Annotated in this window: 47 protein-coding genes, 3 tRNA genes and 3 pseudogenes (1 of these 53 only partly in view); 20 read left to right on the top strand and 33 right to left on the bottom strand. The window is 71.6% G+C overall.

Going from position 1 to position 56,376, the window contains the following annotated elements; genetic code table 11:
* Positions 1 to 1,221 carry the 5' portion of an adenylosuccinate synthase gene (locus ACUJ8O_RS06820; protein WP_036315830.1) on the bottom strand. The gene continues 69 nt to the left of window position 1, outside the view, so the window shows 1,221 of its 1,290 coding nt (coding positions 1-1,221); its start codon is at positions 1,219 to 1,221; its stop codon lies off the left edge, out of view.
* 136 nt (positions 1,222 to 1,357) lie between these two features.
* Here ACUJ8O_RS06820 and ACUJ8O_RS06815 point away from each other — a divergent pair, with 136 nt between their 5' ends.
* Positions 1,358 to 1,909: a hypothetical protein gene (locus ACUJ8O_RS06815; protein WP_060973529.1), complete on the top strand. Its 552-nt coding sequence runs from the start codon at positions 1,358 to 1,360 to the stop codon at positions 1,907 to 1,909.
* Positions 1,910 to 1,930: 21 nt separating this feature from the next.
* On the opposite strand, the gene bioD is transcribed toward ACUJ8O_RS06815, so the two are convergent.
* The 7 genes and pseudogenes from bioD to ACUJ8O_RS06780 form a co-directional block, all read right to left on the bottom strand.
* A complete protein-coding gene (gene bioD, locus ACUJ8O_RS06810; RefSeq protein ID WP_135039948.1) occupies positions 1,931 to 2,638 on the bottom strand; it encodes an ATP-dependent dethiobiotin synthetase BioD in 708 nt (235 codons plus the stop codon).
* Positions 2,620 to 5,091 carry an aminotransferase class I/II-fold pyridoxal phosphate-dependent enzyme gene (locus ACUJ8O_RS06805; protein WP_223247495.1) on the bottom strand — a complete coding sequence of 824 codons (2,472 nt, stop codon included), beginning with the start codon at positions 5,089 to 5,091 and terminating at the stop codon, positions 2,620 to 2,622. The genes bioD and ACUJ8O_RS06805 overlap by 19 nt, the downstream gene beginning before the upstream one ends.
* The gene (bioA, locus tag ACUJ8O_RS06800) at positions 5,088 to 6,476 is read right to left on the bottom strand and encodes an adenosylmethionine--8-amino-7-oxononanoate transaminase (protein ID WP_063189659.1); all 1,389 of its coding nucleotides are present in this window, start codon (positions 6,474 to 6,476) and stop codon (positions 5,088 to 5,090) included. Before bioA ends, ACUJ8O_RS06805 begins: the two co-directional genes overlap by 4 nt.
* 7 nt (positions 6,477 to 6,483) lie before the next feature.
* Positions 6,484 to 7,719 carry a biotin synthase BioB gene (gene bioB, locus ACUJ8O_RS06795; protein WP_170748079.1) on the bottom strand — a complete coding sequence of 412 codons (1,236 nt, stop codon included), beginning with the start codon at positions 7,717 to 7,719 and terminating at the stop codon, positions 6,484 to 6,486.
* A gap of 107 nt (positions 7,720 to 7,826) precedes the next feature.
* Positions 7,827 to 8,219 (bottom strand): hypothetical protein, encoded by a 393-nt coding sequence (locus ACUJ8O_RS06790; protein ID WP_371506776.1) that lies wholly within the window; start codon positions 8,217 to 8,219, stop codon positions 7,827 to 7,829.
* Positions 8,220 to 8,329: 110 nt separating this feature from the next.
* Positions 8,330 to 8,923, bottom strand: coding sequence for a GNAT family N-acetyltransferase (locus tag ACUJ8O_RS06785; RefSeq protein ID WP_235188205.1), 594 nt, complete (start codon positions 8,921 to 8,923; stop codon positions 8,330 to 8,332).
* A gap of 93 nt (positions 8,924 to 9,016) precedes the next feature.
* Positions 9,017 to 9,192: pseudogene (locus ACUJ8O_RS06780) on the bottom strand (transposase); the annotation flags it as partial.
* A 97-nt stretch (positions 9,193 to 9,289) separates the two neighbouring features.
* Here ACUJ8O_RS06780 and ACUJ8O_RS06775 point away from each other — a divergent pair.
* A pseudogene (locus ACUJ8O_RS06775) lies at positions 9,290 to 10,519 on the top strand (short-chain fatty acid transporter); the annotation flags it as partial.
* A gap of 178 nt (positions 10,520 to 10,697) precedes the next feature.
* Here the strand turns inward: ACUJ8O_RS06775 and ACUJ8O_RS06770 are convergent.
* Entirely contained in the window at positions 10,698 to 11,339 is a 642-nt protein-coding gene (locus ACUJ8O_RS06770) for a thymidine kinase (protein ID WP_010079593.1), read from the bottom strand.
* Positions 11,340 to 11,347: 8 nt separating this feature from the next.
* Positions 11,348 to 11,791: a DUF3151 domain-containing protein gene (locus ACUJ8O_RS06765; protein ID WP_036341078.1), complete on the bottom strand. Its 444-nt coding sequence runs from the start codon at positions 11,789 to 11,791 to the stop codon at positions 11,348 to 11,350.
* 174 nt (positions 11,792 to 11,965) lie between these two features.
* On the opposite strand from ACUJ8O_RS06765, the gene ACUJ8O_RS06760 reads away from it, so the two are divergent.
* Positions 11,966 to 13,186 carry a hypothetical protein gene (locus ACUJ8O_RS06760; protein ID WP_036317305.1) on the top strand — a complete coding sequence of 407 codons (1,221 nt, stop codon included), beginning with the start codon at positions 11,966 to 11,968 and terminating at the stop codon, positions 13,184 to 13,186.
* Positions 13,187 to 13,252: 66 nt separating this feature from the next.
* Here ACUJ8O_RS06760 and aceB read toward each other — a convergent pair whose 3' ends face one another.
* Positions 13,253 to 15,016: a malate synthase A gene (gene aceB / locus ACUJ8O_RS06755; RefSeq protein WP_078025968.1), complete on the bottom strand. Its 1,764-nt coding sequence runs from the start codon at positions 15,014 to 15,016 to the stop codon at positions 13,253 to 13,255.
* A gap of 33 nt (positions 15,017 to 15,049) precedes the next feature.
* On the bottom strand, positions 15,050 to 16,357 hold the full coding sequence (aceA, locus tag ACUJ8O_RS06750) for an isocitrate lyase (protein ID WP_012750705.1): 1,308 nt from the start codon (positions 16,355 to 16,357) through the stop codon (positions 15,050 to 15,052).
* A 268-nt stretch (positions 16,358 to 16,625) separates the two neighbouring features.
* On the opposite strand from aceA, the gene ACUJ8O_RS06745 reads away from it, so the two are divergent.
* Positions 16,626 to 18,092 (top strand): helix-turn-helix domain-containing protein, encoded by a 1,467-nt coding sequence (locus ACUJ8O_RS06745; RefSeq protein WP_078025969.1) that lies wholly within the window; start codon positions 16,626 to 16,628, stop codon positions 18,090 to 18,092.
* Positions 18,093 to 18,151: 59 nt separating this feature from the next.
* Here ACUJ8O_RS06745 and fbaA read toward each other — a convergent pair whose 3' ends face one another.
* Complete coding sequence (gene fbaA, locus ACUJ8O_RS06740) at positions 18,152 to 19,174, bottom strand: class II fructose-bisphosphate aldolase (RefSeq protein WP_036341084.1); 1,023 nt, start codon at positions 19,172 to 19,174, stop codon at positions 18,152 to 18,154.
* A gap of 196 nt (positions 19,175 to 19,370) precedes the next feature.
* On the opposite strand from fbaA, the gene ACUJ8O_RS06735 reads away from it, so the two are divergent.
* Positions 19,371 to 20,726: a lipase family protein gene (locus ACUJ8O_RS06735; protein ID WP_445373257.1), complete on the top strand. Its 1,356-nt coding sequence runs from the start codon at positions 19,371 to 19,373 to the stop codon at positions 20,724 to 20,726.
* Positions 20,727 to 20,777: 51 nt separating this feature from the next.
* Complete coding sequence (locus tag ACUJ8O_RS06730) at positions 20,778 to 21,674, top strand: SMP-30/gluconolactonase/LRE family protein (RefSeq protein ID WP_020626752.1); 897 nt, start codon at positions 20,778 to 20,780, stop codon at positions 21,672 to 21,674.
* Positions 21,675 to 21,798: 124 nt separating this feature from the next.
* Here ACUJ8O_RS06730 and ACUJ8O_RS06725 read toward each other — a convergent pair whose 3' ends face one another.
* Together ACUJ8O_RS06725 and ACUJ8O_RS06720 are read right to left on the bottom strand one after the other, a co-directional pair.
* Complete coding sequence (locus tag ACUJ8O_RS06725) at positions 21,799 to 22,440, bottom strand: TrmH family RNA methyltransferase (protein ID WP_170748090.1); 642 nt, start codon at positions 22,438 to 22,440, stop codon at positions 21,799 to 21,801.
* Positions 22,437 to 22,805 carry a hypothetical protein gene (locus ACUJ8O_RS06720; RefSeq protein WP_127445861.1) on the bottom strand — a complete coding sequence of 123 codons (369 nt, stop codon included), beginning with the start codon at positions 22,803 to 22,805 and terminating at the stop codon, positions 22,437 to 22,439. The genes ACUJ8O_RS06725 and ACUJ8O_RS06720 overlap by 4 nt, the downstream gene beginning before the upstream one ends.
* A gap of 69 nt (positions 22,806 to 22,874) precedes the next feature.
* Here ACUJ8O_RS06720 and ACUJ8O_RS06715 point away from each other — a divergent pair, with 69 nt between their 5' ends.
* Entirely contained in the window at positions 22,875 to 23,960 is a 1,086-nt protein-coding gene (locus tag ACUJ8O_RS06715) for a magnesium and cobalt transport protein CorA (RefSeq protein ID WP_036340280.1), read from the top strand.
* Between the two features lie 28 nt (positions 23,961 to 23,988).
* Here the strand turns inward: ACUJ8O_RS06715 and pyrE are convergent, their stop codons facing one another.
* Positions 23,989 to 24,585, bottom strand: coding sequence for an orotate phosphoribosyltransferase (gene pyrE / locus ACUJ8O_RS06710; RefSeq protein ID WP_036340244.1), 597 nt, complete (start codon positions 24,583 to 24,585; stop codon positions 23,989 to 23,991).
* A 58-nt stretch (positions 24,586 to 24,643) separates the two neighbouring features.
* Between pyrE and ACUJ8O_RS06705 the strand changes: the two genes are divergently transcribed.
* The 6 genes from ACUJ8O_RS06705 to ACUJ8O_RS06680 all read left to right on the top strand — a co-directional run bounded on the left by ACUJ8O_RS06705 (position 24,644) and on the right by ACUJ8O_RS06680 (position 31,450).
* Complete coding sequence (locus ACUJ8O_RS06705) at positions 24,644 to 25,087, top strand: MarR family winged helix-turn-helix transcriptional regulator (RefSeq protein WP_036340247.1); 444 nt, start codon at positions 24,644 to 24,646, stop codon at positions 25,085 to 25,087.
* 58 nt (positions 25,088 to 25,145) lie between these two features.
* Positions 25,146 to 26,054 (top strand): ammonia-dependent NAD(+) synthetase, encoded by a 909-nt coding sequence (nadE, locus tag ACUJ8O_RS06700; protein WP_036340250.1) that lies wholly within the window; start codon positions 25,146 to 25,148, stop codon positions 26,052 to 26,054.
* A 44-nt stretch (positions 26,055 to 26,098) separates the two neighbouring features.
* Positions 26,099 to 26,926, top strand: coding sequence for an exodeoxyribonuclease III (locus ACUJ8O_RS06695; protein WP_036340253.1), 828 nt, complete (start codon positions 26,099 to 26,101; stop codon positions 26,924 to 26,926).
* An 18-nt stretch (positions 26,927 to 26,944) separates the two neighbouring features.
* Entirely contained in the window at positions 26,945 to 27,847 is a 903-nt protein-coding gene (locus ACUJ8O_RS06690; protein WP_060973769.1) for a hypothetical protein, read from the top strand.
* A 105-nt stretch (positions 27,848 to 27,952) separates the two neighbouring features.
* A complete protein-coding gene (locus ACUJ8O_RS06685) occupies positions 27,953 to 29,776 on the top strand; it encodes a glycoside hydrolase family 13 protein (RefSeq protein WP_445373256.1) in 1,824 nt (607 codons plus the stop codon).
* A gap of 207 nt (positions 29,777 to 29,983) precedes the next feature.
* Positions 29,984 to 31,450 carry an amino acid permease gene (locus ACUJ8O_RS06680; RefSeq protein ID WP_445373255.1) on the top strand — a complete coding sequence of 489 codons (1,467 nt, stop codon included), beginning with the start codon at positions 29,984 to 29,986 and terminating at the stop codon, positions 31,448 to 31,450.
* 82 nt (positions 31,451 to 31,532) lie between these two features.
* On the opposite strand, the gene ACUJ8O_RS06675 is transcribed toward ACUJ8O_RS06680, so the two are convergent.
* Positions 31,533 to 33,392, bottom strand: coding sequence for a BCCT family transporter (locus ACUJ8O_RS06675; RefSeq protein ID WP_069941068.1), 1,860 nt, complete (start codon positions 33,390 to 33,392; stop codon positions 31,533 to 31,535).
* A gap of 202 nt (positions 33,393 to 33,594) precedes the next feature.
* Between ACUJ8O_RS06675 and ACUJ8O_RS06670 the strand changes: the two genes are divergently transcribed.
* Positions 33,595 to 33,861: a hypothetical protein gene (locus tag ACUJ8O_RS06670; RefSeq protein WP_041103606.1), complete on the top strand. Its 267-nt coding sequence runs from the start codon at positions 33,595 to 33,597 to the stop codon at positions 33,859 to 33,861.
* A gap of 7 nt (positions 33,862 to 33,868) precedes the next feature.
* Here ACUJ8O_RS06670 and ACUJ8O_RS06665 read toward each other — a convergent pair whose 3' ends face one another.
* Positions 33,869 to 34,483, bottom strand: coding sequence for a cysteine hydrolase family protein (locus ACUJ8O_RS06665; RefSeq protein WP_069941069.1), 615 nt, complete (start codon positions 34,481 to 34,483; stop codon positions 33,869 to 33,871).
* Positions 34,484 to 34,947: 464 nt separating this feature from the next.
* Here ACUJ8O_RS06665 and ACUJ8O_RS06660 point away from each other — a divergent pair, with 464 nt between their 5' ends.
* Positions 34,948 to 35,841: an Abi family protein gene (locus ACUJ8O_RS06660; RefSeq protein WP_158184154.1), complete on the top strand. Its 894-nt coding sequence runs from the start codon at positions 34,948 to 34,950 to the stop codon at positions 35,839 to 35,841.
* A 62-nt stretch (positions 35,842 to 35,903) separates the two neighbouring features.
* Here the strand turns inward: ACUJ8O_RS06660 and ACUJ8O_RS06655 are convergent, their stop codons facing one another.
* Genes ACUJ8O_RS06655 through ACUJ8O_RS06645 form a run of 3 tightly spaced genes read right to left on the bottom strand, consistent with a single transcriptional unit; the run spans position 35,904 to position 41,772 of the window.
* Complete coding sequence (locus tag ACUJ8O_RS06655; protein ID WP_230259978.1) at positions 35,904 to 37,097, bottom strand: GIY-YIG nuclease family protein; 1,194 nt, start codon at positions 37,095 to 37,097, stop codon at positions 35,904 to 35,906.
* Positions 37,094 to 39,067 carry a DEAD/DEAH box helicase gene (locus tag ACUJ8O_RS06650; RefSeq protein WP_230259977.1) on the bottom strand — a complete coding sequence of 658 codons (1,974 nt, stop codon included), beginning with the start codon at positions 39,065 to 39,067 and terminating at the stop codon, positions 37,094 to 37,096. Before ACUJ8O_RS06650 ends, ACUJ8O_RS06655 begins: the two co-directional genes overlap by 4 nt.
* Positions 39,064 to 41,772, bottom strand: coding sequence for a DNA methyltransferase (locus ACUJ8O_RS06645; protein ID WP_230259976.1), 2,709 nt, complete (start codon positions 41,770 to 41,772; stop codon positions 39,064 to 39,066). Before ACUJ8O_RS06645 ends, ACUJ8O_RS06650 begins: the two co-directional genes overlap by 4 nt.
* 645 nt (positions 41,773 to 42,417) lie before the next feature.
* On the opposite strand from ACUJ8O_RS06645, the gene ACUJ8O_RS06640 reads away from it, so the two are divergent.
* A complete protein-coding gene (locus ACUJ8O_RS06640) occupies positions 42,418 to 42,684 on the top strand; it encodes a hypothetical protein (RefSeq protein WP_158184150.1) in 267 nt (88 codons plus the stop codon).
* A gap of 58 nt (positions 42,685 to 42,742) precedes the next feature.
* Here the strand turns inward: ACUJ8O_RS06640 and ACUJ8O_RS06635 are convergent.
* The 3 genes from ACUJ8O_RS06635 to ACUJ8O_RS06625 form a co-directional block, all read right to left on the bottom strand.
* A tRNA-Phe gene (locus ACUJ8O_RS06635) sits at positions 42,743 to 42,815 on the bottom strand.
* Between the two features lie 72 nt (positions 42,816 to 42,887).
* Positions 42,888 to 42,961, bottom strand: a tRNA-Asp gene (locus ACUJ8O_RS06630).
* A 116-nt stretch (positions 42,962 to 43,077) separates the two neighbouring features.
* Positions 43,078 to 43,150 (bottom strand) — tRNA-Glu (locus ACUJ8O_RS06625).
* Positions 43,151 to 43,275: 125 nt separating this feature from the next.
* On the opposite strand from ACUJ8O_RS06625, the gene ACUJ8O_RS06620 reads away from it, so the two are divergent.
* Positions 43,276 to 43,671, top strand: a complete 396-nt coding sequence (locus tag ACUJ8O_RS06620; RefSeq protein ID WP_095353590.1) for a metallopeptidase family protein — start codon at positions 43,276 to 43,278, stop codon at positions 43,669 to 43,671.
* A gap of 7 nt (positions 43,672 to 43,678) precedes the next feature.
* On the opposite strand, the gene ACUJ8O_RS06615 is transcribed toward ACUJ8O_RS06620, so the two are convergent.
* The 5 genes from ACUJ8O_RS06615 to ACUJ8O_RS06595 all read right to left on the bottom strand — a co-directional run bounded on the left by ACUJ8O_RS06615 (position 43,679) and on the right by ACUJ8O_RS06595 (position 48,062).
* Positions 43,679 to 44,653 (bottom strand): universal stress protein, encoded by a 975-nt coding sequence (locus ACUJ8O_RS06615; protein WP_041103604.1) that lies wholly within the window; start codon positions 44,651 to 44,653, stop codon positions 43,679 to 43,681.
* 60 nt (positions 44,654 to 44,713) lie between these two features.
* Positions 44,714 to 45,643 carry a spermidine synthase gene (locus ACUJ8O_RS06610; protein ID WP_044658645.1) on the bottom strand — a complete coding sequence of 310 codons (930 nt, stop codon included), beginning with the start codon at positions 45,641 to 45,643 and terminating at the stop codon, positions 44,714 to 44,716.
* Positions 45,640 to 46,203: a GNAT family N-acetyltransferase gene (locus ACUJ8O_RS06605; protein ID WP_044658644.1), complete on the bottom strand. Its 564-nt coding sequence runs from the start codon at positions 46,201 to 46,203 to the stop codon at positions 45,640 to 45,642. The genes ACUJ8O_RS06610 and ACUJ8O_RS06605 overlap by 4 nt, the downstream gene beginning before the upstream one ends.
* A 109-nt stretch (positions 46,204 to 46,312) precedes the next feature.
* A complete protein-coding gene (locus tag ACUJ8O_RS06600) occupies positions 46,313 to 46,690 on the bottom strand; it encodes a thiamine-binding protein (RefSeq protein WP_101967668.1) in 378 nt (125 codons plus the stop codon).
* A 31-nt stretch (positions 46,691 to 46,721) separates the two neighbouring features.
* A complete protein-coding gene (locus ACUJ8O_RS06595) occupies positions 46,722 to 48,062 on the bottom strand; it encodes an Nramp family divalent metal transporter (protein ID WP_445373254.1) in 1,341 nt (446 codons plus the stop codon).
* A gap of 161 nt (positions 48,063 to 48,223) precedes the next feature.
* On the opposite strand from ACUJ8O_RS06595, the gene pta reads away from it, so the two are divergent.
* Together pta and ACUJ8O_RS06585 are read left to right on the top strand one after the other, a co-directional pair.
* Positions 48,224 to 50,299 (top strand): phosphate acetyltransferase, encoded by a 2,076-nt coding sequence (gene pta / locus ACUJ8O_RS06590; RefSeq protein WP_020625363.1) that lies wholly within the window; start codon positions 48,224 to 48,226, stop codon positions 50,297 to 50,299.
* Between the two features lie 20 nt (positions 50,300 to 50,319).
* On the top strand, positions 50,320 to 51,468 hold the full coding sequence (locus tag ACUJ8O_RS06585; RefSeq protein ID WP_020625362.1) for an acetate/propionate family kinase: 1,149 nt from the start codon (positions 50,320 to 50,322) through the stop codon (positions 51,466 to 51,468).
* 128 nt (positions 51,469 to 51,596) lie between these two features.
* Here ACUJ8O_RS06585 and ACUJ8O_RS06580 read toward each other — a convergent pair.
* Positions 51,597 to 52,256: pseudogene (locus ACUJ8O_RS06580) on the bottom strand (ATP-binding cassette domain-containing protein); the annotation flags it as partial.
* A gap of 8 nt (positions 52,257 to 52,264) precedes the next feature.
* Positions 52,265 to 53,188 (bottom strand): glycerophosphodiester phosphodiesterase family protein, encoded by a 924-nt coding sequence (locus ACUJ8O_RS06575; protein ID WP_036383537.1) that lies wholly within the window; start codon positions 53,186 to 53,188, stop codon positions 52,265 to 52,267.
* A gap of 100 nt (positions 53,189 to 53,288) precedes the next feature.
* Between ACUJ8O_RS06575 and ACUJ8O_RS06570 the strand changes: the two genes are divergently transcribed.
* Positions 53,289 to 54,566 carry a DUF445 domain-containing protein gene (locus ACUJ8O_RS06570; protein WP_065572808.1) on the top strand — a complete coding sequence of 426 codons (1,278 nt, stop codon included), beginning with the start codon at positions 53,289 to 53,291 and terminating at the stop codon, positions 54,564 to 54,566.
* 105 nt (positions 54,567 to 54,671) lie between these two features.
* Here ACUJ8O_RS06570 and ACUJ8O_RS06565 read toward each other — a convergent pair whose 3' ends face one another.
* Together ACUJ8O_RS06565 and ACUJ8O_RS06560 are read right to left on the bottom strand one after the other, a co-directional pair.
* Positions 54,672 to 55,571 (bottom strand): hypothetical protein, encoded by a 900-nt coding sequence (locus tag ACUJ8O_RS06565; RefSeq protein WP_101962627.1) that lies wholly within the window; start codon positions 55,569 to 55,571, stop codon positions 54,672 to 54,674.
* A gap of 33 nt (positions 55,572 to 55,604) precedes the next feature.
* Entirely contained in the window at positions 55,605 to 56,330 is a 726-nt protein-coding gene (locus ACUJ8O_RS06560) for an alpha/beta hydrolase (protein WP_158184141.1), read from the bottom strand.
* Positions 56,331 to 56,376 lie beyond the last annotated feature (46 nt).

Here is a 56,376-nt window from a genome sequence, read left to right as displayed (position 1 = left end):
CCGGCAGCCCGAGAGCTTCTCGAGGGCCTCCACGTAGCGCTGGGCGTTCAGCGGCAGATCCGTGAACGCGCGGGCGCCCGAGATGTCCTCGGTCCACCCGTCGAAGAGCTCGTACACCGGCTTCGCGTGATGGAACTCGGTCTGGGTCATGGGCATGCGGTCGTGGCGCACGCCGTCCACCTCGTAGGCCACGCACACCGGGATCTTCTCGATGCCGGTGAGCACGTCCAGCTTGGTGAGGAAGTAGTCCGTGAAGCCGTTGATCCGCGCGGCGTAGTGGGCCATGACGGCGTCGTACCAGCCGGTGCGCCGCGGGCGGCCGGTGTTCACGCCGAACTCGCCGCCGGTGGTGCGCAGCTGCTCGCCCATCTCGTCGAAGAGCTCCGTGGGGAACGGACCGGCGCCGACGCGCGTGGTGTAGGCCTTCACGATGCCGATGGTGCGGGAGAAGCGGGTGGGGCCGATGCCCGCGCCCACGGCCGCGCCGCCGGCGGTCGGGTTGGACGAGGTCACGAACGGGTAGGTGCCGTGGTCCACGTCCAGGTAGGTGGCCTGGCCGCCCTCCATGAGCACCACCTTGCCCTCGTCCAGGGCGTCGTTGAGCAGGTTCACGGAGTCCACGACCATGGGGCGCAGGCGGTCCGCGTAGCCCAGGAAGTACTCGGCGATCTCGTCCACGGTCACGGCGCGGCGGTTGTAGAGCTTCACCAGCAGCTCGTTCTTCTGCCGCAGGGCGCCCTCGATCTTCTGGCGCAGGATCGACTCGTCGAAGATGTCCTGCACGCGGATGCCCAGGCGGGCCACCTTGTCCATGTAGGTGGGGCCGATGCCGCGGCCGGTGGTGCCGATCGCGCGCTTGCCCAGGAACCGCTCGGTCACCTTGTCCATGGTCTGGTGGTACGGCGCCACGAGGTGGGCGTTGGCGGAGATCTTCAGGTGCTCGCACGGGTGGCCGCGGGACTCGAGCCCGTCGATCTCCTCGAACAGCGCCTCCAGGTTCACCACCACGCCGTTGCCGATCACCGGCACCGCGTTGGGCGAGAGGATGCCGGCGGGCAGCAGCTTGAGCTCGAACTTCTCCCCGTTGACGACGACGGTGTGCCCGGCGTTGTTGCCGCCGTTCGGCTTGACGACGTAGTCCACTCGCCCGCCCAGCAGGTCGGTGGCCTTGCCCTTGCCCTCGTCGCCCCACTGGGCTCCGACGATCGCGATCGCTGGCATCTGCATCTCTCCTCAGGGCCGCGGGTCGCCCCGGACCGGCCCGTACATGGAAAACGCCCCCTTGCGGTGCACGCGGAGGCCGTACCCCCGAATCCTACCAGCGTGACGGATGCCACCCTCTGGCTACGCTGGCGCCATGAGCACCGCAGCGCCCGGCACCCAGCACTCGGAGTTCGCCTCCCCGACCCCCACCCGCAAGGGCCCGAGCGTGGGCACGTGGCGCCCCTGGGCCGTGCTGCCGTGGGCGCTGGCCCTCCTCGCCCTGCCCCTGATCGCGCTCGCCCTGCGCTCCAACTTCGGCGCGAACGGCTGGATGACGGTCATCTACATGGTCTTCGGCGCCCTGCCCCACGAACTCGTCCTCGTGCTCATGGTGGGGAGCCTGTTCCTCCTGCCCCGCGTGAACCCGCAGGATGAGCAGCGGGGCGGCATCCGGCTGGGGCGCCTGCTGCACACGCTGCTGGGCATCTCCTGGGGGTCCTTCGCGCTGGCCGCGATCATCTTCCCCGACGGCGGCGACCACCCGGACTCCGGCGCCACGACCCCGGTGCTCATGGACCTGCTCGGCAAGAGCACCGCGATGGACGTCGGCATCGTGGGCGGCCTCGCCCTCGTGGCCGTCAGCGCCCTCACCGGTCTCGCGGTGATCGTGGTGTGCGTGGTGCGGCGGATCCGCGCCGTTCGCTGAGCACGCTCCCGACGACGGCGGTCAGCGCGCCGACATGACGCGCGGCGGGGTGCCCCGCGGCACCGTCTCCAGCACCGCCCCGTGGGCGCCGGCCAGGCGGGCCAGGAACACGAGGTTGGCCCGCTCGACGGGGTCTGGGTCCGCGGCCACGCCGCTGACGAGGATCCGCTCCGGCGCCACGCCATGGGCGGCGGCGTGCTCCACCGTGAGGCGCGCGTGGTTCTGCGTGCCCAGCCCGGGGCGCGCCACGACCGTCAACCCCGCGTCGAGCCCGGCCGCCCGCAGCGCGCGCACGGCGTCCACAGGCCCCTCGTCGGCCTCGGTCCACGCCACGGTGATCCCGCCGGCGCCCTCGATGAGCAGGTGGTCGACGCCCGCGGCGAGGCCACGCCACCGGCCCAGCTGCTCACCCAGAGGCGGCAGAGGGGGCGTCCCCTCCCCCGCGTGGGCGACCGCGTCCACGGGGGCCATCGCGGGGCCGATCCGCGCCCCCTCGGACACGGTCAGGCGGGCCGGAGCGGCGGCGTCGAGCGCGCCGGATGCGGCGGCCGCGGCCACCAGGTCCCGGACGGTCTCGACGTCGCCGGCCTCCCCCGGTGCGACGCCCGTCTGCACCGGCTTGTCCACGTGCACGCGGAGCCCGGCCACCAGGGCACGGGCCGCGAGCGCGGCGGTGCCCCACGTCTTGCCGACGTCCGTGTCCGTGCCGGTCACGACCTCGATGCGCATGTGTCCACTCCACTCTGCTCGATTCGGATGTCCTCGCCGCCGTGCCACGGTCCGGGCGTCACGAGCACGTGCTGCGGCGCCTGGAAGGAGAGCAGGCGCAGCCACGTCGCCGGCGGCCCGGTGAGCCGGGCGTCCGGCAGCAGGCGGGCGACCTCGCGGACCACGAGGGCGGTCTCGAGCTCCGCGAGCCCGGCCCCGAGGCAGCGATGCAGGCCGAAGCCGAAGGCGAGCCGGGCGTCGTCGTGCTGTTCGCCGCTGAGGTGCAGCAGGAGCTCGTCGCCGGCGCGGACCTCGTGCTCGCCGACGCGGACGTCCGCCGTGGCGAGGCGCCGCCAGGTGGGCACCGAGGAGCTCGTCCGGAGGCACTCGGCCACGAGCTCGGCCGCGGCCGCCTCCGCCGCATCGGCTCCGGCGCCCCCGTCCGCCCCGGCGCCGAGCGCGGCCCAGCGGGCGGGGTCGGCCAGGGCGCGGGTGAGCGCGGTGGAGATGAGCAGCCGGGTGGTCTCCTGCCCGGCGATCACCAGGAAGTAGCCGAGGGAGACGATCCGCTCGTCGTCGACGCCGGCCTCGTGCAGCGCCGCGAACAGGTTGCCGGGCTGTGCGTCGTCCCCGCGCGCCTCGACGACGGCCCCGCGCAGCCACCGGTGGAAGTCGGCGGCGGAGCGGGCGAGCCGCAGCTGGCGGTCCTCGTCCGGCCAGCCCCAGAACAGTTCGAGGGAGTCGGCGCTCCAGCGGTGCAGCTGCGCCTCGGGCGGGTTGGGCACGCCGGTCAGGGCGGACATCACGCGCGCCGGGACCGCTGCCGCCACGGTGGTCGCCAGGTCCACGGCCCCGCCTGCGCGGCCGGTGTCTGCGAGGGCGGCCGTGAGGGCCGTCCGGGTGGTCGCGAGGATCCGGCCGCGGGCTTCGCGCACCTTCGCCGGGGAGAAGAACGGCGCCACGACGCGACGCACCGCCCGGTGCTCCTCCCCGCCGGCGGAGGCGAGCACGGGCGGCAGCCGGAAGCGGGCGGCGGCGAGGATGCGGCGGGCCGGGCCGCTCAGCGGGACGACCGCCGTGAGGGCGTTGTCCGAGGCGAACGTCCCGGGGTCGGTGAGCACGCGCCGCAGGTCGGCGGGATCGGAGATCCGCAGGTGGTCGCCGCGCACGGCCTCCGGCCGCGGGTCGCCGTGGGCGAACGGGCAGCCCGTGGACGCGCCCCACGCCCGGGCGGCCACGCTCGCCACCGCCTCCAGCGCCGCCCGCAGCCGGGGCTCGGGGACGGCGGTGGTCACGCTCACGCGGAGGCGGGCGATGCCGTCGGGCACGCTGGGCGGGCGGAAGCATCCCACGAGGACGCCGTGCGCGCGCAGCTCCGCGGCCGCGGCGACGGCCTGCTCCGGTCCGGGCATGCGGATCGAGTGGACGGCGCCCGCCCCGACCTCCACGTGCCCGGCCAGCTCGGTCCGGCGGGTGAAGACGTCCACGGCCGTCTCCCGGGCCCGCGCGAGCCGTGCCGCGGGCTCCCCCGTGGCGGCGATCCGGCAGGCGGCCGCCGCGGAGGCGGCGAGCACGGGGGCCAGGGCCGTGTCGAAGACGAAGGTGCGGGCGGTGTTGAGCACGTGGTCGCGCCAGGACCGCGCGGCGGGCCCGCCGAACAGGGCCAGACCGCCCTGGCCGCCGAGGGCCTTCGAGCAGGTGGCGGTGACCACGACGGGCGCCTGCCCCGCCCACAGTCCCAGGGCGCCCGTGCGGCTGCCGCCGGGGACCACGCCGAGCGAGTGGGCCTCGTCCACCACGAGCAGGGCGCCGTGTTCGGCGGCCAGGGCGGCCAGGGCAGGCAGGTCGGCCTCGTCCCCCAGCACGGAGTACAGGGACTCGACCACCAGCACGATCCGTCGCGCCCGCCCTTCGGCGCGCAGCCGGCCGAGGGCGGCCCGGAAGGCGGGCACGCTGTTGTGCTCCACCGTGGTGACCGACGCGCCCGGCAGGGGGGCGAACGCCCCTGAGCGGGCGGTGGCGGCGAGGGCGGTGCCGTCGCGCAGGCTCGCGTGGGCGTGCTCGTCCAGGAGGAAGGCAGTGCCCGGCCCGGCCAGGGCGCCGAGGACGCCGAGGTTCGCGGTGTAGCCGGAGGAGAAGGCGAGGGCGGCATCCGCGCCGGCCAGCGCGGCGGCGGCGGACTCGAGGTCGGCGTGCGCGGGATGCGTCCCCGTGACGACGCGGGAGGCCCGCGCCCCGACCGGTCCCTCGGTGGCGACGCGCGCGGCGGCGGCCCGCACGTCCGGGTGGGCGGCCAGGCCCAGGTAGTCGTTGGCGGCCAGGTCCACGACGTCCGACGACGGCGCGCCCGGCTCCGGCGGTTCGGCGCGGCGCTCCAGGCCGCGGCGCGCGCGGACGGCGGCCCGGGAGCCCAGCCACGAGGACCAGGGGTCGGCGGGCGTGCTCGTGGCCGCGCCGGCCTCGGCGGTGCTCATGCGCAGACCTCCTCGACGGCCCCGGTGACGGCCGCGCAGATCGTGGCGACGTCGTCGTCGGTGCTCACGTAGGGCGGCATCACGTACACCAGCCGCCGGAAGGGGCGCACCCACGCACCGCGGGCGACGGCGGCCCGAGTGACGGGCTCGACGTCCACGGTCCGGTCCAGCTCCACGACGCCGACCGCACCCAGGACCCGTACGTCGGTGACCGCGGGCAGGTCGGCGGCCGCCGCCAGCCCGGCGCGCAGCCCGGCCTCGACGCGGGGCACCTGGGCGGCCCAGCCGTCGCGCGGGTCGGTGAGCAGGTCGAGGGACGCGGAGGCGACCGCGCACATCAGCGGGTTGCCCATGAACGTGGGCCCGTGCAGGAGAGCCCCGGGCATGCCCCGTTCCCGCCGGGAGACCGTCTCGGCGACCTCGGCGGTGCACAGCATGGCCGCGCCCGTCATGGTGCCGCCGGTGAGCGCCTTGCCGAGGCACAGCACGTCCGGGGCGACGCCGGCCCCTTCGCACGCGAGCCAGCGGCCGGTGCGGCCGAAGCCAGTGGCGATCTCGTCGGCGATGAGCAGGAGCCCGTGCTCGTCGCACAGCTCGCGCAGCACGGTGAGGCAGCGCGGGTCGTAGACGCGCATGCCCCCCGCCCCCTGGAGCACGGGTTCAAGGATCACGCCGGCGATCTCGTCCGCATGCGCGGCGGTGAAGGCGCGGGCCTCGTCCTCCCACGCGGCGAGGGCGGCGTCGTCGGCCTCCCAGTGGCCGGCCGGAGCGGCGTCGGGTGCCGTGGGTGCCGCGGCGACGCCCTCGGGCACCCAGCGTGCCGCCGGCGGGCGGGGCAGGAACAGATGCCGAGCCACGAGCGAGGTGAAGGCCGCGTGCATGCCGTCCACGGGATCGCACACGCCCATGGGCGCGGCGGTGTCCCCGTGGTAGCCGCCGCGGACCGTGAGGAATCGGCGGCGGCTGGGCCGGCCGCGCGTCGCCTGGTACTGGAGGGCGAGCTTGAGCGCGACCTCCACCGAGACCGAGCCGGAGTCGGCGAGGAACACGTGCTCGAGCGCGGCGGGGGTGTGCGCGACGAGCCGTTCCGCCAGGTCGACGGCGGGCGCGTGCGTGAGCCCGCCGAACATGACGTGCGGGAAGGCCGCGGCCTGCCGGGTCAGGGCCTCGACGAGCGCGGGGTGCCCGTGCCCGTGCACCACGGACCACCAGGACGCCATCGCGTCGATGGCGCGGTGACGCTCCCCGCCCGGCCCCTCGAGGTCGAGGTGGACGCCCCGGGCACCGCGCACGGCGTAGAGCTGGCGGGCGCCGGCGGTCCCGTAGGGGTGCCAGAGGTGGGCGGCGTCGCGGTCGAGGAGGCCGGCTTCAGCGGGGGCGGTCACGGTGCGCTCAGGCGTTGGCGGGCTCGGCCGTGCCCGCGCCCCGACGGCGCAGCTCGGGCTTCACGGCGCCCTCGGCGCCCGTGTCGGGTCGGGCGTCCTCCGCGGCCCCGGCCTCCGAGGCGACGGCCGCACCGGAGCCGCACGGGCCGGCGTCGTCCGTGCCGGCGCAGCAGCCGCCGGCCGGGGCGCCGTCGTCGGCCGCGGCCTGCTGTGCACGCTCCTCGGCGCCGAGCACGCTGAAGCCGGCGTCGGCGATCATCTGCAGGTCCGCCTCGGCGTCCTGGCCCTCGGAGGTGAGGTAGTCGCCGAGGAAGATCGAGTTGGCCACCTGCAGGCCGACCGGCTGCAGGGAGCGCAGGTGCATCTCGCGGCCGCCGGCGATGCGCAGCTCCTTGTCCGGGCACGCCAGGCGGACCATGGCGAGGATCCGGAGACACTCGAGGGGCGTGAGCTGCTGGTGGCCCTGCAGCGGGGTGCCGTCGAAGGGCATGAGGAAGTTGACGGGGATGGAGTCGGAGTCCAGGTCGCGGAGCGCGAGGACGGCCTCGACGAGCTGCTCGTGCGTCTCCCCCATGCCCGCGATCAGGCCACTGCAGGAGGACAGGCCGGCGGCGCCGGCCCGCTGCACGGTGTCCACGCGCTGCTCGTAGGTGTGGGAGGTGCAGATGGACTCGTAGTGGGACTCGGCCGTGTTGAGGTTGTGGTTGTAGGCGTCGACGCCGGCGTCCTTGAGCTTCTCGGCCTGGCCGTCCTTGAGGAAGCCGAGGCACGCGCACACCTCGACGTCCGGGTGCTGGGCCTTGAGGTCGCCGACCATGCCGGCCACGCGGTCGACGTCGCGGTCCGTGGGACCGGTGCCGGAGGCCACCATGCACACGCGCGAGGCGCCGCCGGCGATGCCCAGGCCCGCCTGGCGGACGGCCTCCTCCGGCTTGAGCCACGTGTAGCGCAGGATCTCGGCCTCGGTGCCGAGCCGCTGGGAGCAGTAGGTGCAGTTCTCCGGGCAGAGGCCGGTCTTGAGGCTGACCAGGTAGTTGACCTTGACGGTGCGGCCGAAGTGCTTCTCGCGCAGGCGCGAGGCCGCCGCGACGATGCGGAACGTGTCCGCGTCCGGGGCGTCCAGCACAGCGACGGCCTCCTCAGCGGTAAGCACGTGGCCCGCCTCGATGCGGTCCACGAGGGCCTCGGGGTCGAGGGCGGCGGGGCGGGGGTCGACGGCGGGGGCGTCCTGGGTGGCGGTCATGATGGCCTCTCCGGTGGGCGGGGCTCGGCCCCGGGCGGGTCTGACCCGAGGGACTCTAACAGTGTTCATTGAACAGTGTTCAGGAGCGCGGGACCATGACCCCGACGTCAGCGCCTGCGCCGGTCCAGAGGGGCCGGCTCGGGCCGGGGCTGCTCCTCGAGCGTCGTCGTCGCCGCGAGGATGCCGTGGGCGGCGGCAGCGAGCGTCGCGCCGAGCAGACCGGCCCCGACCGCCCGAACGCCGGCGTCGTCGATCACGTTCAGCACCAGCCCCGGAACGACCGCGGCCCCCATCAGCAGCATCACCCACGCGGTGGAGCCGGAGCCGGCGTAGAACACGTTGCGGCGAGCCCGCTCCGCCTCAACCCGGTGATGCACCCCTCGCAAGGCGAGCATCGCTCCGAGGGCCGTGACGGCCACCAGCGTGAGACCCCAGCCCAGCCCCAGGTCCTGCCGCAGCCCCGCGAACACACCGGCCGAACCCACCAGGGCAGACGCCACACCGATGCGCCACCGCCACTCACACTCATTCCCCACCCTGCTCACAGCCCCATGCTGACACACGGCCCTCGGAGGCGGAGCGGCAGATTCTGCGGTCCCGGCCGGCGGGATCACTCCTGCGTAAGGGGCGGATGGAACTCCGAGGCGAGCATCGCGTAGGTGGCACCATCCACCCAGCCGCGCGTGAGATGCAGAGACTCCTCCTTGAACGTGCCCTCGTGACGCATCCCCACCTTCTCCATGATGCGCAGACTCGGAGCGTTGTCCGCGAAGGCATGAGCCTCCACGCGTCGCACACCCAGATCGTCGAACGCGAAGCCCAGCAGGGCTCGCGCAAGCTCGGTGCCATAGCCCTGCCCGGCCTGGCGCGGATCGATCGTCCAGCCGAGCTCGGCCTGGGCGTCCCGGGCTTCCTCCTGCGGGCCGTCCTGACTCCACGCGTCCTGCACCGCGACCTTCCCGACACCGACGATGACGTCTCCGGCCCGCACGGTGAGGCGGTCCCCCGCCCCGAGGTAGGACTCGCGCAGCGCGCCCTCACTCTCCGGACGGCCCGAGGTCCACGTCCACACCTGCTCGAGACGGCAGAAGCCCCACACGGCGGGTGCATCGAGACCCCGGAACGGGGTGAGGGTCAGCCGGCGGGCTCGCAGCGGGAAGCAGACGCCTCGACTCGCGGCGAGCTCCAGGAGAGGGGTGGCCATGACAGACAGGGTACGAACAAAAGTCCTCGAGTCAGCCCCCGGACAGACCAGTGCCCACACCCTGCGTCGATGTCAGATCCACGCGGCCTCTCAGGGCCCGTTGACCTCGGGCAGATCCCGCCACGGAGTCCCGCACCTGCACCGGTAGATGATCGCTTCGCCCATCGTGCGGGCATCCGAGAAGGGTCGACCCTGCCGGCCCGTGCGGTCTGGAGCAGCGGGGCGATCAGCTCCGATTTGGCGTCGGAGACGACCTGGAACCGGGACATAGCCTCCCGGGTCTCAGCGGGTCCCTGGATCCATTCTCAGACACGCCCTAGGCCATCTCCAGCGTCGAGGCCCGCCTCACAACAGAGGAGGTCCTCGCTGCTCACTCCGGCCGGGCCGGCCGACGTCGTCGTGGGCTGGGGTGAGGGCCTGTCCGGGCTGCTGGCGTTCATCACGCAGATGGCGCTCGTGCTCATGCTCGGACACATCCTGGCGAACACCGGCCCGGTGCGCCGTCTGCTCGCCAGGCTCGCCAGCATTCCCCGCACGCCCCTGGCCGCCTACATCTTCGTGTTCGTGGTGGCGGCGGCGGCCTCCCTCATCACGTGGGGCCTGGGCCTGGTGGTCGGTGCGCTGCTGGCCAAGGAGGTCGCGGCGCAGGCCCGTGAGCGCGGGCTGGTCCTGCACTTCCCGATGCTGGTGGCCGCCGGGTTCTCCGGGTTCGTGGTGTGGCACATGGGGTACTCGGGCTCCGGCCCGCTGACGGCCGCCACCCCCGGTTCGTTCCTCACGGAGAGCCTGGACGGCCGGACGGTCCCGGTCTCGGAGACCACCTTCTCCTGGTGGAACATCACCGCCGCCGTGGTGACCGTGCTCGTCGTGGCCCTGGCCCTGTTCCTCGTCGCCCCGCGCGCCGGGGACCGGATCGTGGAGCTGGAGATCGACGCGCGGGACCAGGACGCCGTGCCCGCACCGGAGATCGAGACGCCGGCGGACCGCCTCGACGCCTCCCGTGTCCCCACGCTCCTCGTGGGCGCCATGCTCGTGGTCTATCTGGTGATGCACTTCGTCGGCGGCGGCACCCTCACCCTGGACATCGTCAACTGGTCCTTCCTCGCGCTGATCCTGCTGCTGGTGCGCAGCCCGCACGAGCTGATCGGCCTCACCCAGTCGGCCGCGTCCAACGTGGGCGAGATCCTGCTGCAGTTCCCCCTCTACGCGGGCATCCTCGGCATGATGACGACCACCGGCCTGGTGGCGGTGCTCTCGGACGCCTTCGTGGCGATCTCGAACCCGGTGACGTTCGGCCTGCTGGCGTTCCTGGCCGCGGGCCTCGTGAACTTCTTCGTCCCCTCCGGCGGCGGACAGTTCGCCGTGCAGGGCCCGATCATGCTCCAGGCCGGGGAGGCGCTCGGCGTGGACCCGGCAATCACCATCATGGCCGTCTCCTACGGCGACCAGTGGACCAACATGATCCAGCCGTTCTGGGCAATCCCCCTTCTGGCGATCGCCGGGCTGAAGATGCGCGACATCCTGGGGTACACCACGGTCGTGCTGCTCGCGTCGGGGCTCGTCTTCGGCGGCACGCTCCTGCTCGTCTCGCTCTGACCCGATCGGCCGATGCCGGACGTGGCAGGACAGACGAAGGGCCCCGGGATCACCGGGGCCCATCGCCTGTCATCACTCGCACCTTCATCACTCGCACCTCGATGAAGTGGTTCCACCGTACGAACCGAGCATGGGCGCAGCCGTCACGCAGCCTGGCAGTTGCCTGGCAATGGCCGCCTCAGCCCAGGGCACCGCCGGACTCCGCCAGGTAGCACGTGCCGCACAGGGACTCGTAGGTCACCTGGACACCGTCGATCGCCACCTGGTCCCCCTCGAACACGAAGTGCTCGGCGCCCGTGGCCGGGTCAACGACCTTGCGCGTGTTGAACACCGCCTTCCGGCCGCACCGGCAGATGGTCTTCAGCTCCTCGAGGGAGTGCGCCAGCTCCAGCAGCCGCGCGGAGCCCGGGAAGGAGCGGGTGCGGAAGTCGGTGCGCAGTCCGTAGGCGATCACGGGGACGCCGTCGAGCACGGCGATGCGCAGCAGGTCGTCCACCTGCGCCGGCTCGAGGAACTGTGCCTCGTCCACGAGCAGACACGCCACGGGCGGGGCCTCCACGTGCCCCACGAGGGCGTCCGGGTCGTCACCGGTGGCGTGCCGGCGGAACAGCTCCCGCACGTCCGCGCCCGCCGGGACGAGGAAGTCCACGGCGCGGGTCACACCGAGGCGGGAGACGACGTCGCCCTCCCCCTTCACGTCCACCTCCGGCTTGGCCAGCAGCACCCGCTGGCCGCGCTCCTCGTAGTTGAAGGCGGCCTGCAGCAGGCCCGTGGACTTGCCGGAGTTCATGGCCCCGTAGCGGAAGTAGAGCTTGGCCACGGCTCCGCTCAGCCCTGGGCGCGGCCCTGGCCGGCCTCGATCTGCTCTGCGGCCGTGGGGTCCGAGTCCCGCAGGAAGGTGCGGATGCGCTCGACCTCCTCGGACTCCCCGATCCCGGCGGCCGCGCGGCCCAGCGCGTACAGGGCGCGCAGGAAGCCGCGGTTGGGCTCGTGGGCGTACGGCACCGGGCCGGCGCCGCGCCACCCCGCCCGGCGCAGCGCGTCCAGACCCCGGTGGTAGCCGACGCGGGCGTACGCATAGGAGTCCACGGTCCGGCCCTTGGCCCACGCGTCCTCCGCCATGAGCGCCCACACCAGGGAGGACTCGGGCGCCACCGGCACGATGTCCTCGGGCAGGTCACCTGCCTCGAGCCGGGCCAGCACCTCCGGCTCCTCCGGCAGGCGCGTGGCCGGCGGCTCCATCAGGTTCTTGCCGATCAGGGACTCGGACATGGGATGCCTCTTCTCCTCGCGGACGATGCGGTCGCGGCCGAGTCTATCGACGGCGCCGGACGCCGGACGGATCGCCGTCCCCGCGTCCAGGACGGTCCGGTACCGTAGGCGCAGCGTCCGTCCGCAGCCCCACGCTCCCGGGGCCGGGCCGCCGATGCCGTCGAAGGAGCCTCCATGACCCACCCCGCGCCCGCCCGCCGCCGTGCCCCGCTGGCCGTCGGCGTCGCCGCCCTCGCCCTCGCCCTGGCCGGCTGCGGCTCGGCCGGCCAGTCCGGTGAGCCCGCCTCGTCGACCGCCGCGGCACCCAGCGGATCGGCGGCCTCGGCCGCAGCCGGCTCGGCCACGGAGAGCCCCACCGACCCCGCGTCCGCCGCGGCGTCCCGCGTCCGTGAGGCCCTCGCGTCGGAGTCCGCCGAGGGCACCCCGCGCGCCGAGCCGCGTCAGGCGTTCGAGACCGTCGGCCCGGGCATCAAGGACGGCGCCGCCACCGAGGCCTGGAAGAACACGGCGGCGGTCCGCAACGACACCGTCTCCGTGATGGACTGCACGCGCGACGTCCTGGACCAGCGCACCCTGGACGCCGTCGCCACGCACATCCCGGACAGCTCGAACATCGAGATCGTGCAGCTGTTCGCCTCGCAGGACGAGACCCACGAGTTCCTCACCTGCGTCTACAACGGCTACTTCGAGTACAGCCCCGGCATGCCCCTGGCGCAGGTCCACTACCAGCACAACCTCGACGGCTCCCGCCTGGAGTGGTGCCAGGAGGAGCCCGCCGCCGTGGCGGACGAGTACACGTTCGACCCGAAGACCGGCAAGGGGCTGCTCGCCCTGCTGCGCCCCGGCATGGTCGGCGGCCAGGACGGCGCCCCCCTGCTGCCCCAGCGCACCGCGTGGGCCTGCTCCGAGGACGGCAGCGAGATGGTCTCCGTGACCATGGGCTCGATGGAGGGCTTCGGTGACGCCAACGGCGGCCTCACCCAGGTGAAGAACTCGCCGGTCGCGCAGAGCACCACCCTCGTCACCGAGACCCGCGACCACCTCGCGGACACCGTGCTGAAGGACGCCGGGGACTTCCAGGAGGTCATCAAGCTCAGCTCGCCGTTCTTCCTGAACGCGCAGATGGACGAGGAGACCCTGGCCCAGGCCCGGGAGATCCCCACCGGCCGCGTGCCCGACGAGCTGCTGAACAACCAGTCCACGATCGACCGCCCCGAGGGCGCCCCCGGCCCCGTGGCCCCCGGCCAGCCGCCGCGGCCGTTCCAGGGCGCCGCGCGGGAGGCCGCCGAATCCCAGCGGGCCGCGGAGGCGTCCGCCTCGGCGTCGGCCAGCCCGTCACCGACGAAGTCGGCCTCGGCCTCGGCCTCGCCGTCCCCCTCCACGTCCGGGGACTGACGTCCCGGCACGACGACGGCCGGTCACCTCGTGAGGTGACCGGCCGTCGTCGTGGGGCCCGGCGGATCAGGCCTTCGCCGCGGCGTCGTCCTGACTGGCGAAGTGCCGGCGGTACGCGCCCAGGGTGAGGAACGCCGGGTACTCCGGCGGCAGGGCCGACTCGCAGAACACGCGCACCGCGTCCTCGAACCGGTGGCCCTCGGGCAGCGGGCCGGCGAGGATCCGAGCGTGCTCCTCGCGGATCAGCTGCTCCATCCAGCCGCGGTTGGCGGTCCGCACGCCGCCCTCGGTCAGCTGCACACCGGTGCCGTTGTGGGCCCACTGCCAGATCTGGGACCGGGAGATCTCCGCCGTGGCGGCGTCCTCCATGAGTCCGTGGATCGCGGCGGCGCCGTTCCCCCGCAGCCAGGACTCGATGTAGCGGATCCCGACCTCGATGTTCATCCGCACGCCGGCCTCGGTCACCGAGCCCGTGGTCGCGGCGACGTCGAGCAGGGCGGCCTCGTCCGGCTCCACGTCCTCGCGACGGCGGGTGCGGATCTGGTTCGGGGCCTCGCCGAGCACGGCGTCGAACTCCTCCCGGGCGACCGGCACGAGGTCCGGGTGCGCCACCCACGAGCCGTCGAAGCCGTCGCCGGCCTCGCGGGCCTTGTCCGCGCGCACCTTCTCCAGCGCGGCGGCGTTGGCCTCCTCGTTCCGGCGGTCCGGGATCACGGCAGACATGCCGCCGATCGCCGAGGCGCCGCGCCGGTGGCAGGCCCGGACCAGCTGCTCCGTGTAGGCCCGCATCATCGGCTGGGTCATGGTCACCTCCGAGCGGTCCGGGAGGACGAACTCGGCCCCGCGGTCCCGGAAGTTCTTGATGATGGAGAAGATGTAGTCCCAGCGGCCGGCGTTGAGGCCCGCGGCGTGGTTGCGCAGCTGGTACAGGATCTCCTCCATCTGGAACGCCGCGGTGATCGTCTCGATCAGCACGGTGGCCCGGATGGTGCCCTGGGGGATGCCCAGCTCGTCCTGCGCCGCCACGAACACGCAGTTCCACAGCCGCGCCTCGAGATGGGACTCGAGCTTGGGCAGGTAGAAGTACGGGCCGTGGCCGCGGCGGATCAGCTCGTCGGCGTTGTGGAAGAAGTACAGGCCGAAGTCCACGAGGGCGCCGGCCATCGGCTCGCCGTCCACGCGGATGTGGTCCTCGAGGAGGTGCCAGCCGCGCGGGCGGACGATGATGGTCGGCCGGTCCGTGAGCTCGCGCTCGCGCAGCCGGTACTCCTTGCCCTCGGGGGAGGTGAAGTCGATCTGGTCGCGGATCGCGTCGAACAGGTTGACCTGCCCGTCCAGCATCCGGTCCCAGGACGGCGTCGAGGAGTCCTCGAAGTCGGCGAGCCAGCCCGAGGCGCCCGAGTTGAGGGCGTTGATCGTCATCTTCCGATCCACGGGGCCGGTGATCTCCACGCGGCGGTCCTGCAGGCCGGGGGCCAGCGGCGCCACACGCCAGGAGTCGTCCTCGCGGACCCGGCGGGTGGACCGCAGGTAGTGCGGGTTCCAGCCGTCGGTGATGCGGCGCCGGGTGTACTCCCGCTCCTCGAGCAGCCGCCGACGGCGGTCCTCGGCCAGCCGGTGCAGGCGGCCGAGGAACGCCAGCGCCTCGTCCGTGAGGATCTCGGCCTGCCGCCCGTCGACCGGCCCGTGGACGGTCACCACGGGGGCGGCGCCCTCGGGGATGACGACGGGGATGGCCTGGGTGCTCACGTCATGCGGCAGGGGCGTGTGCTCCCGAACGTCGTCGGCATGGATCTCGTGCAGGGTGGGGGTCGTGGTCTGCGGGCTCATGGGACTGCCTCCTCGCGGTCTCGGCTGAGCGGATCAGTGGAACTGGCCGGACTCCGTGGAGCCCGCCAGGGCCACCGTGGAGCTGTCCGGGTTGATGGCGGTGGACACGGCGTCGAAGTAGCCGGTGCCGACCTCGCGCTGGTGCTTGGTCGCGGTGTAGCCGCGGGCCTCGTCGGCGAACTCGCGCTCCTGCAGCTCGACGTACGCGGACATCTGGCGCTCGTTGTATCCCTTGGCCAGGTCGAACATCGAGTGGTTCAGGGCGTGGAAGCCGGCCAGCGTGATGAACTGGAAGGTGTAGCCCATGGCGCCCAGCTCGCGCTGGAACTTGGCGATGGTGTCGTCGTCGAGGTTCTTCTTCCAGTTGAAGGACGGCGAGCAGTTGTAGGCCAGCATCTGGTCCGGGAACTCGGCCTTGACGGCCTCGGCGAACTTCCGGGCCAGCTCGAGGTCCGGCGTGCCGGTCTCCATCCAGATCAGGTCCGCGTGGGGGGCGTAGGCCTTGGCGCGGGCGATGCAGGGCTCGACGCCGTTGCGGACCTTGTAGAAGCCCTCCGCGGTGCGCTCACCGGTGATGAACTCGGCGTCGCGCTCGTCCACGTCCGAGGTGATCAGGGTGGCCGCCTCGGCATCAGTGCGGGCGATGATCACGCTGGGCACGTCGGCGACGTCGGCGGCCAGGCGGGCGGCGTTGAGCGTGCGGATGTGCTGGCCGGTGGGGATGAGCACCTTGCCGCCGAGGTGGCCGCACTTCTTCTCGGAGGCCAGCTGGTCCTCCCAGTGCACACCGGAGGCGCCGGCGGTGATCATCGACTTCATGAGCTCGTAGGCGTTGAGCGGGCCGCCGAAGCCGGCCTCGGCGTCGGCCACGATCGGCACGAGCCAGTCCTCGACGCTGCTGACGCCCTCGGCGTGCTCGATCTGGTCCGCGCGCAGCAGGGCGTTGTTGATGCGGCGCACCACCTGCGGCACGGAGTTGGCCGGGTACAGGGACTGGTCCGGGTACGTGTGGCCAGAGAGGTTGGCGTCCGCGGCGACCTGCCAGCCGGAGAGGTAGATGGCGCGCAGCCCGGCCTTGACCTGCTGGACGGCCTGGTTGCCGGTGAGGGCGCCGAGGGCGTTGGTGAACTCACCGCGGGCGTTCTCGTCCTTCAGCTGGGTCCACAGCTTCTCGGCGCCGCGGCGGGCCAGCGTGTGCTCCTCCTGGATGCGGCCGCGGAGACGGACGACGTCCTCGGCGGTGAAGCTGCGCTCGACGCCGGCCCAGCGGGGGTTGTTGTCCCAGTCGTGCTGGAGCTGTTCGGCGGAGGCGGGAGTGGAGTGGTGGGGCTGGGTGGTCATGACGTCCTCCTGAGGATCGGTCCGGTTCGTGAAGGGTTCGGTGCGACGTGTCCGTCGCTGCCGTTGACATCCACCTTGGCCCCGGGCAAGGCCCTCTGGAGCACAAAATCGGTGGAAACTCCGGCTGTTCCTGCCACTGGGTCAGAACGTGACAGTCCTTGCGCCCCCATGTGGCATGGATCACGGCAACGGCCCCCCGCTTGTCAAGAATGTGACTTTCTTTCCGAAACACGTGATCTCCTCCCCGGTTCCGTCTACAGTTCCGCGCATGATGACCCGCCCGCTTCCCGAGGACAGCGCGACCGTGGACACCGTCGCGCTGGGCCGCCGCGTCCGGCACCTGCGCAAGCAGGCCGGCCTCACCCTGGACCAGCTCGCGGAGCGCACGGGAGTCAGCGGCTCGCACCTGTCCCTCGTGGAGAACGCCCGCCGCGAGCCGCGGCTCTCGCTGGTCCAGCGGATCGCGGAGGTCCTGGGCGTGCCGGTCGAGGACCTGCTGACCGGCCGGGCCCCCACCCGTCGGGCCGAACTGGAGATCGAGGTCGAACGGTTCGCGCGCTCGGAGCACTACGCCTCCCTCGGCCTGCCGCCGCTGCGCATCGGGCCCCGCACCCCCACCGAGGTCCTCGAGGTGATCGCGGGGCTGGAGGCCGAGCTGCGCCGTCGCCTGGAGGAGCAGGCCGCCACCCCCGAGGAGGCGCGCCGCGCCAACGCCCAGCTGCGCGCCCGGATGCGCGCGGTGGACAACCACTACCCCGACCTCGAGGCCGAGGCGCATCGGCTGCTCGACGCGATCGGCCACACGGGCGGGCCGCTGGGCCTGCACGCGGTCTCGGAGCTGGCCGAGCACCTCGGCTTCACCCTGCGCTTCGTCCCGGACCTGCCGCACTCCACGCGCTCCGTCACGGACCTCAAGCACGGGCGCATCCACATCAGCGGCTCCCGCTCGTCGGACCACGACCGCCGCACGGTGGTGCTCCAGGCCCTCGCCGCCGCCGTCCTGGGCCACGGCGAGCCGCGGGACTACGAGGACTTCCTCGCCCAGCGTGTGGCGGTGAACTACCTGGCGGGCGCGCTGCTCATGCCGCAGCGGGCGGCGTCGTCGCTGCTGCGGGCCGCCCAGAAGCGCCGGGACCTGTCCGTGGACGACCTGAAGGACGCGTTCGGCGTCTCCTATGAGGCCGCCGCGCACCGGTTCACCAACCTGGCCACCGTGGACCTGGGCATCCGCTGCCACTTCCAGAAGGTCCACGAGACCGGGGTGATCCACAAGGCCTACGAGAATGACGGGATCGTGTTCCCCGCCGACCACACCGGTGCGATCGAGGGCCAGCAGGCGTGCCGGAAGTGGGGCGCACGGCAGGCGTTCTCCCGCAACGACCGGTTCCGCGCCCACGCCCAGTACACGGACTCGCCCAACGGGACGTTCTGGTGCACCTCGATGATCGAGAACGGCCCCGACGGACTGTTCGCCCTCTCCGTGGGCACCCCGTTCGAGCATGCCCGGTACTTCCGCGGCGCGGACACCCGCCACCGGGTCACCTCCACGTGCCCGGATCCGCGCTGCTGCCGCCGCCCCGACCCCGAGCTCGAGGCCGCGTGGGGCGGGCACGTGTGGCCCGCGGCCCGCATGCACGCGCATCTGCTGGCGGCCATGCCCACGCAGACCTTCCCCGGTGTGGACGAGCGCGAGGTCTTCGAGTTCCTCCAGGCCCAGGAGGAGCGGGAGGGCTGAGGACGACGCCGGCCCGCACCCTCACGCGAGGGTGCGGGCCGGTGCGGCGGACGGCGGGGTCAGCCGATGCTCTTGCCGGCCGAGTTCAGCTCGGTGCAGGCCTGGACCACGCGGGCGGCCATGGCCTCCTCGGCCTTGGCGCCCCACACGCGGGGGTCGTACTGCTTCTTGTCGCCGACCTCGCCGTCGACCTTCAGGACGCCGTCGTAGTTCTCGAACATGTGCCCGGCCACGGGGCGGGTGAACGCGTACTGGGTGTCCGTGTCCACGTTCATCTTCACGACGCCGTACTCCACCGAGTCGGCGATCTCCTGGGCGGCGGAGCCGGAGCCGCCGTGGAACACGAGGTCGAACGGGCGCTCCCTGCCGAACTTCTCACCCACGGCCTGCTGGATCTCCTGCAGGATCTCCGGGCGCAGCTTCACGTTGCCCGGCTTGTAGACGCCGTGCACGTTGCCGAAGGTCAGCGCGGTGAGGTAGCGACCGTTCTCGCCGAGGCCGAGTGCCTCCACCGTGGCGATGCCGTCCGCCACGGTGGTGTAGAGCTTCTCGTTGATCTCGTGGGCCACGCCGTCCTCCTCGCCGCCCACGACGCCGATCTCCACCTCGAGGATCTGCTTGTTGGCGTGGGTGCGGGCGAGCAGCTCGCGGCCGATCCGCAGGTTCTCCTCGAGGGTCTCGGCGGAGCCGTCCCACATGTGGGAGTTGAAGATCGGGTCGCGCCCGGCCTTCACCTCGGCCTCGGAGGCGTCCAGCAGGGGCAGGACGAAGTCCTCGAGCTTGTCCTGGGGGCAGTGGTCCGTGTGCAGGGCGATGTTCACGGAGTGCTTCTTGGCGACCTCGCGCGCGAACGCGGCGAACGCCAGCGAGCCGGCGACCATGTCCTTCACGGAGGAGCCGGAGAAGTAGGCGGCACCGCCGGTGGAGACCTGGATGATGCCGTCCGAGCCGGCCTCGGCGAAGCCGCGGATGGCGGCGTTCAGGGTCTGGGAGCTGGTGACGTTGATCGCCGGGTAGGCGAAGGCGCCGTTCTTGGCGGCGTCGATCATCTCGGCGTACTTCTCCGGGGATGCGATGGGCATGCTGCAGCTCCTAGGCGTCGTCGACTCAGGCAGGCGGGGGAGCGCGGCGGGCGCGACACCCTCGGGCTCATCCTATCCGCGCGGCCGGACCCGCCCCAGGGCCCCGGGCCCGACGGCGACGCCGGTCTGGGCACGACCCCGCCGTTACCTTAGGATGAGCTGCGTCACATTCGCATCCGAGAGACCGGAGACCGCCATGGCCCCCGTACGCCGCCCCTCCCGCCCCCTCGCCCTGGCCGCCGCCGTGGCCGTCGTCGCCGGGTTCGGCGCGCCACACGCGGCCCTGGCCCAGGAGTCCGCCCCTGCCCCCGACGCGCCGGAGGTGAGCTCCGCCGTCGAGGACCTCTCGCAGCCGGCCACGACGGCCGAGGACGCCCGCTGGAACGCGGCCCGGGACACCCTGGCGGCCGCCTCGGCCGACGACCCCTTCTACCTGCCGCCCACCACCCTGCCCTCGACCCCCGGCGCCCTGATCCGCACCGAGCCCACCGCCTTCTACCTGGACCCGGTGCGACTGGTGCAGGTGCCGGCGCACGCCACGCGCATCATGTACGCCTCGCAGGACGCCCAGGGCCGACCCATCGCCGTGACCGGCACCGTGCTGACCCCCACCGCCCCGTGGACGGGCGCCGGCGAGCGCCCCGTGATCAGCTACGCGGTGGGGACCCAGGGGGCGGCGGACCGCTGCGCCCCGTCCCGCACCCTCTCCACCGGCGTGCAGTACGAGGGCGTCGGGATCACGTCCCTGCTGAGCCGCGGCCACGCCGTGGTCGTCACCGACTACGAGGGCCTGGGCACCCCGGGCACGCACACCTACATGGTCCGGGAGGCCCAGGCGCACGCCGTCCTCGACGCGGTGCGCGCGGCCGCCCAGGTGTCGGGGTCGGGCGTCACCGCGACCGCGCCGGTCGCGCTCGCGGGCTACTCACAGGGCGGCGGGGCGGCCGCGGCCGCCGCCGAGCTCGCGCCCGAGTACGCCCCGGAGCTGGACCTCAAGGGCGCCTACGCGGGCGCCCCGCCGGCCGACCTCGTGCAGGTCGCGGGCCGGATCGACGGCGGTCTCTACGCGGCCTTCCTGCTCTACGCGATGGCCGGGCAGCTCGCCGCGTACGACGTGGACCCGGCCACGCACCTCAACGAGACCGGCCTGACGGCCCTCGACGGCGCGGCCGAGACCTGCCTGGCAGGCAGCCTCGCCTACGCGCACCTCGACTCCGCCACACTGACCCACACGGGGCAGGACTTCCCTGAGCTCGTCCGCTCCGATGCCGAGCTGGCCGGGATCCTCGCCGAGCAGCGGATCGGCGCACCGGGCCGCCGTCCGGACGTGCCGGTGATGATCGCGCACTCCGTCACGGACGACGTCATCCCGTACCGCACCGGCCGCGACCTGGGCCGCCGCTGGTGCGCGGAGGGCGCGCGGGTGCGTTTCGACCCGCTCCTCACCCCGACCCACGTGGGCGGCCACGTGGCCTCGCTGCCGCGGATGGGGGCGTTCCTGGACGCGACCCTCGCCGACCGCTGGACCGCCGACTCGTGCGGGTGGTTCTGAGCCTCGGCTAGCGTCGGGGCCAGGACCGTCCCGCCCACCGAAGGAGCAGTCATGCGCGCCGAGCAGGTCACCGATCCCATCGCCTACCACGGCGAGGGCCCCGTCTGGGCCGCCTCGTGGGGCAGCGCCGCCGAGGGCGTGACCGCCGGCGGCGGCCTGCGCTGGGTGGACATGCTCGCCGGGGACGTCCTGTCCCTGCGCACCGACGGGACGGTGGACCGCACGCACGTCGGCGACGTGGCCGCCGCGCTGCGCCCGCGTGCGGGGGGTGGCGCCGTCGTCGCGGTGGAGCGGGGCTTCGCCCTGATCTCGCCCGAGGGCGAGCTGACGACGCTGCCCGAGCTGTGGGGCGCGGACGCCGGGATCCGGATGAACGAGGGCGGCTGTGACCCGGACGGCCGGTTCCACTGCGGCACCATGGCGTACGCCAAGACCCCCGGCGCCGCGAACCTCTACCGGCTCGCCCCCGGCCCCGACGGCGGCGCCGGCGAGGTGGACGTCGTGCTGACCGGCGCGACGACGTCCAACGGCCTCGAGTGGAGCCCGGACGGCACGCGGGCCTACTACAACGACACCCCCACACGGCAGGTGGCCGTGTTCGACTACTCCCGCGAGGAGGGCCTGACGAACCGCCGCGTGCTCGTGGACGTGCTCGACGGCGAGGGCAAGCCGGACGGGCTCACCGTGGACGCCGAGGGCGGGATCTGGGTGGCCGTGATCAGCCACGGGCAGATCCACCGGTACACGCCCGAGGGGACGCTCGACGAGGTGGTCGAGGTGCCCGTGCAGAAGACGACGGCGTGCACCTTCGGCGGCGACGACCTCGGCACCCTCTACATCACCACCTCCTGGGAGAACCTGGAGCGCGGCGAGGACCCGCTGGCCGGGGCCCTGTTCGCCGTCCGCCCGGGGGTGACGGGTCTGCCGGCCCGGCCCTTCGCGGGCTGAGGCCGTCACACCGCACGTCGTCGGCGCGGTCCTGCGCGGTCCTGCGCCGTTCTGCGCGGCGAGCCAGACGAATCTGCGGCCCAGAGTCTCCTTTCAGCACGGAATCGTCTGGCTCGCGCCGGACTCAGGGGACGGCCGCGTGCTGCCGAATCCACGCGTGCATCGCGATGCCGGCGGCCACGCCCGCGTTGATCGAGCGGGTGGAGCCGTACTGCGCGATGGACAGCACCGCGCTCGACGCCGCCCGCACCTCCGCAGAGAGCCCCGGCCCCTCCTGCCCGAAGACGAGCACGCAGGCGCGCGGGAAGTCGAAGGTCTCCACCGGCACCGACTCGGGGAACAGGTCCACGCCGAGCACGGGCAGCCCCTCCCCCGCCGCCCACTCCGTGAACGCCTCCACCGTCTCGTGGTGGCGCACGTGCAGGTAGCGGTCGGTGACCATGGCGCCGCGCCGGTTCCAGCGGCGCCGCCCGATGATGTGCACCCCGGCGGCGTTGAACGCGTTGGCGGTGCGCACGACGGTGCCGATGTTCAGGTCGTGCTGCCAGTTCTCGATGGCCACGTGGAACGGGTGGCGCCGCGCGTCGAGGTCCGCGACGATCGCCTCGAGGCTCCAATAGCGGTAGTGGTCGAGCACGTTGCGGCGGTCGCCGTGCGCGAGCAGCTCCGGGTCGTAGCGGGGGTCCTCCGGCCACGGGCCGGTCCACGGGCCCACGCCGACCTCGCGGGGCGCGGCGCCGTCCTCGGCCGGCGCGGGCTCGCTCAGCGGCCGGCCTCGGACCGGTCGACGGCGGCCCAGGCGGCCCCGGCGGACACCGCGGCCACGGAGAGCACCGCCGGCCACGCACCGATCTTCTTGGCCAGCGGGTGGGAGGCGCCGAAGCCGCCGAGGTACAGGGCGGCCAGGCCCCCGGTGACGGCCGGCCCACGCGTGGCCAACCACGTCCGGCCGGCATACAGGCCGGCGGTGGCCAGCACGACACCGCCGAGCGGCCGGATGCCGGTCTCACGGGCGGTCAGGTAGCCGCCGATCAGACCGAATGCGGTGACCGGGGCCGTGGAGACGGCGTGGGCGGGGAGCAGGGTCTTGCCGTCGCGGACGACGGGCGGGGCATGACGCGGAGTCTTCATGGCGCCACCGTAGCGCGCGCATCCTGGAATCCGCCGGGGGCCGCCGTCGGGGAGAATGTCCGGGTGAGCATGATCGACAACGCCGTGTACGTGGACGGGCGGCGCGTCCACGCCCCCTCCACCCTCGAAGACACCTGGGAGGCGTGCGAGCGCACCGGCGGCATGGCCTGGCTGGGCCTGTACCGCCCGGACATGGCCGAGCTCCAAGCGGTCGCGGAAGAGCTGCGCCTGCACCCGCTCGCCGTCGAGGACGCCCTCACCGGGGGCGAGCGCGCCAAGCTGGACCGCTACGGCGAGGACTCGTTCATGGTCCTGCACCCGGCCCGCTACATCGACCGCACCGAGACCGTGGAGTTCGGCGAGCTGAGCGTCTTCACCGGCGAGCACTACGTGGTGACGGTGCGTCACGCGGAGGAGCCTGACCTGGCCGCCGTGCGTCGGTTCCTGGAGACGGAGGGCCGCGAGCGCCTCGCGATGGGGCCGTGGCAGGTCACCCTGGAGATCCTGGACCGGGTCGTGGACGACTACTTCCCCGTGGCCGACGGCCTCGAACAGGACATCGAGGAGATCGAGGGCCAGGTCTTCGCCGGCGACGGGCACGTCTCCCGGCGCATCTACCAGCTCTCCCGCGAGGTGCTGAACTTCCAGCACGCCATCCGCGCGCTGCCGTCCATCGTGGAACAGCTCCAGGAGGAGGTGCGCACCCGCCTGCACGAGGACACCCGCCGCCTCGACGCCGACGGCCTGCCCCGGCGCGACGACGCCCACGCCTGGGAGGACGAGGAGCTCAGCGATCAGGCGCGCCTCGAGGTGGAGAACCTGCGCCGCCTGCGTGACGTCCACGACCACACCGTCCAGATCAACGAGCGCGTGACGACCATGCGCCAGATGCTCCACAGCGCCCTCGAGCTGGACTCGACGCTGGCGTCGAAGCGGCTGTCCGAGCAGTCGATCGCCCAGAACGAGCAGGTCAAGCAGATCTCGTCCTGGGCGGCGATCATCTTCGCGCCGCAGCTGGTGGGCTCGGTCTACGGCATGAACTTCGACGGCATGCCCGAGCTGCACTGGACGTTCGGCTATCCGTTCGCCCTGGGACTCATGCTGGCGGTGGCCCTCACGCTGTTCGTGCTGTTCAAGCGCGCGGACTGGCTCTAGGCGGGCGGCGCGCGGGGCAGTCCGAGGCTCAGTCGAGGCCGAGCTCGTCCTTGCCGAACGCGTACAGGTACGGCACGTCCGCCTCCTCGGCCACGCGCTCGGCGGCGCCGGTCGCACGGTCCACGATCACAGCCACGGCCTGGACGTCGCCGCCCGCGTTGCGCACGCCCTCGACGGCGGTCAGCGCGGAGCCGCCCGTCGTCGAGGTGTCCTCCAGCACGACGACGCGGCGCCCGTCCACGCCCGGGCCCTCCACCTGCCGGCCCATGCCGTACGACTTCTGCGCCTTGCGCACCACGAACGCGTCGAGCGCGCGGCCCGCGGCGCCGGCCTGGTGCATCATCGCGGTGGCCACGGGGTCGGCGCCCATGGTGAGACCGCCCACGGCGTCGAACCCGATCCCGTTCTCTTCGAGCAGGCGCAGCATCACGCGGCCGATCAGCGGGGCGGCCTCGTGGTGCAGGGTGACCCGACGCAGGTCCACGTAGTAGTCCGCCTCCTTGCCGGAGGACAGGGTCACCCGGCCGTGCACCACAGCCAGATCCTGGATGAGCTGCTTGAGCCGCTCGCGGTCCTGCTCGGGCGTGGGGACGGTGGGGGTCTGCGCGTCGGTCATGCCGCCCATGCTAGTGCGGGCCCGACCGCCCCTGCCGCTTCCGTCCCGGACTGGCTAGGCTCAGGCCATGAGCGAGATCCAGCACGACGACGCCGTCCAGCATCCCTCCGGCCTGCCCCTGGCGCACTGGCTCACCCTCACCGAGGGCCTGATCGCGGCGCGCGTGGCCGAGAGCCTCGAGGAGCACGGCCTCACCCGCGCCCAGTGGCAGTTTCTGAACACCCTCACGGTGGCCCCGCAGTCCCGCGCCGAGCTCGAGGCCGGCTTCGAGGAGGAGCAGCGCGGCGCGGTGTCCGGTCAGATCGAGGAGCTGGTCGAGTCCCGCTGGGTGACGGTCGAGGGCGACCTCTACACCCTCACCGCCACGGGCCGCACCGCGGGCGCCCGCGTCGGTGAGGCGGTCGAGGCCCTGCGTGCCGAGGCGACGGCGGACGTCCCGCGGGACCAGATCGACGACGCCGTCCGCGTCCTGCGCCGCATCGCCCGCAACCTGGGGCACCCGGACGCGTGAGCCGTCGTCGCCGACCGACCCTGTCCCCGTGCGCGGGGCCGGTCCTACGCTGACCGGCATGCGTGAACTCCAGCAGCGGATCATCGCCGAGCAGTGCGTCCTCCCTGAGATCGACCCCGCGGCCGAAGTCGAACGGCGCGTGGCCTTCCTCGCCGACTACCTCGCGGCCACGGGCGCGTCCGGCTTCGTCCTGGGCATCTCCGGCGGCGTGGACTCCACCGTGGGCGGCCGGCTGGCCCAGCTCGCCGTCGAGCGTCGCCGCGCCCAGCTCGGCGTCACGGACGCCGTCGCCCTGGGCGGCCCCGACACCACTCCGCCGGGTGAGGCGGGGGTGGGCGCCGACGTCGTGCCCTCCCGCGAGAACCCCCGGTTCACCGCCGTGCGCCTGCCCTACAAGGTGCAGCACGACGAGGCGGATGCCCGGGCGGCCATGGACTTCGTGGGTGCGGATCAGGACGTCACCCTGAACATCGCGGAGGCCGTGCAGGGTCTGGCCGCCGCCTTCGCTGAGGCCGTGGGGGAGCCGATCTCGGACTACAACCAGGGCAACGTGAAGGCCCGCATCCGCATGACGGCCCAGTACGCGGTGGCCGGCGCCCACGGGCAGCTGGTGATCGGCACGGACCACGCGGCCGAGGCCGTCACCGGGTTCTACACGAAGTTCGGCGACGGCGGCGCGGACGTCCTGCCGCTGGCCGGCCTGAACAAGCGGCAGGTGCGGGCGCTGGGCCGCGAACTCGGAGCCCCCGAGCCCCTGTGGAACAAGGTGCCCACCGCGGACCTGCTGGACGGCACGCCGGGCCAGACGGACGAGGCCGAACTCGGGATGACGTACGAGGACATCGACGACTACCTCGAGGGCAAGGACGTCCCGACCGAGGTCGCGGAGAAGCTCGAGGGCATCTGGCTCCGCAGCCGCCACAAGCGCACCACGCCGGTGACGATCCACGACGACTGGTGGCGCTGAGGCGCCGATCCCACGGTGTCCGCGCCCTTCGATAGCCTGGCCGGGTGAAGATCGCCACCTGGAACGTCAACTCCCTCCGTGCCCGCGCCGACCGCGTCGAGGCCTTCCTCGAGCGCCATGACATCGACGTCCTGGCCATCCAGGAGACCAAGTGCCGGGACGAGAACTTCCCGTGGGAGCTCTTCGAGCGCGCCGGCTACGAGGTGGTGCACAACGGCACCTCGCAGTGGAACGGCGTGGCCATCGCCTCCCGCGTCGGCCTGAGCGACGTGCAGCGCGGCTTCCCCGGCCAGCCGCACTTCGGCAAGGGCGGCGTGGACCCGCAGGAGGAGTCCCGCGCCATCGGGGCGACCGTGGGCGCCGAGGCGGCCGACGGCGTCGCCCCGGTGCGTCTGTGGAGCCTGTACGTGCCCAACGGGCGCGGCCTGGAGAACGAGCACATGGGCTACAAGCTCGAGTGGCTGCGCGTGCTCCAGGAGCACGCGGCCGCTCGCCTCGCCGAGGACCCGGACACCCGGCTCGCCCTGGCCGGCGACTGGAACATCGCTCCGCAGGACGAGGACGTGTGGGACATCGAGCTGTTCCAGCGCGAGGGCTACACGCACGTCTCCCCGGCCGAGCGCGCGGCGTTCCACGCGTTCGAGGACGCCGGGCTGGTGGACGTGGTGCGCCCGCGCCACCCCGGCCCCGGCGTGTACACGTACTGGGACTACACGGGCCTGGCCTTCCCCAAGAAGAAGGGCATGCGCATCGACTTCCAACTGTGCTCCCCCGCCCTCGCACGGACGGTCACGGACGCCTGGATCGACCGCGAGGAGCGCAAGGGCAAGGGCGCCTCGGACCACGCGCCCGTGGTCGTCGAGCTGGGCTGAACCACGGACGAGCCCGCGATGACCCACGACGACGGCGGCCCGCCCCCGGGTGTCGCGCGCGGCACCGCGCACCTGCGCGTCTTCCAGCCGCTGGCCGCGTTCCCGGACGCGGTCCAGGCGCGGCTGATCGCCGGCGGCCACCGCACCCGTGCCGAGGTCGAGGCCGAGGCGGCCGAACGGGCCCGGCGTCGCCTGGCCCGGCCCGTGGCCGACCCGTTCCCGGAACCCGGTGAGGACGACCTGGTGCGGGTCCTCCAGGACGAGCACCGCTCCGCCTTCTACTGCCCGGACGAGCGGGGCCTGCGCGCCGAGATGGCCGCGGCCATGCTCGAGGAGACGATGCTGCCGCGGCTGCACGAGGCCGCCATCCCGCCGGCGGCGCGCGCCATGAACCGCGGCCGCGCGCTCGTGGCGCTCGAGGACGAGTGGGGCCTCTCCCCCGACCCGGACGCGGCGGGCCAGGACCCGCAGGACGAGGGCGGCGCGCCGGAGCACCACCGCGTGCAGACGCGCACGGCCACGTGGGGTGTGCCGCACGGCTGGCTCACGGTGTTCGACCCCGAGGAGCCGGTGAAGCGCCTCGTGGACGGCGAGCGCACGGCGTACCGGCGCGCCCCGATCGTGGCCGCCCGGGAGCGGGCCGGGCACGCGGCGGCGGTGCTCGCGCGGCACGCCCCGGATGCGGAGCTGATCGGCGAGCTCACGGTGATGGTGGAGTGGCTCGGCGCGTTCCACCCCGACTCGTGGATCGAGCTGGACTACGGCGGCCTCACGCGGCACGTGTGGCCGGACGACTCCGTCTTCGACCTGTGGACGCTCATCGACGCGCTCGAGGAGGGCGACGAGGCGACCGCCGGCGTCGCGCAGGAACGGCTGAACCGCCGCTGGGCCGCCGTCGGGATGCTGGCCCGGCTGACCTGAGCCGGCCGTTGCGTCCGACCGCGCCGGGCGCCCGAGACGCACACCACGCCGCCGACGCCGCTCACGCGGGGCGCGCGCTCCCGCGTCGGGCCTAGGGTGGATCCCATGACCACGCAGCGCCTGAGCACCCCGCCCTCGGAAGCCCGGAACCGGCCCGTCACCCCGTGGTGGGTGGACGCCGTGATCTACCAGGTGTACCCGCGCTCCTTCGCGGACGCGGACGGGGACGGCATGGGCGACCTGCGCGGCGTCACCTCGCGCCTCGACTACCTGGCCCAGCTCGGCGTGGACGCGATCTGGCTCTCACCCTTCTACCTCTCCCCGCAGCACGACGCCGGCTACGACGTCGCGGACTACCGCGCCGTGGACCCGCGGTTCGGCACGCTCGCGGACGCGGACGAGATGATCGCCGCCGCGCACGAGGCCGGCATCCGCGTGGTCGTGGACCTCGTGCCGAACCACACCTCGTCCGAGCACGCGTGGTTCCAGGCCGCCCTGGCCGCCGCCCCCGGCTCCCCCGAGCGCGCCCGCTACCACTTCGCCGAGGGCCGCGGCGAGCACGGCGAGCTGCCCCCCAACAACTGGGAGTCCACGTTCGGCGGCGGGGCCTGGACCCGTGTGACCGAGGTGGACGGCACCCCGGGCCAGTGGTACCTGCACCTGTTCGACACCACGCAGCCGGACCTGAACTGGGAGAACGAGGAGGTGCGCGAGGAGTTCCGCTCCATCCTGCGGTTCTGGCTGGACCGCGGCGTGGACGGCTTCCGGGTGGACGTGGCCCACGGGCTCATCAAGCAGCCCGGCTACCCGGACGCCGAGCACTCCCGCATGGGCATGGTCACGGACGCGGGCGAGGACGCCGACCCCACGTTCGACCCGGACACCTTCGAGCCGCTCACCCCGTTCATGGACCAGGACCGCGTCCACGAGGTCTACCGGGACTGGCGGCGGGTCCTGGACTCCTACGACCACGAGCCGATGATGGTGGCCGAGGCGTGGGTGGCCCCGCTCTCGCGGATGTTCCGGTACGTCCGCCCCGGCGAGATGCACCAGACCTTCAACTTCACCTACCTCATGGCCGGCTGGGACGCCGCCTCGCTGACCCACGCGATCGACCGGTCCTTCGAGCAGGCCGGCCGGGTCGGCGCCCCGAACACCTGGGTGCTCTCGAACCACGACACGGTGCGCCACGCCTCCCGCTACGGCCTCGCCGACCCGAGCTCCTACCCCGCCGGCATCACGGCCGAGGACGAGCAGCCAGACGAGGCGGTCGGTCGCCGTCGGGCCCGCGCCGCCGCGATGGTGGAGCTGGGCCTGCCCGGCTCCGCGTACATCTACCAGGGCGACGAGCTGGGCCTGCCCGAGCACACCACCCTCGCCGCCGAGCATCGCCAGGACCCGTACTTCTTCCGCACGGACGGCAAGGAGCCCGGCCGCGACGGCTGCCGCATCCCTCTGCCGTGGGCCGCGGACGAGACGTCCTACGGCTTCTCGACCCCCGCGGACGACGACGGCCCCGCGTCCGCGGCCGACGGCGTCGCCGCGCCGTGGCTGCCCCAGCCCGCGTCCTTCCGGGCGCTGGCGGCGGACCGGCAGGTCGGCGTCGAGGGCTCCGTGTTCGAGCTGTACCGGCGTCTGCTGCAGATCCGCGGCGAGCTCGACCTGGGCACGGGCACGTTCGCGTGGTCCGAGCACCACGACCCCGCACGCGGGGTGCTGGCGTTCACGGTCACCTCGGGCGGTGGCCGGCACCTGGGCTCGGGCGAGCCGATCCCGGCGCGCACCGTGCTCGTGATGGCGAACCTGTCGACCGATCCCGTCGACCTGCCCGCGGGCCATTCCCGGGCCCTGTTCTCCCTCGAGGAGGCAGAGGCCGTGCAGGACGGGCAGCTCGCGCACGACGCCGCCGCGTGGCTGCTCATGGACTGAGCCGGGCGCGCCCCGGGACCCGCCGGGGCACCACAGACCTTCCGCGGGGAATCGGCGGTGGCCGAGGTCACATCATCCGGCCCGGCCGGACGAACGCGACGTAACGTCCACGATGACTCGCATCACACCGGACAAAGTGGCATGAACGCTGTGTCACGAGCCACCATGGCGTGTCCTGATCCACCCCCCTTCGAGCGGAGACTTCACGTGAGCACCTCCCCCTCCGGCTCCCGCGTCGCCGAGCCCGGCGCGGCCACCACGGACCGCGGGCAGCTGCACCGCGGCCTGAGCCAGCGGCACATCATGTTCATCGCCCTGGGCACGGCGGTGGGCACCGGCCTCTTCTACGGCTCGGCCGGCGGCATCCAGGCCGCCGGGCCGGGCGTGATCCTGTCCTTCCTCGTCGCTGGCGCCGCCGTGTTCCTCGTGATGCGCGCCCTCGGCGAGATGACGCTCCGTGAGCCCGTCTCCGGGTCCTTCGCCGCCTACGCCTCCCGTTATCTCGGCCCCTTCGCCGGCTACGTGACCGGCTGGACCTTCGTCTTCGAGCTGGCCGTCGTGATCGTCGCGGACACCGCCGCCATCACCACGTACATGGCGTTCTGGTTCCCGGGGGTCCCGGCCTGGGCCTGGGTCGCCGCCACGATCCTCGTGGTCGGCCTGATCAACTTCACGCACGTCGGCAACTTCGGTGAGGCCGAGTTCTGGCTGACGCTCGTGAAGGTCGGGGCCATCGTGGCGATGATCTTCGGCGGTGTGATCCTGCTCTTCACCGGCGCCTCCACCGCGGACGGCACCCAGGCCAGCCTGGCGAACCTCGTGGACCACGGCGGATTCCTGCCGCACGGCATCCTGGGCGTGCTGACCGCGCTCACCATCGTGACGTTCTCCTTCGGCGGCATCGAGACCCTCGGCGTGGCCGCGGGCGAGGCCAAGAACCCGGAGAAGGTGCTGCCCAAGGCCATCAACACGGTGCCGATCCGCATCCTGTTGTTCTACGTGCTGACGATGGCGGTCATCATGGCCCTCGTCCCCTGGAACCAGGTGGACGGCAAGGCCAGCCCGTTCGTGCAGATCTTCGAGGGCCTCGGCGTCCCCTTCGCCCCGCACCTGCTGAACTTCGTGGTGCTCACCGCCGCCGTCTCCGCGATCAACGCCTGCATCTACGCGTCCGGTCGCCTGCTCTACGCGATGGCCCACGACGGCCAGGCACCCCGGGCCTTCACCCACACCAACCGCGGCGGCGTGCCGTGGCTGTCCGTGGCCGTGATGCTGGGCGTGATGGTGCTCGGCGCGGTGCTGATCACCGTGGACCCGAACGCCTTCAGCCTGGTGGCCGGCGTCGCCTCGTTCGCCGTGGTGCTGACCTGGGCCATGATCTTCCTGTCCCACCGCGCCATGCGCAGGCGCGTCGCGGAGCAGGGCGCGGAGCCGTCCCCCTTCCCCATGCCGCTGGGCGGCGTCGGCACCTACCTGGGCCTGGCGTTCGTGGCCACCGTGGTGATCACCATGGCCACCATCCCGGATTCGCGCCAGGCGCTCATCATCGGTCTCGTGTGGGTCGCGGTCCTGACCCTCGCCTGGTTCGTCACGGGCACCCGCACGTCGGCCGCGGCCCACGACCGCACCGGCACCCTGCCGGTGGTCCGCACCCGCCAGTCCCACGAGGACTGACCCCCACGACGACGACGGCCCCTGTCCCGCGCGGGACAGGGGCCGTTCTCGTCGGGGCCGGGAGGGCGCCCGGGGGCGGACGTCAGTGCCCGTGGCGGCGCAGCCGGGTGCGGCGCGGCCCCTCCGAGGCCGGGACGCCGGCGGCCGCATCGGCGATCCGCTGCTGGTGGTCCCGGCTGAGCGAGGCCCACCACTGCGAGGCCGCCACGGGGCCGGCGTCGACCACCTCGTCGTCGTCGGACTCGAGGCCCAGGCGGTCCTTGATGGAGGCCAGCATGGCCTGACGGCGCACCGCCTCCACCCGCGCCACGGAGTAGCCGAGCGAGCGGAACGTGGCCAGGCAGATCAGCAGCATCAGCACGGAGAACGGCAGGCCGATGGTGATGGCCAGGACCTGGATGGCGGACAGGCCGCCGGCGGCCAGCAGGGCCGCGGCCATGAGCGAGGTGGCGATGGCGAAGAAGATCTTCACCGTGGCCTTCGGGTTCACGTCGCCGCCGGTGGCGAGCATGCCCATCACCAGCGAGCCCGAGTCGGCGGAGGTGATGAAGAAGATGCCCGAGAGGATGATGGCGCCGACCACGAGCATCATGCCCGCGGGCAGCTGCTCGAGCACCTGGAAGAGCGCGGTGTTCGAGTCGATGGCGCCGTCCGCGCCCACCACGGAGGTGTACCCGGCCGGGCGGGTGGTCTCGAGGAAGATCGCGGTGCCGCCCAGGATGCCGAACCAGACCACGCAGACCAGGGTGGGCACCAGCAGCACGCCGGCGATGAACTCGCGCACGGTGCGACCGCGCGAGATGCGGGCGATGAAGATGCCGACGAACGGCGTCCAGGACATCCACCAGCCCCAGTAGTACGCGCTCCAGCCGGCCTGCCACGCGTCGCCCTCGGCGCCGTAGAACGCGGAGACGTTGAGCGAGTTCGCGAAGAAGTACTGCATGTAGGAGCCGAGGGACTGCACCATCTCCTTGAGCAGGAACGCGGTGGGCCCCACGATCGCGATGAACAGCAGCAGTCCGGCGGCCAGGATCAGGTTGGTGTTGGACAGCCACTTCATGCCGCGCTCGACACCGGAGACCACGGTGTAGAGCACCACGCAGGTGACCGCGCCGATCATGGCGTACTCGAGCCAGGGGCTGTCCTCGGGCACGATGCCCAGCGCGCGCAGGCCCGCGGACATCTGGGTGACGCCGAGGCCCAGCGAGGTGGCCACGCCGAAGACGGTGCCGATGAGGGCGATGTTGTCGATCAGGTGGCCCCAGCCGCCGCGCACGCGGCGCTCGCCGATCAGCGGCTCGAAGGCCCAGCGCAGCGCGAGGGGACGGCCACGCCGGTGGATGGCCAGCGCGACCGCCACGCCCACCACCGCGTAGATCGCCCAGGGCTGCAGGCCCCAGTGCAGGAACGTGGTGGCCAGCGCCGACTGGGCGGCCTCCGCCTGGGTGGGGTTGGCGGCCGCCACGTCGGGCCGCGGCGAGGTGAAGTGCATGAGCGGCTCGGTCATGCCGAAGAACACGAGGCCGATGCCCATGCCCGCCGCGAAGAGCAGGGAGAACCAGGACAGCGTGGAGAACTCGGGCTTCTCATCGGGCTTGCCCAGGGTGATGTCGCCCTTGCGGGAGAACGCGAGGTAGCCGCAGAACAGCACGAAGAACAGGGCGACGAGGGCGTACCACCACGAGAAGTTCGTGATGATGGCCTGCTGGACCAGGCCGATGCCCACGGTCATCTGCTCGGGGGCGAGCAGCGTGGCCCCCACGAAGGAGAGCACGATGACCGCGGAGGGCCAGAACACCCACGGCAGCAGGACGCGGTCGCGGGCGGCCGCGGCGGAGGTGGCAGGGGCGACGGCGCCGTCGGCCGTGGGGGCGGAGGAGGGGCGGGTGTCGGCCCGCTCAGGATCCAGTGGATTCTTCAAGGGCGGTGTCGGATCGCTCATCCTCCCGACCCTACGTGGTCCCGCGCGCCGGCCCCCCGCCTGAGACGCGGCCGAGTGGACGGTCTCACCCGGCCGGGTGACCGCGCCCACGGCCCCGGCGCGGGCGCCCCCTGGTGAGGCGTGGGCGGCCTCACTAGGGTGTGGGGCACCACGACGACGGCGGCGCCGGACGGGCCCGCCCGTGAGAGGAAGGACCCGCACCATGACCGACGTCCCCTTCGAGGACCGCGAGGACGAACGAGAGCTCGAGACGGACCTGCTCGCCGATCCCAACGCCGCCGGCGACCCCGAGCCGGAGGACGGCCGCGACGGCCAGCCCGTGCGCGGCGGCTCGGACGACCCGCAGCACCGGGCCGGGGAGGGACGTGCCCCGGACTCCCTGCGCAATGCGGAGTCCGCCGCCATGCACATCGAGGAGGACGCCCAGGACCGCACGCGTGCGGACGAGGGCGACGTCGAGATCCTGTGAACGCCCCTCAGCCCCGGTCGGGGACGAGGCCGGTGCGCAGGAGGGTGAGTGCCTCGTCCTGCCCGAGGAGCGGCTGACGCATCTCGTCGCGGAGGAAGTCGAGCATCGCCGCGGCCAGCGCCGGCTCCTCGGAGGCGATCGCGTCCGTCGCGATCGCGGCGTGGAAGTCGAGGGCGAACGCGGCCGTGGCGGTCTCGGCGATGCAGCTGTGGGTGGAGACGCCGCACAGCAGGAGCCGATCCACCCCGCGGCCCCGCAGCTCGGCCGCCAGTCCTGTGCCGTGGAAGGCGGAGTCCCGGGTCTTCACGACCTCGACGGCGTCCGGGGCGGCCGCCGCGACCCCGTCGAGCAGAGCGGCCTGCCGGGTGCCCGGGAAGGCGAAGCCCTCGTCGTCGGCCAGCATGTTCAACGTCCACGTGGAGCGGTCCCGCGCGTGCTCGGTCCGCACCAGGAAGACGGGACGGCCGGCCTCGTGCGCGGCCCGGAGCAGTTCCACGACCGCCGCCGTCAGCTCGGACTGATGGGCGGCCAGCGCGGGATGCTCGAAGTAGCTGTGCTGGACGTCGATCACCACGAGCGCGGTCTCGCCGCCGGTCGCGCGGGCGGAGGGGGAATCGGGCATCGACCCAGTGTGCCCACCGCGTCGCCGCCTGTCAGCGGCCCGTCGCCCCGGACGACGAAGGCCCCCCGCGTCTGCGGGGGGCCTTCTCGAAGTGGTGGCTCCGACCGGCGTCGATCCGGTGACCTTACGAGTGAGGACCCTAGGGTTTCTGGGGTGCCTCCGGGGTGCCAGGATTATTGGTAAGCGTTGGGCGACGTTCGAATCCGCTGTCATCGGCTGTCGCGGCCTGCCTGCGAATCCATGGGATAGAACCGGGGTTGGGGGGCAGTTGATCGGTAAGCACGGCCATTCCCCCTACGGGACGCACGTGGACTCGGAGCTGCCAGGCTGCGATGGACAGACAGCTCGCCTCGCTCCTATGGACAGTGCCACCCTGTCCGGCTATACTTAAATTAATCGACCCCCTCCCAAGCCTCTCTACGATGCTCAAATGGGAGGGGCCTCTTTTTGCCCGAGGAGTGGGAGTGAAGCCGAGCCTGACCGTTGAGCAACAGGTCGAGTTGCTCGCAGAGCGCGGGCTCGTCATCGAGGATCGCGACAAATGCGCCCGGTTCCTTCGCTCCACGAACTACTACCGGTTCTCAGGCTATGCCCGGTACCTCCAGCGCGCTCCGCACCTCGGAGACAACACCTTCGAGCCATCGGCCTCGTTCGAGGCCATCCGTGCCATCTACGACGCTGACGAGGAGCTGCGGGCAACCTTGACGCGGCCACTTGCCCATGCAGAATTACTGTTGCGCACCCATGTTGCCAGGGTGATCGCGGATGTCCACGGCGCATACGGCAGCTACCTCGACCCTGGCTTCTACACGGATGTCGGTGACGCAGAGCCGACTGTGGAGTCATGTCTGCGCGATATCGAGCGCAGCCGCGAGCGCCATATCCTTCGCTACCGCGCCCCCTCCAGCGATGCCCCGCGGTACGCGGAGCTCCCGGTGTGGTCAGCGGTCGAGGCGTGGTCGTTCGGGACCTTGTCGAAGGTCGTCGAGCGCGGCGCTCAAAGCTCCTTGGCCGATTCTGTCGCGTCCAGCCTCGGCGTCGCACGAGCCGGGTTCGCCTACCGGGTGAAAGCACTCGTCTACCTTCGCAACCGCTGTGCCCACCACAATCGCCTGTGGCATCACTCGGTGATCGACGCGGGCCCGACGCCGAACAACGTCCGCGCCAAGGCGAAGCGCCTTGCTGGGCAATTCGAACCGCGCTCGGTGATCGACATCGTCGCCTCCCTCAGTGATGTCCTGGTGCGCGGCAACGCGAACCGACCGACCCTGCCCGACCTGGTAGGCCAGCACCGACAGCACGAGCAATTCTGGGAGGGCCTCGTCCGGCCGGTCTCTCCCCGCGACCACCAGGAGTAACACCTACCTGCCTCGGCAAGAGGCACGCTTCTGACCGAAGAGCCCCGGGGCGTGTGGTCCCGTTAGCTGCGCTCGATCAGGCGCTGTAAGGCGGCGTCGTACTCGTAGTCGACGACGGCGCCCGAGGTGATGAGCTCGATCGCCTGGTTGATGACAGGGAGAGGCACACTGAACCATTCGGAGGGCGCGTAGCTCCTGCCGTTCGTGCCGACCTGGCTGACCTGTAGCCGGGCGTCCGCGAAGACCCGGTGCAGGAGGTGCTCAAGGGCGGAGGTCTTGAGGTTGTAGGTGCGGTAGGTTGCGATGACCTCCACCGGGGCCATGAGGTAGGTGGGTTCTTGCTCCGCACGGGCGATGCGCTTCTCAACCGGGCCTCGTGAGAACCCAATCTTGTGGAGGTTGGGAACACTGGCGATCTGCGGGTCGTCGCTGAGCGAACGCAACACATAGATGTAACCAGTCTCCACGTCCTCGGCCAGGATCGACTCGAACGAGGTGGGGACGACGGCCAGGCCGTCGCGTTCGCCCATCCGGATGCCGAGGGACTGCCGATACATCGCGGACTCGGTGCCGTTCTCGAAGATCACCCGGAGCCGTTCCCTGCGGTTCTCACGTACAGTCGACTTCTTGTACTCCGGCTCGCCGACCTCGGCGATGAAGAGCATGACGCCGCTGAGGACGAAGAACGCGCCCTCGACGATGTGCTGCTGCCCGGGGAACGGCACGAGCTTGGCCTCGCCGGCGGCGAGCTCGGCGTGCTTGGCCTTGAACAAGTGCTCGAACTGCTCGAAGTCCTCGGCGATCCGCCGCGTCGCCTTGTCGACGTCGTCCGCAGGGCTTTTCCTGGCGGGAAGGTCGGACACGTCCATGAGTCCCGAGTCGTCGGCGAGCAGGTTGAGATCGTCGCCGTCGAGGAGGTCGTCGATCGAGGACGGTGGCTCCGGGGGATCGAGCAGTCCGAACTCATCGAGGTGGGCGAGGGCTTCGATCTTCACGTCGTCTGCGAGGATCCCGTCGAGCCGGGCCCCGAGCTTGCGCTCGGCAATCTCCCGGGTGGTCGGGCTCGGGATACGTCCGTGCTCACGCCGGAACTCGACGATCTCGAGGAAGGCTCGCTCGAGCCTGTCGCTCGAGCTCACCTTCTTTGGTTTCTCGGGTGCGTCGAGCAGGCCGTCGACGTCGGAGTCTAAGAGCGCCTGCAGTGCTGCCTCGAGGCGCGAAGGGGAACCCGTGGTCTCGTCGGTATCGCCGCTCATGAGACCTCTCCTTCCTCTTCGGCCTGCTTCTGGGCGAGGCGCTGCTGTTTGAGGCGCTGGAGGAACGCGAGCACTTCGGCGTAGCGCTTCTCGGTGGGGTCCTCGCTGCGCCGGTCGGGGCGACGGCCGTTGACCTTCGCCCACTGCTGGATCTTCGGGAAGAGTGCGAGAGCTTCTTCCTCGCTGATCTCTACACGGGTCGCGGCGATCGTGTCGGAGATGATGCGCAGCACGGACGGTGTGACCGACTTCGACATCACCTCGAAGGCCCGCTGGAATGGGTTGACCGAGTCGATGAGGTTGATGCTGATGTCATCGATGTTGACGAACTTCTCCGCCATCTTCACGAATCGCTTGTCGCCGACCTCGCGGACCTCACCGTTCTTGATCACGGAGTCCACGACGACCTGCTGACGCAGCTCCTCGACCTGCTCCTCATTCAGATCCGGGTAGCGGTCGCGAATGATCTTCGGGATAAGGACTTTGTTCGTCGTCTCTGGGTCCACATGACCGGCGGCCGCACGGGCGAAGGTGTCGTCCTGAAGGATGTTCGCCTTGAGATCGTTGAGGTCAGTTTCAACGATCTGCTTGACCCGCTCCGACGAGGGCTCCTTGAACCCGTGGATCGTGATGGTGCCGGGTGCCTGCGCGTCGTCGCCTGAGCGCTTCGTCTTGAACTCGAAGTTCTGCGCGAGAACCTGCTCCATGAGCAACGAGGCCGTGATGGCCTTGAGCATGTTGTTCACGGAGACCTTGACTTCGCCCTGCTCGGCATCCGGCTCGGCGATGAGGTTTGTGAACTGCGCGTGCGCCTTGCCCGGGCTGTCGCGGGTCACGCGGCCGATGATCTGGATGATCTCCGTGAGCGAGGCCCGGTAGCCCACGGTGAGGGCGTGCTCGGCGAAGGGCCAGTCGAAGCCCTCTTTAGCCATGCCGAGGGCGATGATGATGTCCGCGGCGTCGCGGTCCTTCGAGGCGACCGTGGCAAGGTGATGGAGCGTATCCGCGCGCTTCTTCTGATCGGTGTCATCGACGAGATCCGCCACGCGGAGCACCTGGCCGGTGTCCTGGCGGCGGATGCGGATGATGGCGGTCTCCTCCTCGGTGCCGATCACCTCGCCGATCGTATCGATGATGAGTCCGACCTCTTCGATCTTATCCTTGGTCGATTCTCCAGAGTTCACGCTGGGGATGTGGAGAATGGTCTTCTTGTCGAGGTCGAGCACCTCGCCGATCGCCTCGGTGTACCGCCCCTGGTAGAAGTGGTGCCCGATGCCCAGGGACTTCAGATGCTGGTAGCCGTTGAGCTGGTCGTAGTAGTTGAAGGTCACCGGGGTGAACTTCGCTTCGTCCTCGGCAGAGAGCACGGGCACGGAGTCGCCGCGGAAGTAGGAGCCGGTCATCGCGACGATGTGCACATCGGAGCCAGCCATGACGTCCCGCAGGAGCGCGCCGAGGCGGCTGGACTCGGTGTCGGCCGAAACATGGTGGAACTCGTCGATGGCGAGCACGGTTCCGTCGAACGTGTTCGGGGAGAGCCGTTCGAAGGCGAACCGCAGGGTGGCGTGCGTGCACACGAGCGTTGCGTCAGAGCCATTCAGGAAGTCGACGAACGCGTCGACCTTACCGGCCGAGGAGCCCGGCGTGCACAGGTTGTGCTGGTCCTTGATCTCCCAATCAGCGAAGAACCCGTTACCCGTCAAGTTCGTCGAAGCGAAGGATGCTCCGATGGAGCGCTCGGGGACGGCGACGATGACCTTTTTCCGGCCCTGGTTGTATAGCTTGTCGAGGGCGACGAACATGAGAGCCCGGGACTTGCCGGAAGCTGGCGGCGCCTTGATAAGCAGGTGTTGCGCGTCCCGCTTCTCGAAGACCCTGCGCTGCATCTCCCGCATGCCAAGCTCGTCGGTGTGGACCGAGGAGCCCGTCTGCGCGTAGGTCACATCGACGATGTTCACGTTCTTACTCACTTCCGGCTCCTCTTCGCAGGCTTCCTTGCCTCTTCCTCGGCGGCCATCTTCTCGTACAGGGCGAATAGGTCGGACAAACGCTGCTCGTCGGTCCCGTACGGCTTCTTCGAGTAGATCGAGTCCACGAGATCATCGACCGCCTTGTGCGCAGCGCACAGGTCATCGGGCATCTTGTCCGGATCGTAGAGCTCCGCGAGCGTCTTCTCGCAGTGGTACTCCCGCACATCCAGAACCCGTAGAGCAGCGAGCGCGAGCTTCTCCTTGATTTCATGGGAGAGTGGAGGGACGGGGAAATTATTGTACACAAGGGTGTTGGAGTACTGATAATTGATGCGCATCCGACCGGACACAACTCCCACCCATGCCATATGCATTGCCGATACAAGAAGCGCGAAGACCCAGGCGGGGGCGTCGGGAATTACGAATACCTTCTTGGAGAGTACTTCTCCTGCGCTTAGGTAGCCTGTTGGGATATATCTGCGGAGCCCCGAAGAGCCACTCGGAAAGACTAGGTTCAATCCTTCGGTGAACCGCGGCTCGCCGAACCTGTATGGCGCGCCTGCCTGCTTTCGCGTGCCCACCTTCGAGCTCGCCTTGCGGAAGGCTGCGACCTTCGCAAAGCGATCGGCGAGGGGCGGAATTGACGAAGCAGTTTTGCCGTCATCAGGATTAACCCACAGGCAATATCGGAGGATGTCATTTATGAATTCCTCAGACCCCACGAAGCGTCGAATGAATCGCTCGGAATCCGGCTCCCTCCTCAAAATATCATAACGTTCAAATTCATCGAGCAGAAGGTTTCCACCGTCGACTGGAGCGGCGCCCATTTCCATCAACGGGAGACCCGAAAGGGATGCCCTTCGGGGATGCAGGAACACGTCAGGACTATCGGCGAGGTATCCGTTGATGTTTGAGACGACGACGCGATGGGACTCTGTGAAGATATGTTTTGGCTGACCCGAGACTCGTCGGAAGCCAATGACGGCCACGGTTACGTCGGCAGAACTGCGAGCGTTGTTTCCCCACTGGAATGAAGGGTAGGCGAATCCGATCTCGACACCCTCGGAAAGCAAGAACGGGAATAGTAGGGAAACATGTTCCCCCTGCGCGATCGTCTTGGTTGTAACGAACGCAACGCCATCACCACCACCTTTTAGATATTCGATGCCCTTGATGAACCAAACTGATATATAATTAAGCTTCTTTGAAAGCCCCAGGGGTCGGATAACATATTCGAGGTCGTCGCGCTGTGCTTGAGTTCGTTTACTTGCGCCGACATATGGCGGATTTCCAATCAGATAGATTGTTGACCCACCATCGTTCGGGCAGACCTTGTTCCAGTCGACTCGTGCGGCGTTGCCCACGTGGATCTGCCCGGTCTCCTTCAACGGGATCAGCGGGATGGAGACGCCGAACTTATCTTTGAACTCGGCGTTCATTTGGTGTTTCGCGATCCACAGCGACAGGATCGCGACCTCGACGGCGAAGTCATCGATCTCGATGCCGTAGAAGTTCTCGATGTTGATCCGGGACTCGACGAACAGGACACTATGCTTGCTGTCGAGCTCCGAGAGTCGTTCGAGGATCGCGTGCTCGAGCCGGCGGAGCTCCTTGTAGGCGATGACCAGGAAGTTCCCGGAACCGCAGGCGGGGTCGAAGACCTTGATCGTGCTGATCCGATCGAGGAGAGCCTCGAGCTTCTTCACGTTGTCGAACCCCGCGTCCAGCTGGGCCTTGAGGTCGTCGAGGAACAGTGGCTCGATGGTCTTGAGGATGTTCGGCACCGAGGTGTAGTGCTGTCCGAGGTCAGCGCGCTTGCCGGGGGTGACGATCGCCTGGAACATCGACCCGAAGATATCGGGGTTGATCTCCTGCCAGATCAGCGTGCCAAGGTCGATGAGCAGCTGCCTGGCCTTCTTCGAGAACCGAGGCACGATGTCGGTGTCCCGGGCCGTGAACAGGCGTCCGTTCACGTACGGGAAGCTCGCCAGGTGTGCGGCCTTCGCAGCAGTGTCCGCGGTGTCGAGGGCCGCGAAGACGTCGCGGAGGAAGTTGTCGACGTCGGATCCATCGACCTGCGTGTGTGTGCCGACGGCGTTGGTGAACTGATTCTCGGCGAAGATGCCGGTGTCCTCGGCGAAGAAACAGAACAGTAGCCGAGTGAAGAAGACGTTGAGGGCATGGCGCCCGCCCGGACAGTCCAGGACGTCAGGGTTCGCGGCGAGGAGCTCGTCGAAGAGCTTGCCCATTCGCTCGGCAGCCTTGACGTCCGCATGCGCTTCGGCGACGTACTGCGCCTTCTCCATGCCCGCCCAGGGCAGGAAGAAGGTGAAGTGCTTGTCGATGGCCCGGATGGGGATAACGAGGTTTTCACTAGTCTTCGTGTCGACGGCCAGGAGCTCGGTGTAGTCGGTGACGATGACGAACCGGGGGTTGTAACGCACCACGTGGGCTGCGGTGCGCAGCTCCTCGATCTCGGCTAAGGGATCGCCGGTGGTCTCCCGAAAGTAGACGACGTTCTTCTGCGCGACCTCGTGCTCAGCATCGGCGGCGACGTTGAGCGAGCCGGTCCGGAGACGCGTGACGTTGCCTTTGGGCTTACCGTACGCCAGCAGCAGGTCGAAGATCAGCTCCCGGTCGTAGGCCTCTCGTCCACCCAGCGGTGCGACGCGCTCCTCTACCGCCTTCAGGTTGAGTCTGGCCACACCTGCTCCTTCTGACCTCGTGCATCGGTTCGACATCAGGATATCTGTGAGGACATCCCCAGCCTGCCTCAGGTCAGCAAGCAGGGCGCCGAGGCGTTATCCTTCAGCTCTTCGGCCGTGGAGCAAGCTCCACGAAACATGGGCTGTCGTCGCCCCTCATCCCGATGATGAGTGTTGTCGGCAGCGGCAGCCCCGATTCGCCTCCGGCTCGGAATTCAACAGACGCACCCGCGGGGACCGCTGTTTCTTCATCCAGCCAGTCCAGCCGTAGGAACTTGGCTCGGTTGTCCACCTACTCGATAACCATGTCTGCTGGTGTGTTGTTCCTCAGCCTGCACTTAAGGCCCTGCACGTGCTGCGCCTCCCGCGGTCGCCGCGCCGTTGATTCGGCGATCCTGGCCCGGCTGCCGGACTACATCCGCACCTCCGCCACCATCGCGTCCAGATGCGCGACGTGTTTCTCGGTGGCGTTGGCACCCTCCCTCGCCTCAAGGGCCTGCTCCCCCATCGCTTACACCTACCGGACAGCCCGGTCCGGAGCGGCCTCAGCTTCGATCGTAGCCGCCTTGGCCAGGTTCGACCGCCATCACGCGATAGCGGCGGCAAGAGCGGTTGAAGGACGCCACCACACTCTTGTTCCCGACCGTGCTCATGCGGCTGCGGGACCCCGCCAACACGCAACGAGAGCTGCGGGACATCCTCAATGAGCTGGGCTACCCGATGCTGTCGACACACGCCTTCCACAAGACAGCGGCGGCCAAGCTGGGGCAGGCCGGGATGAGTGCGGTGAAGATTCCGGCGTTCCTTGGGCATGAGAACCCGTCGGTGACCCAGGATGTCTATATGAGCTCGTTCAAGGGTGTCGCCCATGCTGGTGTAGTCATGCAGGAGCAGTTGTCCGGCCTGGTCTGAATCTACGGGGCTGCCGACTGTTAGAAAACGAAAAACCCCTGCCTGAGCAGGGGTTTCGTGGCTCCGACCGGCGTCGATCCGGTGACCTTACGATTTTCAGTCGTACGCTCTACCAACTGAGCTACAGAGCCCGGCGACCTTCGTCACCAGGACCATGCGTCACCGGACTCCGTTTCCGAATGCCGGTGATCGGACGATCCGAGCGACCCTGACGGGACTTGAACCCGCGACCTCCGCCGTGACAGGGCGGCGCGCTAACCAACTGCGCTACAGGGCCATGTTCTGTTGTTCTCGCCGCTTTCGCAACGAGTGGAGACTCTAGCAGAGCCTCCGAGCGTCGTGCAAATCCACGCTCTACGTGCCGTTCCGGCCGCCGAGGGCGGCCGTTCTGCGTACCCCCAACGGGATTCGAACCCGTGTCGCCGCCGTGAAAGGGCGGTGTCCTAGGCCTCTAGACGATAGGGGCAGGTCCGATGTCGAGATTCCCGAGGTGGACCCTGGGAGTCTATGGTGGCCGCACACCCTCCGGCAAGTCCGGCCGCCGGCCGGCCGCCCTCCGCACCGCGGAGCCCCGCACCCCCAGGAGCCGCCGTGGACCACCGCCCGTCGCCCGAGCAGCCCGCCGCCACGTGGATGAGCGAGCAGGAGTTCGACGACGCCGTCTCCGCGGCCCTCACCCGCATCCCGGACGAGCTGGCCCGGCTGCTGACGAACGTCGTCGTGGTGGTGGAGGACGAGTACGAGCCGCAGCGCTGGGAGGACCCGGCCACCGAGCTGTTCGGCCTCTACGAGGGCGTGCCGCTGACCGAGCGCGCCGAGCTCGCGTGGCAGATGCCGGACCGGATCGTGGTGTTCCGCGGCCCGCTCACCCGCCACTGCACCTCCCGCGCCGAGCTCGAGGACGAGATCACCGTCACCGTCATGCACGAGGTCGGGCATTTCTTCGGCATCTCCGAGGAGCGCCTCCACGAGCTCGGCTGGGGCTGAGCGCCGGTCAGGACTCCGGCTGGTCCTGGACCGGGCCGAACGAGGCGCGGCGGCTGAGGCGGACGTCCTCGCGGAACGGGACGACGAGCACCGGGCCCTTCGCGTGGTCCGCGACGCCGCGGCTCGTGGAGCCGACGATCGCACCGGCGAAGCCGCCCAGACCGCGCGTGCCCACCACGGTGAGGCAGGCGGTGGCGCTCTGGTCCACCAACACGTCCACGGGGGTGCCGTCCACGAGCTCGGTGAGGACCTCGAGGCCGGGGAACTCGGAGCTGATCCACGCGGCGCCGGCGTCGAGACGCTCGCGCAGCTCCCGCTCGCGGGCCTCCTCGTCCAGGCTGACGGCCAGCCACGCGGCGTTCGCGCCCAGGGGCGGGACGGCGCACACGAGCTTCAGCGGGGCCTGGCGGAGGCGGGCCTCCTCGGCGGCCTCGAGAGCGGCGGCACGACCCTGCTCGGAACCGTCGACGCCCACCACGACGGCGGTCCTGTCCCCCGCGCGGCTGGCCTCGACCCCGGCGGGGATGATGGCGACCGGGCAGTGCGCGTGGCCGGGCAGCGCGGCGGCCACCGAGCCGAGCAGGCGGCCCATGAAGCCGCCGCGGCCGCGCGCGCCCGAGACGAGCAGGGAGGCCTCGGCGGAGAGCTCCACGAGGACGCCGGCCGCGTCCCCGATCTCCACACGCAGCTCCGGACGCACCCCGTCGGCGTCGAGCTTGCCGGCGACCTCCTCCAGGAGGGCCTGCACGCCCTCGCGGAGACGGGAGTCGTCCAGGACGGCGCCGCCGGCGTCCGCGCCGTAACCCCAGTACGCGGGGATCGAGTAGGCGGTGACGAGGGTCAGCGGCTCGCCGCGCAGGCCGGCCTCGCGCTGGGCCCAGCGGGCGGCGGAGACGGACTGGTCGGAGCCGTCCACACCCACCAGGACGCCGAGCGGTGCGTCCTCACGGCGGGTGGCGGCGGGCTGGGTCTGGGCGGACATGGCGACCTCCTCGAGTCGGACTCGACGGGCCCCGGGCGGACCCGGCCGAGTGCCTCCAGTCTACGCCTCGGGGCCCGGGACGAGTCCCGTGATCCCGGGCGCGACGCCCGCGGGGAAGCCGCGTGGATCCTCCGCGAGCCGGGCCGGGAAGGCGTCCATGCGCAGGGCACGGGCCAGGCGGTCGCGGGGGTCGGAGCCGGGCGGGGCGTCCGCGGCGGGGCGGGCCACGGGGGCGTCCGAGGCCGCCACGATGACGTTGCCGCGGCGCCGCCCCTTGAGCATGGGCGGATCCGCGATCACCTCAACGTGCTCGAACGCGGCGACGACGGCAGCCACGTCCGCCCGCACCGACGTCAGGTCCGGCCCGCCGCCCACGTTGAGCACGTACAGCCCGCCCGGGGCGAGGACCCGCGCGGCGGCGCGGGCCGCGTCCAGGCCGGTGAGGCCCGGCGGGGTGATGTGGCGGGCACCGGTCAGGTCCGTGGGGTCCGGGGCGAAGACGTCGCGGATGATCAGGTCGCGGCTGGCCGGGTGGGCCGTGGCCAGGACCTCGGCGGCGTCTGCCACGCGGATGCGCAGGGCCGGGGCGCGGGGCAGGCCGAAGCGCTCGCGGGCGAGGGCGGCCAGGCCGGCGTCGATCTCCACCGCGGTCTGGTGGGAGCCCGGGTACGCGTGGTCCACCCAGCGGGCGAGCGCGCAGCCCGCGCCGCCCAGGTGCAGGGCCCGCAGCGGCGTGGGCTCCGGCCAGTGCGCCCGGACGGCCGCGGCGGCCCAGCGCATGTACTCGAAGGCCATGCGTTCGGGGCGCTCGGGGTCCAGCGGCGAGGACTCGACGCCGTTGACGTAGAGGATGAACGCGTCCGGCTCGAAGGCGTCCTCGCGGATCTCGGCGGTGCCGTGGGTGATCGCGTGGACGCCCGGCTCGATCCCGGCGGGGCCGGCGGATCCGCCCGCGGCCCGGCCCCGGCGCGCCGATGACCGGCGACTCACGCCGCACCGCCGTCGTGCGGGCGACGGCGCACCATCAGCTGCTCGTGCAGGCCGGCCCACGGGCCGGTCATCGGCTCCGGCGCCCCCACGGCCGCGAACCCGTGCTTGGCGTAGAACGCCACGGCCCGCGGATTCTCGGCGAGGACGCGCAGCATCGCGGGACGCTCCCCGACGACGGCGTCCAGCAGGCGCGCTCCCAGGCCGGTCCCGTACGCCTCGGCCAGGACGTAGAGCACCATGAGCTCCACATCGGGCAGGTCGGCGGGCGATGCGGCCGCGTCGTCCGCGCCCGTCCGGCCCGTCTCCGCCGCCGAGCGACGCGGGCCCGCGAGCGCCACGCCGAGCAGCCGGCCGCCGTCGTCGGCGACCCAGAGGTCTCGGTCCGGTCCGATCAGCGCGGTCCACGCGGGTACGTCCTCCGGGATCCGGGCCTCGATCGCGTCCAGGTACGCGGACGGCAGGAGCGCGCCGTAGGCCTCCCGCCACGACCGCGCCTTGACGCGCAGCAGCGCCTCGACGTCCCCGGGGGCGGCGGGGCGCACGGTCACAGACTCAGGCACGGGCTGCTCCTCTGGGCCGCCGGCGCGGCGGCCATTTCTCGAACGAAAGCGCCTCGACACGGCGCCGTTTCTCGAACGAAAGCGTCCGGGGGGGCAGCGGGGAGGGGGGTCACCCGGCGTCGCCGTCGTGCGGGGCCGGGGCGGCGCGCCGCCCCTCGTCCTCGGCGAGGGCCGACTCGAGGCGCTCGAGCTTGCCGTCCAGCTCGCCGGTGTGGCCGGGGCGGATGTCCGCCTTCAGCACGAGCGAGACCCGGGAGCCGTACGAGGAGACCGCGTCCACGGCGCCGCGCACGACCTCCATCACCTCGTCCCAGTCGCCCTCGATCTCCGTGAACATCGAGGAGGTGCGGTGGGGCAGGCCGGAGGCGCGGACCACGGCGACGGCGGCGGCCACCGCCCGGTGCACGGAGGCGGTGTCCGCGTCCCCGGGCAGGTGGGCGGAGTCGGCGGGCTGGCCGGAGGGAGCGACGGAGAAGGCGACGATCATGGCACCAGTGTGCCCCGCCCCCGCCGCCGGCTCACCCCCCGAGCACCGGCTGCAGGGCCTTGATCAGCTCGTTCACGCCGATCGCCACGAACACGGCCGCGGTCAGGCCCAACAGGGTGTTGCGGACCCAGCCGTTGCGGAACTGCCGCGGCACGTCCTTCGTGTTGTTGAGGAACAGCAGGGTCACGGCCAGGAACGGCATGAACAGGGCGCCGAGCGTGCCGTAGAGCAGGATCAGGAAGATCGGCCGGTCCAGGAACAGCAGCGCCATGGGCGGCAGGGTCAGCCACAGCAGGAAGAAGCGGCCGGGCTTCGAGGACAGCGACGGCGCGTCGTCCTGGTCCAGCTCCTCGGCGGGCCGGCGGAAGTTCGTCCAGAAGTCCGCGAACATCAGCGAGACGCCGTGCCACACGCCCAGCAGGGAGGAGAAGGACGCGGCGAAGAATCCGATGAGGAACACCGTGGACCACGCCGAGCCGTAGCGCTCGGCCAGCACGTCGCCGACGTCGAGCAGGCCCTTGTCGCCCGAGGAGATCGCCAGCCCCGCCGAGTGCAGCAGCTCCACGCCCATGACCATGGTGGCGATCACGAAGATGCCCGTGAGGATGTACGAGGTCGCATTGTCGAACCGCATGACCTTCAGGTACTTCGGGACGTTCCAGCCCTTCTCGCGCAGCCAGTAGCCGTAGGCCGCGAGCGTGATGGTGCCGCCGACGCCGCCGGCGAGGCCGAGCACGTAGAACATGGCCTGGGGATCGCCGGAGGGCAGGCGCGGCACGAGACCGGCCAGGATCGCGCCCAGGTTCGGAACGGTCAGTGCCGCCGAGAGCAGCACGGTCACGAACATGACGCCGATCAGCACCGTCATGAGCCACTCGATGAGCCGGTACCTGTCCAGCCAGACCAGCCCCAGGCCGATCAGGCCCGAGGCGATCGCGAACACCTTGCTGTCCACCCCGGGGAACAGCGCCGCGAGCGGCAGGGCGGTGGAGGACATCGCCGTCGCCCCGTACACGATGCCCCAGATGAGGATGTACGGGCCGAAGTACCAGGACGTCCAGGCCCCGAGGGTGCGCCAACCCTGGAAGATCGTCTTGCCGGTGGAGAGGTAGTAGCGGCCCACGCCCTCCACGAGCACGATCTTGAAGATCACGCCCAGCACCACGGCCCACAGCAGCATGTAGCCGTAGCGGGAGCCGGCGGTCAGGGTGGCCACCAGGTCCGCCGCGCCCACGCCCGTGGCCGCGGCGACGATGCCCGGGCCGAGGGAGTTCCAGCGCGGGCGGATCGGCGTCTCGTTCAGTTCGGCGTCGGTGAACCCGACGATGTCCGGGTTGTGCACGGGGCGGCCGCGGTCGGCTCTCGTTGCCATGGGAGGGTCCTTAATGCTTGACGGGGCGAGTGCAGTCATGTGTATTACGCGCGTGAGAGACACGCCTCACTCACGTCGATCCGCGTCGGCCGGGACGGGCCCCGACGCCGCGGCCTCGGTACCGTGAACGACGAGCCCCGTCCTCCACCGGAAGGTCCGCCATGCCCCAGGGAATCTTCGTCTCCACCACGTCCACCGGCGCCGGCAAGTCCCTCGTCAGCCTGGGCCTGGCCGACTCGCTGTACCGGCGCTCCGGCACGGTGGGCTACTTCCGCCCCGTGGTGCCCGGCGACGACGTGGAGACCGACCCCATGGTGCTGCTGATGCGCGAGCAGTACGGCCTCTCCCCGGAGCAGGCCCGCGGCGGCCTCACCGCGGCCGAGGCCCGCACCCTCATGGCCGAGGGCCGCGGCGACGAGGTCCAGCAGCGCTGCGTGGAGCAGTACGACGCCATGCGGGCGGCGGGCGGCGTCGTGGTGGTGGAGGGCACCGACCTGATCAGCCCGGACCCGGCCGCCGACCTCGACCTCAACGCCCAGCTCGCCCGCAACCTCGGCACCCCCGTGGTCGCCGTGGTCTCCGGCGCGGACCTGACACCCGAGCAGGCGGCCGACGTCGTGGACCTGGCCCGGCGCACCCTCGACGACGCCGGCGTCGAGCTGCTGGCCGTCATGGTCAACCGCGCGGACCCCCGTGACCTCGACGCCGTCGGCGCGGCCGTGCGCCCCGGCCGCCACGCCTGGCCCGTGTACGTGCTGCCCGAGCTGACCGAGCTCGCGCACCCCTCGGTGGCCGAGGTGGCGGACGCGCTCGGGCTCGAGCAGATGGCCGGGCAGGAGACGCTGGACCGCGACGTCGCCGAGGTCAAGGCCGTCTCCATGGAGGGCGGCAACTTCCTCGAGGTCCTGCGCGAGGGCGCGCTCGTGATCGTCTCCGGCGACCGCTCCGACGCGATCCTGGCCACCGTGGCCTCCTCGCTGACCCCGGACTTCCCCACCCCCTCCGGCATGATCCTCACCAACGGCATCCTCCCGAACCGCCAGCTCCAGCGGCTCTACCTGGGCGCGGCCTTCCCCGTGTTCGTCACCCACGACGACACGTTCACCACCGCCGCGAAGGTCTCCCGGGTGCGCTCCGAGCTCTCCAGCGCCCAGCCCCGCAAGACCGCCGCCGCCCTGGGCACCTGGCACCAGCGCGTGGACGGGGACGAGCTGCTGGCCCGCTTCGACCTGCCACGCACCGACGTCGTCACCCCTCTGCGCTTCCTGCACGAGCTGATCTCCCGCGCCCGCGCGGACCGCCGCCGGATCGTGCTGCCCGAGGGCGAGGATGCCCGCGTGCTGCGCGCCGCCGAGATCCTCCAGCGCCGCGACGTCTGCGACCTCGTGGTGCTCGGCCCGGCCGCCGCCGTGCGGGAGCTGGCCTCCCGCGAGGGCGTGGACCTGAGCGGGATCGAGCTCGTGGACCCCGCCGACTCCCCGGACCTGGAGCGCTACGCGCAGGAGTACGCCCGGCTGCGCGCCCACAAGGGCGTGGACGCCGAGCGCGCCCGCGAGGTCATGCAGGAGGGCGCCTACTTCGGCACGATGATGGTCCACCTGGGCGACGTGGACGGCATGGTCTCCGGCGCCGCCCACACCACCGCCAACACCATCCGCCCCGCGCTGGAGTTCGTGAAGACGAAGCCGGGCGTCTCGATCGTCTCATCGGTGTTCTTCATGCTGCTGCCGGACCGCGCCCTCGTGTACGGCGACTGCGCCGTGAACCCGGACCCGGACGCGCAGCAGCTCGCGGACATCGCCGTGGCGTCCGCGGCCACCGCCGCCCAGTTCGGGGTGGACCCGCGCGTCGCCATGCTCTCCTACTCCACGGGCGCCTCCGGCTCCGGGCAGTCCGTGGACAAGGTCCGCGCCGCCACGGAGCTCGTGAGGGAGCGTGCCCCCGAGCTGAAGGTGGAGGGCCCGCTGCAGTACGACGCCGCCGTCAACGCCTCCGTCGCGGCCTCGAAGATGCCCGGCTCCGAGGTGGCCGGCCAGGCCACCGTGTTCGTGTTCCCGGACCTGAACACCGGCAACAACACCTACAAGGCCGTCCAGCAGTCCTCCGGGGCGGTCGCCGTCGGGCCCGTGCTGCAAGGCCTGAACAAGCCCGTCAACGACCTCTCCCGCGGCACCACCGTGGAGGACATCGTCAACACCGTCGCCATCACCGCCATCCAGGCCCAGGCCCAGGGCTGACGCCCCGGAAGGAGTCCCCCGTGCTCGTCCTTGTCATCAACTCCGGCTCGTCGTCCCTGAAGTACCAGCTCCGTGAGCTGGCCGACGACGGCACGGACGCCCCGGTGCCCGTCCTCGCCCAGGGCCTGGTGGAGCGCATCGGCGTCCCCGGCTCCGGCGTGCCGGACCACGCCGCCGCCCTCGAGCAGGTGGAGGCCGAGCTGGCCGAGGCGACCGGCGGGCGCACCATCGACGCCGCCGGCCACCGCGTGGTCCACGGCGGCGAGCGGTTCACCGCCCCGGCCCGGGTGACCAACGAGGTGATCCGCGCGATCGAGCGCCTCGCCCCGCTGGCCCCGCTGCACAACCCCGCCGCCGCCCAGGGGCTGCGCGCCATGGCCGAACGCTGGCCGGACATGCCCCAGGTGGTCGTGTTCGACACCTCGTTCCACCAGACCATGCCCCGCGAGGCCTGGCAGTACGCCCTGCCGGACGAGGTCTACACGGAGCACGGCATCCGCCGCTACGGCTTCCACGGCACGAGCCACGACCTCGTCACCGGCCTCGCCGCGGAGCATCTGGGCATCCCGCGGGGGGAGTTCCGGGCCGTGGTGCTGCACCTGGGCAACGGCGCCTCCGCCACCGCCATCCGCGACGGCGTCTCCGTGGACACCTCCATGGGCTACACCCCGCTGGCCGGCCTGGTGATGGGCACCCGCTCCGGCGACCTGGACCCCTCCGTGGTCACCCACCTCATGCGGAACCACGGCTACGACGCCGAGGAGCTGGACACCCTCATGAACAGGCGCTCGGGCTTGCTGGGCCTGGCCGGGGAGGCGGACATGCGCCAGGTGCTGGAGAACGCCGCCTCCGGGGACGGCCGCGCCCGCAACGCCCTGGACGTGGCCTCCTACCGGCTGGCCAAGTACGTGGGCGGCTACCACGTGGCCGTGGGCGGGGCGCAGGCGATCGTGTTCACCGCCGGGATCGGCGAGAACTCGGCTCCGTTCCGGGCGCGCGTGCTCGACCGGCTCGAGGCGCTCGGGGTGGCCTACGACGCCGAGGCCAACCGCGCCCGCGTGGCCGGGCCCCACACGATCTCCGCGCCGGAGTCGGCGATCCCGGTCCTCGTGGTCCCCACGGACGAGGAGCAGGCGATCGCCCGCTTGACGTGGGAGCTCGCCCGCTGAGCACCGCGCCCGACCGTCCGACCGACGCCCAGCGACATCGCCGCCGGTCCGCCCGGCAGTGATGTCGCTGCGGCTCGGTCGACACGAACGGGGCGCTTCTGCACCCGACCGTCCGGCCCGGTCAGCGCTCAGACGTGGGTGCCGTCCGCCTCGACGGCGATGCCCAGCTCGTTGCCCGGGATCGAGGCGAGCAGGCGGCGGGTGTACGGGTGCCGGGGGTTGGTGAAGACCTCCTCCGAGCTGGCCGCCTCCACCACCCGGCCGTCCTTCATGACGCACACGTAGTCGGAGATGAGCCGCACCACCGCCAGGTCGTGCGAGATGAACAGGTAGCTCAGCCCCAGCTCGTCCTGCAGGCGGCGCAGCAGCGTGAGGATCTGGTCCTGCACGAGCACGTCCAGCGCGGAGACCGGCTCGTCGCACACGATCAGCTCGGGGTTCAGCGCGAGCGCCCGGGCGATCGCCACGCGCTGGCGCTGTCCGCCCGAGAGCTCGGCGGGGTACCGGCGGTGGAAGTGGGAGGGCAGGGCCACCTGGACCATGAGCTCGAGCACGCGCGCCCGCCGCTGCCTGGCGTTGCCCCGCCGGTACGTCTGCAGCGGCTCCTCGATGATCCGGCCCACCGTGAACGAGGGGTTGAGCGAGGAGAACGGGTCCTGGAACACGGCCTGCACGCGCTGCCGGAAGTCCTTGAGCCCCTCCCCCTTCAGCGCCAGCACGTCCTTGCCCTCGAAGCTGATCTCGCCCGAGGTCGGCTCGATCAGCTTGAGCAGCATGCGCGCCGTCGTCGGCGCCCTCAGGCCCCGGTGGGCACCCGCTCCCGACGCGCGGCGGCCCGCTCGCGGACCCAGCGCAGCACGTCCTCCGGACGGTTGGTGGTGAGCTCCTGCACCCCCTGGGCGAGGAGGAAATCGGCGTCCTCGCGCTCGTCGACGGTCCACACCCGCAGCCGCCGCCCCGCCGCCAGCCACGCCTTCACGTCCGCCAGGTGCTCCCGCACGTAGGCCACGGAGGGCCCCGCCATCCCGGCCCGGCCGCGCCAGACGAGCGCCTCGGACCCCGCCAGCGACTGACGCGCCGCCGCACGCACCGCCGCCCGGCTCAGCGGCCCCCGCGCGAGCCGGGTCGGCAGCTCCGTCGGCATGAGGTCCATCAGGGGGCAGAGGGGGTCCGTGCCGGCCAGCGGCGCCACGTGGCGCAGCGCGTCCGGATGGAAGCTCATGAGGGACACCTGCACCTGACCCAGTCGGCCGGTCTCCGGGTCCCAACCGGCCCGCAGCAGCTCCCGCAGCACCCGCTCCTCGAGCTCATGCCCGAACGGGGAGGGGTGCTTGAGCTCCACGGCCAGGCGCAGCGGCCGGTCCGCGGCCGCCGCGATCGCCAGGAGGTCGGCCAGGGTGAGCACCTGCTCCCCCGCGCCGCCGTACACGGCGGGCGGCGCCGTCGTCGTGGCGGGCTCGGCCCCCGGACGCCGGGCGTGCCACGAGACGACGTCGAGGCCGCGCAGACGATCCAGCGTGTGGTCCGCGACGGCGCCGCGCCCGTCCGAGGTGCGGTCCACGGTGGGGTCGTGCCAGCAGACGACCTCGCGGTCCCGCGTGAGCTGGACGTCGCATTCGAGACCGTCCGCGCCCACGGCGAGGGCGTGGAGCATGGCGGCGCGGGTGTGCTCGGGGAAGGCGGCGGAGGCACCGCGGTGGGCGATCACGAGAGCGGGCACGCGGCCAGGCTAGGGAGCGCGAGTGCCGGCCACGTCACCGCAGGGTGCCCGGCTGGTTAACTGGTGGGGACCATTCGGTGCGCGCGATCAGGAGCCTCCCGTGTCCCTCTCCCCCGACCCCGCCCAGCAGCTGCTCAGCGCCGGCGCCCTCGAACGCGCGGCGGGCCTGCGGCGCATGAAGGCCGTCGCCCTGGGGCTGCTCATCCTGCTGGCCGTGGTGTTCGTGGTCGCGTTCCCGTTGCAGGACACCCACCCGGTGTGGGGCTACGTGCGCGCCGCCGCGGAGGGCGGCATGGTCGGCGCACTGGCGGACTGGTTCGCGGTCACGGCGCTGTTCCGCCACCCGATGGGTGTGCCCGTGCCGCACACCGCCCTGATCCCGCGGAAGAAGGACCAGCTCGGCGCCGCGCTGACCGAGTTCGTGCAGGAGAACTTCCTGGACTCGGAGGTCGCCCACGAGAAGGTCGACGGACTGAAGGTGGCCGAGGCCGCCGGCGGCTGGCTGCGCCGTGAGGAGAACGCGGCTCGCACCGCCCGGGAGATCGCGACGGCGGCCCGGGGCGCCATGGCCGCGGCCGACGACGACGCCGTCCAGGAGCTGCTGCGCCAGCTGATGGAACGCCACATGGTGGCCCCGGACTGGTCCCCCACGCTCGCAGGCGTGCTGGAGGACGTGGTGGCCGGACGGCACCACGAGCGCGTGGTGGACCTCGTGGTCGCCCACACCGGGGACTGGGTGGCCGCCCACCCCGAGCTGTTCGTCGAGACGGTGCGCCGTCGCTCCCCCGAGTGGAGCCCGGACCTCGTGGACCGCCTCCTCGCCGAGAGACTGCACGCCGAGACCCTCAAGTATCTCGCCGGCATCCGCCGCGACCGGGAGCACGAGGCCCGCCGCGCCGTCGACGACTGGCTCGACCGCCTCGCCGACGAGATGCGGAACGAGCCCGCCACCCGCGCCTCGGTGGAACGGTTCAAGCGGAACCTTTTCGCGGACGAACGGCTGCGCGCGTGGGCCGGGCGGGCCTGGGTCTCCCTGCGGGACTCGCTCCTGGACGCGCTCGAGGACCCGTCCTCCGACCTGCATCGCGCGCTCGTGGCCGCCCTGCGCGACCTCGGCGCCCGCCTGCAGGAGGACCCCGAGCTGCGCGACCGCGTGGACGGCCACGCCCGCCGCGCCGCGGCGTATGCGCTGAGCTCCTACGGCCCGGCGCTCACCGGGGTGATCGAGGAGACGGTCGCCCGCTGGGACGGCGAGCAGACCGCGCGCACCCTCGAGCTGTTCGTGGGCAAGGACCTGCAGTTCATCCGCATCAACGGCTCGGTCGTCGGCGCGCTCGCGGGCCTGGCGATCCACGGGGTGGCCACGCTGTTCCTCTGAGCCGCGGCTCCCGCCCCGCACTTTCGAACGTGAAATGGGGCGAATGGGCGCTTTCGAACGTGAGAGAGGGCCTCTCTCACGTTCGAAAGCGCGGGGGTGGGGCCGTCAGGCGGCGGGCTTGCCCTTCTTCTGCCTGTCGTCCTTCTCGTCCTTGCCGCCGGGCAGGGCGCGACGGATCACGCCGAAGACGCCGCCGTCGTCCTTGGCGCCCGCCGACTCCCCCTCGGCGCGCCCCTGCGCGGCGCCCTCGCGGATCTCGCCGGGGATCACCATCGGCAGGGGGCCGAAGAGCTCCGCGGCGTTCTCCATCACGGCCTTGCCCATGGCGCGGTTGCCCACGCCGCCGATCACGGCGCCCACGCCGAACGGCACGGCGCGGCCCACGAAGCCGGCGCCCTGCCGCAGGAGCATCTTGCGCATGAACGTCCTCTTGAGGCGATCCACCACGAACGCACTGATGCCGGTGCCGGAGGCGGTGCCCGCGAGCGCGTTGAGGCTGGACTGCGGGTCGTAGGGACGCCCGGCCTTGGCGGCGGCCTCGCGGAGCAGCTCCTTGGCCTCGTCGCCGAGCATGAGGGCCATGACGAGGGCCTGGGCTCGCTGCGGGTCCTGCGTGGTGATGCCGTGCAGCTCGGCGAGGGACTGCGCGTAGAGGGCGGTGGCCTCCATGAAGCCGGCGACCGCGGCACCGGACAGGACGAGCGCGGCCACGGTGCCGATGCCCGGGACGATCGCGGTGCCGCCCACGGCGGCACCGGCCACCGTGACGGTGGTCAGGTACTGCTGCCCCAGCCGCTCGGCGAGACGCTCCGGGCTCTCCCCCGGGTGCTTCGCCGCCATGCGCTGGATGTTCTTCAGGACCAGGGGACGCTGGACCGCCAACACCGTGGAGAGGGCCTTCTCGAAGCCCTCCGAGGGCTCGCCGTTCTCATCGAGTGCCGACTTCAGCGCGAAGTCCTTCACCTTCCCGGACGCGTACCGGCCGATCGTCGAGTTCTTTGCCATGCGCGCCAGAGTATCGGCGCGCGACCCCCACGGTCAGGACCCGGGCGTCGCCGCGCGCAGGGAATGCTCGAGGAAGATGCGCACGTCACGGACCTCGTCGGGGCCGGTCCCGTGCAGGATCCCGGGGTAGGTGCGCACGGTCAGGCGGGTGTGCTCCTCGGCCCACGCGCGGGTGTGGGCGACGGCGTCCGGATGGATCACGGGATCCTCGGCGTCCCGGCCCCAGAAGAACGGGCGCGGGCCCGGTCCCTCGGCCGGGGAGTCGAGCATGGCCAGCAGCTCGTTGTCGACGGCGAAGCCGCTCAGGCCCACACCGCAGGTGAACGCTTCGGGACGCAGACGCAGGACCGTCGTCGCCATGGCCATGCCCTGGGAGAAGCCGAGCACCGAGACCGTGCGGAAGCCGGCCGCCACGACCTCCTCGGCGGAGAGCACGTCGAACACGCGGTGGGCGGCGGCGAGCACCTGGGCGAAGTCGGACTGCAGCAGCAGGTCGAGCAGGAACCAGCCGTGCGCGCCGGGGTCGCCCGGGCCCTCGGAGGCCGTCTCGTCGATCTCGAAGCCGCCGCGCACCGCCAGGCCGGTGCACCGCTCCGGGAGCATCGGGAAGTGGCGGCGCGCCGCGCGGAGCTCGTTGGAGCCGTAGCCGTGGAACACGAGCACCAGGTCCGTGCCCGCGCGCTCCTCCGGCGGGCGCGACCACACCACGCTGTGGCCGGAACTGATCGTCTCGGTGACGGGTGTGGGCGTGGGGCTCATGGCTCCATCCTAGGGAGGGGCCCCTGACCGGGCGTCATGCCCGGTC

It is taken from the genome of Micrococcus sp. EWR3.9.1, assembly GCF_052615555.1.
This window is presented reverse-complemented; position numbering and strand designations above follow the sequence as displayed.

Excerpts from the sequence above, each read along its gene's own strand:
- ACUJ8O_RS06815 (WP_060973529.1), top strand. The coding sequence starts at position 1,358 with ATGAGCACCGCAGCGCCCGGCACCCAGCACTCGGAGTTCGCCTCCCCG.
- bioD (WP_135039948.1), bottom strand. The coding sequence starts at position 2,638 with ATGCGCATCGAGGTCGTGACCGGCACGGACACGGACGTCGGCAAGACG.
- ACUJ8O_RS06805 (WP_223247495.1), bottom strand. The coding sequence starts at position 5,091 with ATGAGCACCGCCGAGGCCGGCGCGGCCACGAGCACGCCCGCCGACCCC.
- bioB (WP_170748079.1), bottom strand. The coding sequence starts at position 7,719 with ATGACCGCCACCCAGGACGCCCCCGCCGTCGACCCCCGCCCCGCCGCC.
- ACUJ8O_RS06785 (WP_235188205.1), bottom strand. The coding sequence starts at position 8,923 with ATGGCCACCCCTCTCCTGGAGCTCGCCGCGAGTCGAGGCGTCTGCTTC.
- ACUJ8O_RS06765 (WP_036341078.1), bottom strand. The coding sequence starts at position 11,791 with ATGTCCGAGTCCCTGATCGGCAAGAACCTGATGGAGCCGCCGGCCACG.
- ACUJ8O_RS06760 (WP_036317305.1), top strand. The coding sequence starts at position 11,966 with ATGACCCACCCCGCGCCCGCCCGCCGCCGTGCCCCGCTGGCCGTCGGC.
- aceB (WP_078025968.1), bottom strand. The coding sequence starts at position 15,016 with ATGAGCCCGCAGACCACGACCCCCACCCTGCACGAGATCCATGCCGAC.
- aceA (WP_012750705.1), bottom strand. The coding sequence starts at position 16,357 with ATGACCACCCAGCCCCACCACTCCACTCCCGCCTCCGCCGAACAGCTC.
- ACUJ8O_RS06745 (WP_078025969.1), top strand. The coding sequence starts at position 16,626 with ATGATGACCCGCCCGCTTCCCGAGGACAGCGCGACCGTGGACACCGTC.
- fbaA (WP_036341084.1), bottom strand. The coding sequence starts at position 19,174 with ATGCCCATCGCATCCCCGGAGAAGTACGCCGAGATGATCGACGCCGCC.
- ACUJ8O_RS06735 (WP_445373257.1), top strand. The coding sequence starts at position 19,371 with ATGGCCCCCGTACGCCGCCCCTCCCGCCCCCTCGCCCTGGCCGCCGCC.
- ACUJ8O_RS06730 (WP_020626752.1), top strand. The coding sequence starts at position 20,778 with ATGCGCGCCGAGCAGGTCACCGATCCCATCGCCTACCACGGCGAGGGC.
- ACUJ8O_RS06720 (WP_127445861.1), bottom strand. The coding sequence starts at position 22,805 with ATGAAGACTCCGCGTCATGCCCCGCCCGTCGTCCGCGACGGCAAGACC.
- ACUJ8O_RS06715 (WP_036340280.1), top strand. The coding sequence starts at position 22,875 with ATGATCGACAACGCCGTGTACGTGGACGGGCGGCGCGTCCACGCCCCC.
- pyrE (WP_036340244.1), bottom strand. The coding sequence starts at position 24,585 with ATGGGCGGCATGACCGACGCGCAGACCCCCACCGTCCCCACGCCCGAG.
- ACUJ8O_RS06705 (WP_036340247.1), top strand. The coding sequence starts at position 24,644 with ATGAGCGAGATCCAGCACGACGACGCCGTCCAGCATCCCTCCGGCCTG.
- nadE (WP_036340250.1), top strand. The coding sequence starts at position 25,146 with ATGCGTGAACTCCAGCAGCGGATCATCGCCGAGCAGTGCGTCCTCCCT.
- ACUJ8O_RS06690 (WP_060973769.1), top strand. The coding sequence starts at position 26,945 with ATGACCCACGACGACGGCGGCCCGCCCCCGGGTGTCGCGCGCGGCACC.
- ACUJ8O_RS06685 (WP_445373256.1), top strand. The coding sequence starts at position 27,953 with ATGACCACGCAGCGCCTGAGCACCCCGCCCTCGGAAGCCCGGAACCGG.
- ACUJ8O_RS06675 (WP_069941068.1), bottom strand. The coding sequence starts at position 33,392 with ATGAGCGATCCGACACCGCCCTTGAAGAATCCACTGGATCCTGAGCGG.
- ACUJ8O_RS06670 (WP_041103606.1), top strand. The coding sequence starts at position 33,595 with ATGACCGACGTCCCCTTCGAGGACCGCGAGGACGAACGAGAGCTCGAG.
- ACUJ8O_RS06665 (WP_069941069.1), bottom strand. The coding sequence starts at position 34,483 with ATGCCCGATTCCCCCTCCGCCCGCGCGACCGGCGGCGAGACCGCGCTC.
- ACUJ8O_RS06655 (WP_230259978.1), bottom strand. The coding sequence starts at position 37,097 with ATGAGCGGCGATACCGACGAGACCACGGGTTCCCCTTCGCGCCTCGAG.
- ACUJ8O_RS06615 (WP_041103604.1), bottom strand. The coding sequence starts at position 44,653 with ATGTCCGCCCAGACCCAGCCCGCCGCCACCCGCCGTGAGGACGCACCG.
- ACUJ8O_RS06600 (WP_101967668.1), bottom strand. The coding sequence starts at position 46,690 with ATGATCGTCGCCTTCTCCGTCGCTCCCTCCGGCCAGCCCGCCGACTCC.
- ACUJ8O_RS06595 (WP_445373254.1), bottom strand. The coding sequence starts at position 48,062 with ATGGCAACGAGAGCCGACCGCGGCCGCCCCGTGCACAACCCGGACATC.
- pta (WP_020625363.1), top strand. The coding sequence starts at position 48,224 with ATGCCCCAGGGAATCTTCGTCTCCACCACGTCCACCGGCGCCGGCAAG.
- ACUJ8O_RS06565 (WP_101962627.1), bottom strand. The coding sequence starts at position 55,571 with ATGGCAAAGAACTCGACGATCGGCCGGTACGCGTCCGGGAAGGTGAAG.
- ACUJ8O_RS06560 (WP_158184141.1), bottom strand. The coding sequence starts at position 56,330 with ATGAGCCCCACGCCCACACCCGTCACCGAGACGATCAGTTCCGGCCAC.